The sequence below is a fragment of the Amycolatopsis nivea genome (assembly GCF_004522235.1).
In the GTDB taxonomy this organism is placed as follows: Bacteria; Actinomycetota; Actinomycetes; order Mycobacteriales; family Pseudonocardiaceae; genus Amycolatopsis; species Amycolatopsis nivea.
The window spans coordinates 335,688-391,036 of the sequence record NZ_SDLT01000001.1 but is presented as its reverse complement, the minus strand read 5'-3'; the positions used below and the strand labels follow the sequence as shown (position 1 = coordinate 391,036).

At 70.3% G+C, this 55,349-nt stretch carries 56 protein-coding genes (2 of these 56 cut by a window edge); 36 read left to right on the top strand and 20 right to left on the bottom strand.

Annotated features, from left to right (window positions below):
• The 11 genes in view from EIZ44_RS01920 to EIZ44_RS01870 are tightly spaced (at most 25 nt apart) and all read left to right on the top strand, a layout consistent with a single transcriptional unit that may run on beyond the window.
• On the top strand, window positions 1-643 hold the 3' end of the coding sequence (locus tag EIZ44_RS01920; RefSeq protein WP_134727527.1) for a hydantoinase B/oxoprolinase family protein. The gene continues 1,133 nt to the left of window position 1, outside the view; the window shows 643 of its 1,776 coding nt (coding positions 1,134-1,776); the start codon falls outside the window, past its left edge; it ends in the stop codon at window positions 641-643.
• Window positions 643-2,781 carry a hydantoinase/oxoprolinase family protein gene (locus EIZ44_RS01915; RefSeq protein WP_134727526.1) on the top strand — a complete coding sequence of 713 codons (2,139 nt, stop codon included), beginning with the start codon at window positions 643-645 and terminating at the stop codon, window positions 2,779-2,781. The genes EIZ44_RS01920 and EIZ44_RS01915 overlap by 1 nt, the downstream gene beginning before the upstream one ends.
• Entirely contained in the window at window positions 2,778-3,566 is a 789-nt protein-coding gene (locus EIZ44_RS01910) for an SDR family oxidoreductase (protein WP_134727525.1), read from the top strand. Before EIZ44_RS01915 ends, EIZ44_RS01910 begins: the two co-directional genes overlap by 4 nt.
• A 22-nt stretch (window positions 3,567-3,588) precedes the next feature.
• The gene (locus EIZ44_RS01905; RefSeq protein ID WP_134727524.1) at window positions 3,589-5,076 is read left to right on the top strand and encodes a glutamine synthetase family protein; all 1,488 of its coding nucleotides are present in this window, start codon (window positions 3,589-3,591) and stop codon (window positions 5,074-5,076) included.
• Between the two features lie 25 nt (window positions 5,077-5,101).
• Window positions 5,102-6,598: a cytosine permease gene (locus tag EIZ44_RS01900; protein WP_134727523.1), complete on the top strand. Its 1,497-nt coding sequence runs from the start codon at window positions 5,102-5,104 to the stop codon at window positions 6,596-6,598.
• Window positions 6,595-8,151 (top strand): flavin-containing monooxygenase, encoded by a 1,557-nt coding sequence (locus EIZ44_RS01895; protein ID WP_134727522.1) that lies wholly within the window; start codon window positions 6,595-6,597, stop codon window positions 8,149-8,151. The genes EIZ44_RS01900 and EIZ44_RS01895 overlap by 4 nt, the downstream gene beginning before the upstream one ends.
• A complete protein-coding gene (locus tag EIZ44_RS01890) occupies window positions 8,148-9,467 on the top strand; it encodes an aromatic ring-hydroxylating oxygenase subunit alpha (protein WP_134727521.1) in 1,320 nt (439 codons plus the stop codon). The genes EIZ44_RS01895 and EIZ44_RS01890 overlap by 4 nt, the downstream gene beginning before the upstream one ends.
• Entirely contained in the window at window positions 9,464-10,063 is a 600-nt protein-coding gene (locus EIZ44_RS01885; protein ID WP_107050838.1) for an aromatic-ring-hydroxylating dioxygenase subunit beta, read from the top strand. Before EIZ44_RS01890 ends, EIZ44_RS01885 begins: the two co-directional genes overlap by 4 nt.
• A complete protein-coding gene (locus EIZ44_RS01880; protein WP_051728488.1) occupies window positions 10,064-10,336 on the top strand; it encodes a hypothetical protein in 273 nt (90 codons plus the stop codon).
• Between the two features lie 20 nt (window positions 10,337-10,356).
• Complete coding sequence (locus tag EIZ44_RS01875) at window positions 10,357-10,677, top strand: 2Fe-2S iron-sulfur cluster-binding protein (RefSeq protein WP_037805825.1); 321 nt, start codon at window positions 10,357-10,359, stop codon at window positions 10,675-10,677.
• A complete protein-coding gene (locus EIZ44_RS01870) occupies window positions 10,674-11,882 on the top strand; it encodes an NAD(P)/FAD-dependent oxidoreductase (RefSeq protein WP_134727520.1) in 1,209 nt (402 codons plus the stop codon). Before EIZ44_RS01875 ends, EIZ44_RS01870 begins: the two co-directional genes overlap by 4 nt.
• A gap of 171 nt (window positions 11,883-12,053) precedes the next feature.
• Here the strand turns inward: EIZ44_RS01870 and EIZ44_RS01865 are convergent, their stop codons facing one another.
• The 7 genes from EIZ44_RS01865 to EIZ44_RS01835 all read right to left on the bottom strand — a co-directional run bounded on the left by EIZ44_RS01865 (window position 12,054) and on the right by EIZ44_RS01835 (window position 17,902).
• Window positions 12,054-12,392, bottom strand: coding sequence for a P-II family nitrogen regulator (locus EIZ44_RS01865; RefSeq protein WP_037805822.1), 339 nt, complete (start codon window positions 12,390-12,392; stop codon window positions 12,054-12,056).
• Window positions 12,389-13,699: an ammonium transporter gene (locus EIZ44_RS01860; protein ID WP_134661567.1), complete on the bottom strand. Its 1,311-nt coding sequence runs from the start codon at window positions 13,697-13,699 to the stop codon at window positions 12,389-12,391. Before EIZ44_RS01860 ends, EIZ44_RS01865 begins: the two co-directional genes overlap by 4 nt.
• Before the next feature lie 216 nt (window positions 13,700-13,915).
• Window positions 13,916-14,719 carry an alpha/beta fold hydrolase gene (locus EIZ44_RS01855; protein WP_134727519.1) on the bottom strand — a complete coding sequence of 268 codons (804 nt, stop codon included), beginning with the start codon at window positions 14,717-14,719 and terminating at the stop codon, window positions 13,916-13,918.
• Window positions 14,716-15,987 (bottom strand): LLM class flavin-dependent oxidoreductase, encoded by a 1,272-nt coding sequence (locus EIZ44_RS01850; RefSeq protein WP_134727518.1) that lies wholly within the window; start codon window positions 15,985-15,987, stop codon window positions 14,716-14,718. Before EIZ44_RS01850 ends, EIZ44_RS01855 begins: the two co-directional genes overlap by 4 nt.
• A gap of 24 nt (window positions 15,988-16,011) precedes the next feature.
• Complete coding sequence (locus tag EIZ44_RS01845) at window positions 16,012-16,617, bottom strand: flavin reductase family protein (protein ID WP_205669766.1); 606 nt, start codon at window positions 16,615-16,617, stop codon at window positions 16,012-16,014.
• A 13-nt stretch (window positions 16,618-16,630) separates the two neighbouring features.
• Window positions 16,631-17,545, bottom strand: coding sequence for a catechol 2,3-dioxygenase (locus EIZ44_RS01840; RefSeq protein WP_134661570.1), 915 nt, complete (start codon window positions 17,543-17,545; stop codon window positions 16,631-16,633).
• Between the two features lie 15 nt (window positions 17,546-17,560).
• Window positions 17,561-17,902 (bottom strand): 2Fe-2S iron-sulfur cluster-binding protein, encoded by a 342-nt coding sequence (locus EIZ44_RS01835; protein ID WP_134661571.1) that lies wholly within the window; start codon window positions 17,900-17,902, stop codon window positions 17,561-17,563.
• 213 nt (window positions 17,903-18,115) lie between these two features.
• Here EIZ44_RS01835 and EIZ44_RS01830 point away from each other — a divergent pair, with 213 nt between their 5' ends.
• The 5 genes from EIZ44_RS01830 to EIZ44_RS01810 are packed head-to-tail and all read left to right on the top strand — an operon-like array spanning window position 18,116 to window position 22,247.
• A complete protein-coding gene (locus EIZ44_RS01830; protein ID WP_134727517.1) occupies window positions 18,116-18,946 on the top strand; it encodes an alpha/beta fold hydrolase in 831 nt (276 codons plus the stop codon).
• Between the two features lie 50 nt (window positions 18,947-18,996).
• Entirely contained in the window at window positions 18,997-19,992 is a 996-nt protein-coding gene (locus tag EIZ44_RS01825; protein WP_134727516.1) for an AraC family transcriptional regulator, read from the top strand.
• Between the two features lie 59 nt (window positions 19,993-20,051).
• Window positions 20,052-21,233 carry an FAD-binding oxidoreductase gene (locus EIZ44_RS01820; RefSeq protein ID WP_240691198.1) on the top strand — a complete coding sequence of 394 codons (1,182 nt, stop codon included), beginning with the start codon at window positions 20,052-20,054 and terminating at the stop codon, window positions 21,231-21,233.
• Window positions 21,234-21,252: 19 nt separating this feature from the next.
• Window positions 21,253-21,855, top strand: a complete 603-nt coding sequence (locus tag EIZ44_RS01815) for a dihydrofolate reductase family protein (RefSeq protein WP_134727515.1) — start codon at window positions 21,253-21,255, stop codon at window positions 21,853-21,855.
• 11 nt (window positions 21,856-21,866) lie between these two features.
• Complete coding sequence (locus EIZ44_RS01810; RefSeq protein ID WP_037805805.1) at window positions 21,867-22,247, top strand: PPOX class F420-dependent oxidoreductase; 381 nt, start codon at window positions 21,867-21,869, stop codon at window positions 22,245-22,247.
• Here the strand turns inward: EIZ44_RS01810 and EIZ44_RS01805 are convergent, their stop codons facing one another.
• The gene (locus EIZ44_RS01805; protein ID WP_134727514.1) at window positions 22,248-23,060 is read right to left on the bottom strand and encodes an SDR family NAD(P)-dependent oxidoreductase; all 813 of its coding nucleotides are present in this window, start codon (window positions 23,058-23,060) and stop codon (window positions 22,248-22,250) included. It lies immediately after the preceding gene.
• A 90-nt stretch (window positions 23,061-23,150) separates the two neighbouring features.
• On the opposite strand from EIZ44_RS01805, the gene EIZ44_RS01800 reads away from it, so the two are divergent.
• The gene (locus tag EIZ44_RS01800) at window positions 23,151-23,711 is read left to right on the top strand and encodes a TetR/AcrR family transcriptional regulator (protein WP_134727513.1); all 561 of its coding nucleotides are present in this window, start codon (window positions 23,151-23,153) and stop codon (window positions 23,709-23,711) included.
• On the opposite strand, the gene EIZ44_RS01795 is transcribed toward EIZ44_RS01800, so the two are convergent.
• Window positions 23,712-24,635 carry a LysR family transcriptional regulator gene (locus EIZ44_RS01795; protein ID WP_134727512.1) on the bottom strand — a complete coding sequence of 308 codons (924 nt, stop codon included), beginning with the start codon at window positions 24,633-24,635 and terminating at the stop codon, window positions 23,712-23,714.
• 83 nt (window positions 24,636-24,718) lie between these two features.
• On the opposite strand from EIZ44_RS01795, the gene EIZ44_RS01790 reads away from it, so the two are divergent.
• From EIZ44_RS01790 to EIZ44_RS01765, 6 genes are all read left to right on the top strand, one after another.
• Window positions 24,719-25,426 carry a succinate dehydrogenase cytochrome b subunit gene (locus EIZ44_RS01790; protein ID WP_107050837.1) on the top strand — a complete coding sequence of 236 codons (708 nt, stop codon included), beginning with the start codon at window positions 24,719-24,721 and terminating at the stop codon, window positions 25,424-25,426.
• 1 nt (window position 25,427) lies between these two features.
• Window positions 25,428-27,356 (top strand): fumarate reductase/succinate dehydrogenase flavoprotein subunit, encoded by a 1,929-nt coding sequence (locus EIZ44_RS01785; protein WP_134727511.1) that lies wholly within the window; start codon window positions 25,428-25,430, stop codon window positions 27,354-27,356.
• Window positions 27,353-28,096, top strand: a complete 744-nt coding sequence (locus EIZ44_RS01780) for a succinate dehydrogenase/fumarate reductase iron-sulfur subunit (protein WP_037805796.1) — start codon at window positions 27,353-27,355, stop codon at window positions 28,094-28,096. Before EIZ44_RS01785 ends, EIZ44_RS01780 begins: the two co-directional genes overlap by 4 nt.
• Before the next feature lie 114 nt (window positions 28,097-28,210).
• Window positions 28,211-28,342 carry a hypothetical protein gene (locus tag EIZ44_RS01775; RefSeq protein ID WP_439098577.1) on the top strand — a complete coding sequence of 44 codons (132 nt, stop codon included), beginning with the start codon at window positions 28,211-28,213 and terminating at the stop codon, window positions 28,340-28,342.
• A gap of 114 nt (window positions 28,343-28,456) precedes the next feature.
• Window positions 28,457-28,588: a hypothetical protein gene (locus tag EIZ44_RS01770; RefSeq protein ID WP_439098577.1), complete on the top strand. Its 132-nt coding sequence runs from the start codon at window positions 28,457-28,459 to the stop codon at window positions 28,586-28,588.
• A 114-nt stretch (window positions 28,589-28,702) separates the two neighbouring features.
• Entirely contained in the window at window positions 28,703-28,834 is a 132-nt protein-coding gene (locus EIZ44_RS01765; RefSeq protein ID WP_439098577.1) for a hypothetical protein, read from the top strand.
• 312 nt (window positions 28,835-29,146) lie between these two features.
• On the opposite strand, the gene EIZ44_RS01755 is transcribed toward EIZ44_RS01765, so the two are convergent.
• Window positions 29,147-30,016, bottom strand: a complete 870-nt coding sequence (locus EIZ44_RS01755) for a DUF2382 domain-containing protein (RefSeq protein WP_037805795.1) — start codon at window positions 30,014-30,016, stop codon at window positions 29,147-29,149.
• A gap of 462 nt (window positions 30,017-30,478) precedes the next feature.
• Here EIZ44_RS01755 and erm point away from each other — a divergent pair, with 462 nt between their 5' ends.
• A complete protein-coding gene (gene erm, locus EIZ44_RS01750; protein WP_205673010.1) occupies window positions 30,479-31,240 on the top strand; it encodes a 23S ribosomal RNA methyltransferase Erm in 762 nt (253 codons plus the stop codon).
• A gap of 214 nt (window positions 31,241-31,454) precedes the next feature.
• Window positions 31,455-32,915 (top strand): aldehyde dehydrogenase family protein, encoded by a 1,461-nt coding sequence (locus tag EIZ44_RS01745; protein ID WP_134727509.1) that lies wholly within the window; start codon window positions 31,455-31,457, stop codon window positions 32,913-32,915.
• Here the strand turns inward: EIZ44_RS01745 and EIZ44_RS01740 are convergent.
• Window positions 32,906-33,514: a TetR/AcrR family transcriptional regulator gene (locus EIZ44_RS01740; RefSeq protein ID WP_037805792.1), complete on the bottom strand. Its 609-nt coding sequence runs from the start codon at window positions 33,512-33,514 to the stop codon at window positions 32,906-32,908. The genes EIZ44_RS01745 and EIZ44_RS01740 overlap by 10 nt on opposite strands.
• Before the next feature lie 99 nt (window positions 33,515-33,613).
• Here EIZ44_RS01740 and EIZ44_RS01735 point away from each other — a divergent pair, with 99 nt between their 5' ends.
• A complete protein-coding gene (locus tag EIZ44_RS01735; RefSeq protein WP_439098576.1) occupies window positions 33,614-35,548 on the top strand; it encodes a primary-amine oxidase in 1,935 nt (644 codons plus the stop codon).
• Between the two features lie 14 nt (window positions 35,549-35,562).
• Complete coding sequence (locus tag EIZ44_RS01730; RefSeq protein ID WP_134661587.1) at window positions 35,563-36,474, top strand: LysR substrate-binding domain-containing protein; 912 nt, start codon at window positions 35,563-35,565, stop codon at window positions 36,472-36,474.
• A 13-nt stretch (window positions 36,475-36,487) separates the two neighbouring features.
• Here the strand turns inward: EIZ44_RS01730 and EIZ44_RS01725 are convergent, their stop codons facing one another.
• On the bottom strand, window positions 36,488-37,081 hold the full coding sequence (locus tag EIZ44_RS01725; protein ID WP_134727506.1) for a TetR/AcrR family transcriptional regulator: 594 nt from the start codon (window positions 37,079-37,081) through the stop codon (window positions 36,488-36,490).
• A 65-nt stretch (window positions 37,082-37,146) separates the two neighbouring features.
• Here EIZ44_RS01725 and EIZ44_RS01720 point away from each other — a divergent pair, with 65 nt between their 5' ends.
• A complete protein-coding gene (locus EIZ44_RS01720; RefSeq protein ID WP_134727505.1) occupies window positions 37,147-38,085 on the top strand; it encodes a beta-ketoacyl-ACP synthase III in 939 nt (312 codons plus the stop codon).
• A gap of 60 nt (window positions 38,086-38,145) precedes the next feature.
• On the opposite strand, the gene EIZ44_RS01715 is transcribed toward EIZ44_RS01720, so the two are convergent.
• Complete coding sequence (locus tag EIZ44_RS01715) at window positions 38,146-39,426, bottom strand: flavin-containing monooxygenase (RefSeq protein ID WP_134727504.1); 1,281 nt, start codon at window positions 39,424-39,426, stop codon at window positions 38,146-38,148.
• A gap of 226 nt (window positions 39,427-39,652) precedes the next feature.
• On the opposite strand from EIZ44_RS01715, the gene EIZ44_RS01710 reads away from it, so the two are divergent.
• The 6 genes from EIZ44_RS01710 to EIZ44_RS01685 all read left to right on the top strand — a co-directional run bounded on the left by EIZ44_RS01710 (window position 39,653) and on the right by EIZ44_RS01685 (window position 46,310).
• Window positions 39,653-40,075, top strand: a complete 423-nt coding sequence (locus tag EIZ44_RS01710; RefSeq protein ID WP_037805786.1) for a RidA family protein — start codon at window positions 39,653-39,655, stop codon at window positions 40,073-40,075.
• Window positions 40,072-40,749, top strand: a complete 678-nt coding sequence (locus tag EIZ44_RS01705; RefSeq protein ID WP_037805785.1) for a DUF1028 domain-containing protein — start codon at window positions 40,072-40,074, stop codon at window positions 40,747-40,749. The genes EIZ44_RS01710 and EIZ44_RS01705 overlap by 4 nt, the downstream gene beginning before the upstream one ends.
• Window positions 40,749-41,873: a M20 family metallopeptidase gene (locus EIZ44_RS01700; RefSeq protein ID WP_037805784.1), complete on the top strand. Its 1,125-nt coding sequence runs from the start codon at window positions 40,749-40,751 to the stop codon at window positions 41,871-41,873. The genes EIZ44_RS01705 and EIZ44_RS01700 overlap by 1 nt, the downstream gene beginning before the upstream one ends.
• A gap of 25 nt (window positions 41,874-41,898) precedes the next feature.
• Window positions 41,899-43,305 (top strand): aspartate ammonia-lyase, encoded by a 1,407-nt coding sequence (locus EIZ44_RS01695; protein ID WP_134727503.1) that lies wholly within the window; start codon window positions 41,899-41,901, stop codon window positions 43,303-43,305.
• 154 nt (window positions 43,306-43,459) lie between these two features.
• Window positions 43,460-44,803, top strand: a complete 1,344-nt coding sequence (locus tag EIZ44_RS01690) for an MFS transporter (RefSeq protein WP_037805780.1) — start codon at window positions 43,460-43,462, stop codon at window positions 44,801-44,803.
• A 31-nt stretch (window positions 44,804-44,834) separates the two neighbouring features.
• Entirely contained in the window at window positions 44,835-46,310 is a 1,476-nt protein-coding gene (locus tag EIZ44_RS01685; RefSeq protein ID WP_134727502.1) for an APC family permease, read from the top strand.
• Window positions 46,311-46,313: 3 nt separating this feature from the next.
• Here the strand turns inward: EIZ44_RS01685 and EIZ44_RS01680 are convergent, their stop codons facing one another.
• Both EIZ44_RS01680 and EIZ44_RS01675 read right to left on the bottom strand, forming a co-directional pair.
• Complete coding sequence (locus tag EIZ44_RS01680; RefSeq protein ID WP_043834396.1) at window positions 46,314-47,168, bottom strand: SAM-dependent methyltransferase; 855 nt, start codon at window positions 47,166-47,168, stop codon at window positions 46,314-46,316.
• Window positions 47,169-47,223: 55 nt separating this feature from the next.
• The gene (locus EIZ44_RS01675; protein WP_205673009.1) at window positions 47,224-47,889 is read right to left on the bottom strand and encodes a hypothetical protein; all 666 of its coding nucleotides are present in this window, start codon (window positions 47,887-47,889) and stop codon (window positions 47,224-47,226) included.
• Window positions 47,890-48,032: 143 nt separating this feature from the next.
• On the opposite strand from EIZ44_RS01675, the gene pip reads away from it, so the two are divergent.
• Entirely contained in the window at window positions 48,033-48,977 is a 945-nt protein-coding gene (gene pip / locus EIZ44_RS01670) for a prolyl aminopeptidase (protein ID WP_134727500.1), read from the top strand.
• A gap of 195 nt (window positions 48,978-49,172) precedes the next feature.
• Here the strand turns inward: pip and EIZ44_RS01660 are convergent, their stop codons facing one another.
• From EIZ44_RS01660 to EIZ44_RS01640, 5 genes are read right to left on the bottom strand one after another with little or no spacing between them, the layout of a single operon-like run.
• Entirely contained in the window at window positions 49,173-49,691 is a 519-nt protein-coding gene (locus EIZ44_RS01660; RefSeq protein ID WP_134727499.1) for a dihydrofolate reductase family protein, read from the bottom strand.
• 53 nt (window positions 49,692-49,744) lie between these two features.
• Window positions 49,745-51,361 (bottom strand): dipeptide ABC transporter ATP-binding protein, encoded by a 1,617-nt coding sequence (locus EIZ44_RS01655; RefSeq protein ID WP_134727498.1) that lies wholly within the window; start codon window positions 51,359-51,361, stop codon window positions 49,745-49,747.
• Between the two features lie 4 nt (window positions 51,362-51,365).
• The gene (locus EIZ44_RS01650; protein WP_134727497.1) at window positions 51,366-53,054 is read right to left on the bottom strand and encodes an ABC transporter substrate-binding protein; all 1,689 of its coding nucleotides are present in this window, start codon (window positions 53,052-53,054) and stop codon (window positions 51,366-51,368) included.
• A 19-nt stretch (window positions 53,055-53,073) separates the two neighbouring features.
• Window positions 53,074-54,075 (bottom strand): ABC transporter permease, encoded by a 1,002-nt coding sequence (locus EIZ44_RS01645; protein ID WP_238605930.1) that lies wholly within the window; start codon window positions 54,073-54,075, stop codon window positions 53,074-53,076.
• The gene (locus EIZ44_RS01640; RefSeq protein ID WP_037805769.1) at window positions 54,072-55,013 is read right to left on the bottom strand and encodes an ABC transporter permease; all 942 of its coding nucleotides are present in this window, start codon (window positions 55,011-55,013) and stop codon (window positions 54,072-54,074) included. Before EIZ44_RS01640 ends, EIZ44_RS01645 begins: the two co-directional genes overlap by 4 nt.
• Window positions 55,014-55,315: 302 nt before the next feature.
• Here EIZ44_RS01640 and EIZ44_RS01635 point away from each other — a divergent pair, with 302 nt between their 5' ends.
• Window positions 55,316-55,349: the start of a S1 family peptidase gene (locus EIZ44_RS01635; protein ID WP_240691197.1), read on the top strand. The gene runs 629 nt beyond the window's last position; only the first 34 of its 663 coding nucleotides appear in the window; its start codon is at window positions 55,316-55,318; its stop codon lies off the right edge, out of view.

Genomic DNA, 55,349 nt, shown 5'->3' with positions numbered 1-55,349 from the left:
CCCGCGCAGCGGCGGCCCGTTCGTGACGCTGACGGTGTTCCAGCGCAGCGGACCGGGCGCGATGCGCGGAGCCGACGGCTGGGACGCGTTCGGCTTCACCGGCACCGCGGGCCAGATGCGCGCGCCCGACCCGGAGATGTTCGAACTCACGTCGCCGCATTTCCTGGAATACCACGAGTATCTGCCGGATTCGGCGGGCGCGGGCGAATGGCGCGGCGGCCTCGGCACCCGCTCGGCTTGGCGATGCTACGGCGAAACCGAGGTCGGGGTCACGATCGGCGACGACGTCGAATGCGAGGGGGCCGAAGCCGCGCCGGGCCTGTTCGGCGGGCATCCGGCCGGGCGCAACCGGATCGTCGTGGAGTTCCCGGACGGGACCACGCATCTATGGGGCTCCAAGGAAATGGTCGCGCTGCCCGCGGGATCGGTCGTGCGCTCGGAGAGCGGCGGCGGGGCGGGATACGGCGATCCGCGGCGGCGCCCGGCGGAGACCGTCTGCCGCGAGGTGCGCGACGGCTTGCTGAGCGCGGAACGGGCGCGGGACGACTACGGCGTCGTCCTGGCCGGCGGACCGGACGGCGGCTGGGCCGTCGACGAGGCGGCCACGGCCGCCCTGCGGAACTCGAACGGAAGGACTCACTGATGAGCGCGGCACGAAGCGGCGAGCTGCGGATCGGGATCGACGTCGGCGGCACCTTCACCGACTTCCTCGTGGTCCACCCGGACGGCAGCCATCTCGCCCACAAGACGAGTTCCGTCCCGTCCGATCCCTCGCGGGCGGTCGTGCAGGGGCTGCGGGAGATCGCGGACCTGCGCGGGCAGTCCGTCGAGGAACTGCTCGGCAGCGTCGGCACCATCGTCCACGGCACGACCGTGACCACCAACGCGCTGCTGACCCGGCGCGGCGCCGCCACCGGATTGCTGACCACCGAAGGATTCCGCGACGTGCTGCCGATGCGCGACGGCACCCGAGAGGAGGCGTACAACAACCGGCTCGAAGCTCCGGTGCCGCTCGTCCCGCGCCACCTCCGGCTTCCCGTGCCCGGCCGGCTCGACCACACGGGCGCCGAGGTGACCGGACTCGATCCGGAAGCCGTGCGGCGCGCGGCGAAGACGTTCCGGGACGCGGGCGTCGAAGCGGTCGCGGTGAGCTTCCTGCACTCGCACGCGAGCCCGGAGCACGAGGACGCCGCCGCCGAGATCCTGGCCGAGGAACTGCCCGGGATCTACGTGACCCGGTCGAGCGCGCTGCTGGCCCAGGTCCGCTACTACGACCGGACCTCGACGGCGGTGCTGAACTCCTACGCGGGCCCGATCATCAGCCGCTATCTCGCCGGGCTGACCGAAACGCTGGAGGAAGCCGGGTTCGGCGGCCTGCTCCTGCTGATGCAGTCCAACGGCGGCGTCGCCACCCCCGCCGAACTCGCCCGCCGCGCCGCGCTGTCCCTGCTGTCCGGGCCCGCCTCCGGCCCGACCGCCGGGCTGTTCGAGGTCGCCCCGCACGGCTGGGACCGCTGCCTGACCGTCGACATGGGCGGCACCAGTTTCGACGCCGCCGTGGTCAACGACGGCCGCCCGCTGGTGATGACCGACGGCACGATCGACCGCTGGCGGATCGCACTCCCGATGGTCGACATCCACACCATCGGCGCGGGCGGCGGCAGCATCGCGCGGGTCGACGACGGCGGGATGCTGCGGGTCGGGCCGGAAAGCGCCGGAGCCGTCCCCGGGCCCGCCTGCTACGGCCGGGGCGGCACCCGCGCGACCGTCACCGACGCCGACGTCGCGCTCGGCTACATCGACCCGAGTTCGTTCATGGCGGGCGGGATCCCTCTCGACGCGGCGGCGTCCCGGGCCGCGCTGGAACGGGACGTCGCCAAGCCGCTGGGCCTCGACGTCATCTCGGCCGCGGCCGGCGTCTACGACCTGGTGAACGTGACCATGGCGGCCGGGGTCCAGGCGATCACGGTGCGGCGGGGGCTCGACCCGCGCGACTTCCCGATCGTGGTCGCCGGGGGCGCGGGCCCGGTCCACGCCGCGGCGATCGCGTCGGAACTGGAGATCCCGGTCCTCGTGACGCCGCGGCAGTCCTCCATTTTCTGCGCGGCCGGGATGCTCGCCTGCGATTTCAAGCACGACTACGTGCGCAGCATTTCCGGTTCGCTGGCCGAGTTCAGCCTGGACCGGCTGCGCGAGATCTGGGCTTCGATGGCCGCCGAGGGGCGCGAAACCCTTCGCGGGGAAGGAATTCCCGAAAGCGCTGTCACCTTCGAGCCGTCGCTGGACATGCGGTACGCGGGTCAGTGGTTCGAGATCAACGTGCCGGTCGGCATCGACGGCATGGATGCGCCCGACCGAACGAAGCTGGCCGAGCTTTTCCACGCCCAGCACGACATTCTGTTCGGCTACCGGGCCGAGGACGAGCCGGTCGAGGTGCTCAACGTCCGGTTGACCGCGATCGGCGCGACGCCTCGTCCGCCGCTGGATCTCGGCGCGCTCGACGCGGATCTGACCGAGGACCCGCAGATCGGCGAGCGGGAGATCTGGTCGCCGGCACGGCGCGCGATGGTGCCCGCCCGGATCATGGACGGCCACCGGATGGCGCCGGGTGCGCGGCTGTCCGGACCGGCCGTGGTCGAACTAGGCACCACTTCCCTGGTGGTGCTGGACGAATACGACCTCGTGGTCGACCCGCGCGGTTCGTTCGTGCTGTATCTCCGCGAACGCGCGCACGAGCTGGCCGACCGGCTGTCCCTCGCCGAAGACCTGGTGCTGCGATGACCGGCTTCGAGGGAACGACCGCTGTCGTCACCGGCGGGGCGACGCTCATCGGCGCGGCGATCGTCCGCGCGTTCGCCGACGCGGGCGCACAGGTCGTGGTGCTCGACATCGATGAACCCGGCGGAACCGCGCTGGCCGGCGAACTGGGCGAAGCCGTCACGTTCCACCACGTCGACATCACCGACGACGCCGCGCTCGGCCGCGTCCGCGACGCGCTCGCGGCCGGTCCGGGCAAGGTCGACGCGCTGGTCAACCTCGCTTGTTCCTATGTGGACGACGGCAGCCAGTCCACCCGGGCGGACTGGCGACAGAGCCTCGACGTGAACGTCATCGGCACCGCTTTGGTCACCACCACGCTGCTGCCATTGCTCACCGCCTCGGACCGGCCCGCGGTCGTCAACTTCACCTCGATCTCCGGCCGCGTCGCCCAGGCCGGGCGCTGGCTCTACCCGGCGGGCAAGGCCGCGGTCGCGCAGCTGACCCGGTCGATGGCGCTCGACCTGGCCGCCGACAGCATCCGCGTCAACTCCGTCTGCCCTGGCTGGACCTGGTCCGCGGTGATGGACCGGTTGTCCGGCGGAGACCGGGAGAAGACCGACCGGGTCGCCGCTCCCCTGCATCCGCTCGGGCGCACCGGCGACCCGGCCGAGATCGCCGCCGCCGTGCTCTTCCTCTGCTCCCCCGCGGCCTCGTTCGTCACCGGCGCCGACCTCGCGGTGGACGGCGGCTATTCGGCGATCGGGCCCGAACGCGGCGAAATCCTCATCCCCCAGCTGGCCGAGTGACCGGCCGACAAGGAGAAACCCAGTGAGCACTTTCGTGGACCGCCACGGCCTGCACAGCCCGGAGCAGCGCGCCGCCGCGGAGAAGAACCTCGCCGAGATCGAGGCCGCCGGGGTCGAAATGGTCCGCCTCGTGTGGCCGGACCAGCACGGCCTCCCGCGCGGCAAGTCCGTGACCGTCAAGGCGTACGCGGCGGCGCTGCGCGACGGCATGGAGATCACCATGGCGCCGTTCTTCTTCGACACCGCCAACGCCATCGTGTTCAACCCGTTCAGCCCCGGCGGCGGTTTCGGCATCCCGGAACTCTCCGGCAGCCCGAACGTGACCATGGTGCCGGACCCGGAGACGTTCGCCGTCTTGCCGCACGTGCCGGAGACCGCGTGGGTCGTGTGCGATCTGTACCTGCGCGACGGGTCGCCGTTCCCCTTCGCTCCGCGCGCGATTCTCCGGCGGCAGCTGGAAAAACTGACCGAAGCCGGGTTCTCGCTGGTCGCCGGGATCGAACTCGAGTGGTACCTCACCCGCGTGCTCGACCCGATGCTCGAAACCGGCTCGCTCGGCGCGCCCGGGCTGCCCGGTGACCCGCCCAAGGTCGCGCCCGTCGCCCGCGGCTACAACTACCTGCTCGACGGGCACCTGGACGAGATCGACGACGTACTCCGGCCTATCCGCAAAGCAGTCTCCGCGCTGGGCTTGCCGTTGCGCTCGATCGACGACGAGTGGGCACCCAGCCAGGTCGAGACGACCTTCGACGTCCAGCAGGGCCTGGCGGTCGCCGATTCGGTGCTGTTGTTCCGCAGTGTCGTCAAGCAGGTCGCGCGCCGCCATGGCCACCACGCGACGTTCATGTGCACCCCGGCGATCCCCGGTTTCTACGCCAGCGGCTGGCATCTGCACACCTCGCTGGTCGACGCGGTGAGCGGAGTCAACGCGATGGTGCCCGGCACCGAAGCGGAGGCGCTGTCCGAGACCGGGACGCACTACGTCGGCGGCACGCTCGCCCACGCCGCCGCGGCGTCGGTCTTCACCACCCCGTCGATCAACGGCTACCGGCGACGCCGCCCGCATTCCCTCGCGCCCGACCGCTGCACCTGGGGGCTCGACAACCGCGCCGCGATGATGCGCGTCATCGGCGGGCACGGAGACCCGGCGACGCACGTCGAGAACCGGGTCGGCGAGCCGTCCGCGAATCCGTACCTGTATCTCGCCGCGCAAACCGCTTCCGGGCTCGACGGCATCCTCGGCAAACGCAGCCCCGGCGCGCTGTCCGACGACCCCTACGCCTCGGACGCGCCGCAGCTGCCGACGAGCCTGCGGGCGGCGCTGGACGAACTGGACGCGAGCGAGTTCTTCCGCGCGGAGTTCGGCGACAGCTTCGTCGACTACCTCGTGCGCATGAAGCGCAGCGAGGTCGAGCGGTACGAGGCGCACGTCAACGAGCAGCCCGACCCGGCCGCGTACGCCGCCGAGGTCACCGAATGGGAGCACCGCGAGTACTTCGAACTCTTCTGACCCGCCATCGTTTGGAGCGTCGCCAATGTCTGTCGACACACCCGATTCGTCGCCAAGAACTCCCGTCCCCGCCGCCGCGCCGCCGAAGACCGGCCTCGGCGCCGTGATCGAGGACTACGCGCTGGAACGCGTGCCCGAATCCGCCCGCCGCGGCGGCTGGGGCCTGCTGTGGAACACCGCCGGGGCCGGGTCGACCCTCGTCGTGCTGTCGGTCGGCGCGGCCGTGACCCTGATCGCCGGGGTCGGCTGGGGCCTCGCCGTCGGAGCCGCCACCGCCCTGTTCGGCGGCGGGCTCGGCTGGGCGGTCGGCCACGTCAGCCGCGTGCAAGGGACCTCCAGCACGCTGACCGCCCGGTATTACGGGCTCGGTTCGCGCGGTTCGGTGCTCGCCTCGCTGATCTTCGCGGTCATGATCGTGAGCTTCCTGGCCCTGGAGAACGCGATGCTGTACAACGGCACGCTGTTCCTCTTCGGCTGGGCGCCGAGCCTCGGCCACGCGGTGCTGATCCTCGGCGTCCTCACCGTGCTGTGGCTCGTGCTGCCGACGTTCGGGATTTCCCTGGTACAGCGGACTTCCGGGCTCCTCACCGCTGTTTCGGCCGTGTTGTTCGTGGTCGTCGCGGGCATCGCGGTGTCCTCGTCGGGACGCTCCGTCGGCGCCGTCCTCGGCTCCGGTCCCGGGGTGCCGGGATTCGCCGGGCAGGCCGACCGCGTGCAGGCGGCGCTGGCGTTGCTGGCCGGGATCGCGGGTGCGCTCGCGCTGCTGGGCGCCGATTTCGCCCGGTACGCCCGCACCAGCAAGGACGTCGGCGTGATGGCCGTCGGCGGTTCGGTCGTGGTGAACCTCCTGGTGCCGATCGTCGGCACGCTGATCGTGCAGGCGGGCAGCGTGGTGGTCGGGATCCGGCTGAACAGCGATCCGGCCCTCGCCGCGACACAGCCCGGCGGGTCGGCCGAGGAGAAGGTCGCGGGCATGGTCTCGGCCAATCCCGGTGCGTTCTTCGTCGTGCTCGCCGGGGCGGTCGGCTTCGCGCTGGTCTATGCGGCGCAAGCGAAAGCGCAGGTCGTCAACGCGTATTCGGCGAGCCTGTCGCTGACGAATCTCGTCGACGGGCTGACCGGGCGCAGCCCCGGGCGGCTGGTCATGCTGGTGGTCGCGAACGCCGCCGCGCTCGCGATGATCGCGGGCGGGATCCTGAACGTGCTCGCGTCCTGGCTGGACGCCCTCGGCATCCTGACCACCTCGCTGTGCACGCTGATGATCGTCGACTACTTCGTCGTCCGGCGCCGCCGTCCGGCCCGCCCCGGCGCGGTCGAGCGGGTCAACTGGGCGGGCGTGCTCAGTCTTCTGGCCGCCTCCACGCTGGCGGAAACGCTCGTGCTGAGCGGGGTCACGAGACTCGGCTTCCTCGTCGCCATCGCCACGACCGCCGTCCTCTACCCCGCGCTGCGGCTGACCGTCCTGCCGCCGGGTCGCTGGACCCGTCTCGACGGCCCCCGACCAGAAAAGGTGACCCCATGACCAGGCCGTACCGGATCGGCATCATCGGCGCGGGCTTCGCCGGGCTCAGCTCCGCCAAGGTGCTGCGCGAGTTCGGCTTCGACGTGACCGTCTTCGACAGCAGCCCGGACGTCGGCGGCGTGTGGAGCCGCACCCGCCGCTACCCCGGTCTCACCACCCAGAACGGCAAGGACAGCTACGCGCTCTCGGATTTCCCGATGCCGCGCGACTACCCGGAATGGCCGACCGGCGAGCAGGTGCAGCAGTACCTGGAGTCCTATGTGGAGGAACGCGACCTGAAACCGCTGCTGCGGCTCAGCACCCGGGTCACGCGCGCCGAACTCGACGAATCCGTTCCACAGTGGACGCTCCGGCTGAAGGACATCGCCTCCGGCAAGGACCTGCCGCCCTGCACGGTCGACCACCTGGTGGTCGCCAACGGCATCTTCAGCACCCCGTTCGTGCCGGACTACGCCGGCGCGGAACAGTTCACCGCGGCCGGCGGGCGGATCTGCAGCGTCTCCGACGTCGCCGACCTCGACCAGGTCGCCGGGAAACACGCGCTCGTTGTCGGGTACGGGAAATCTGCCTGCGACGCGGCGGCAGTGTTCAGCGGCGTCGCGGCGTCCACCTCGGTCGTCGCGCGGGAACTGCTGTGGAAGATCCCACGCAAGCTCGGCGGGGTCGTCAACTACAAGTACCTGCTGCTGACCCGGCTCGGCGAAGGGCTGTTCCGCTACCTGCGTCCGCGCGGGTTCGAGCGGTTCCTTCACGGACCAGGCCGACCGCTACGCAACGCGATGCTGGCGAGCGTGCAGGCGCTCATCACCCGCCAGCTCCGGCTGCGCGAAACCGGGCTGGTCCCCGAGGGCCCGCTCGAACGGATCGCGCGCAGCACGGTCAGCCTCGCGACGGAATCGTTCTACGAGTCGGTGGCCGACGGCCGGATCGCCGTGCACCGCGACCGCACGATCCAGCGCCTGGCGGTCCGGAGTGGACAGACTGTCGCGGAGCTGTCGGACGGGACGATCCTGCCCGCGGACGTCGTGGTCTGCGGCACCGGCTGGCGGCAGTCGCTCCCGTTCCTGGACGACGAACTGCAGCGCCGGATCACCGACGAGGCGGGCAACTTCGCGCTGTACCGGCAGGTGCTGCCGCACGACGTGCCCGCGCTGACGTTCTGCGGCTACAACTCGTCGTTCTTCAGCCCGCTCAGCGCGGAGATCGCCGCCTGGTGGATCGCCGCGCACCTCACCGGAAATCTCGACCTGCCGCCGGTCGAGGAACGCCGGGCGCAGGTAGCCGAACGGCTCGCCTGGATGGAGCGGCGGACCGAAGGCAGGCACGCGCGCGGGACCAACATCGTTCCGTTCTCCGTGCACAACATCGACGAGTTGCTCAGCGACATCGGGATCGGCGTCAGCCGCAGGGAGCGGTTCGCCGAATGGCTCCGGCCGCTCAACCCGTCCGCATACGCCCGGGTGGGCGCCCGTTTGCTCGCCCGGCACCGCGCGTCGGGCCCCACCGTGTCCCAGGGTGCCGCGCACCCCCGAACGCAGAAGGTCGACGGATGACTCTCCAGCAAGAACCAGCCCTGGCCCCGGAATCGGCGGCGACGCGCTTCGGCCCGCTCGTCCGGCCCGACCGGGTCCACCGCACGCTCTACACCGATCCCGCCGTCTTCGCCGAGGAGATGACCAAGGTCTTCGGCGGCCGCTCGTGGGTGTATCTCGCGCACGAATCCCAGCTGCCCGAACCGCATTCGTTCCTGTCGGTCCGGATGGGACTCCGCCCGGTCCTGGTCACCCGCGACCGCGCGGGGAAACTGCACGCGGTCTTCAACCGGTGCAGCCACCGCGCGGCGACGATCTGCCGCGAGGAACAGGGCGTCGCCAAGAGCTTCCAATGTCCTTACCACGGCTGGACTTTCCGCAACACCGGCGAGCTCGTGGGCACGCCGTGGCCGCAGGGGTACGGACCAGGGTTCGACAAAACCGAGTTCGGGCTGCACGTCGTGCCGCGGGTGGAGTCGTACCGCGGCTTCGTGTTCGGCACGCTCAACGAAGCCGCTCCCCCGGTCGCCGATTGGCTGGGACCGGCGACGACGTGGCTCGACTACTGGATCGACCGCTCGCCGGGCGAGGTGCTCGTCCGGGCCGCCGCCCACCGGATGGGCTACCGGGGCAACTGGAAACTCGCCTACGACAACGCGGGCGACGGCTACCATCCCGCGTTCTCCCACCGGTCGCTGCTCGAAATGGCGTCCCGGCTCGGCGAAAGCAAGGACATGGCCTACTTCGGCCGCACCCCGGACGACGGGCCGATGCGCACGCACATGCTGGGCAACGGCCACAGCGTCATCGACCAGCGACCCAACTACGACGGCCCGGGCAGCTTCTGGGCCAACCAGCGGCCCCAGCCCGGCCGCGAGGCGTTCGAGGAACGGGTCCGCGCCGAGCACGGGGCCGACGCGGACCGGCTGCTCGACCTGTGCGTCGGCTCGCAGATCAACCTGAGCATCTTCCCCAACCTGCTCGTCATCGGCAATCAGATCCAGGTCGTCGAACCGCTGGCCGTCGACCACACGCAGCTGACCTGGCACGCCACCGCGGTGTCCGGCGTGCCGCCCGTCGTGAACACGATGCGGATGCGCACCCAGGAGGACTTCCCGGCCTTCGGCGAGCCCGACGACCAGGCGAACTTCGAGGAGGTCCAGCGCGGCCTCGCCGCCGCGGAGGCGGAGTGGGTGCTGATGAACCGCGGGTTCGGCGTCGACGGCTGGCAGGAGGTCGGCCCGGACGGCGTCGTGACCAGCACCGCGACCGACGAACTGCACATGCGCAGCTACTACCCGGCCTGGCTCGCGCTGATGGAGGAGGAAACCCGATGATGCGCCCGATCCCCGCCGAGTACGCGGACACCTCGGCCTGGTCGTACCACGTGGACGACCAGTTCTACACGGACCTGGCCCGCGATTCGGCCGCACTGCGCGAGGACTGGCCGACCGCCGGCGCCGCGGAACTGGCCGAAGCGCAGTCGTTCCTCGCCGCCGAAGCCCGGCTGCTGGACGAAGGCCGGTTCAACGAATGGCTCGACCTGTTCACCGACGACTGTCTTTACTGGGTCCCGGTCACCCCCGGTGCGGGCGACCCGCTCGCCGAGGTGTCGCACGCCTTCGACGACCGCAGGCGGCTGACCGACCGCGTCTACTGGCTGCGCACCGGCCTCGCGTTCAGCCAGATCCCCGCCTCGCGCACCCGCCGCCTGACCACGAACGTCGAGACCACCACCGATCCCGGCTCCGGCGTCCGGATGATCCGCTCGAACTTCGCCGTGCACGAGTTCCGCGCCGGGATCGCGAAAATCCACGCGGGCTGGTACGGACACGTCCTTGAGCCCGGCGAGTCCGGCTGGCGGATCCGGCTCAAGCAGGTCAACCTGCTCGATTCCGAGCAGCTGCACGAGAATCTGACGCTGGTGTTCTGAATGGACACCCGAGGAGAAACCGCGCTGCGCCACGAGAACGAGCTGCTGCGACTGCGCGTCGCCCGGCTGGAACGCGAACTGGCGGCCGCGGCCGGGGTAGTCCGGGAGGTCAAGGACCTGGCTTTCTGGGATTTCAGCCCGTACCGGGTCAGTCCCGATGCCTCGTGGCTTGCCGTGGACCGCGGCGGCGCCGAAACACTGCTGGCCGCGCTCGCGCGGGTCGACCACTGGCACCCGTGGTCGACCCGGCTCGAACCCCGCCCCCGACCCTGACTTTTCTTTCAGGAGCACCGATGCCCAAGATCGTGTTCACCCGCCCGGACGGCACCGCCCAGACCGTCGACGCCCGCCCGGGGGCGTCGGTGATGGAAACCGGGATCAAGCACGGCGTGCCGGGAATCGTCGCCGAATGCGGCGGCGCGCTGTCCTGCGCGACCTGCCACGTCTACGTCGGCGAGGAGCACCTGCCGCTCGTCGGGGCGGCGGCGGGCTTCGAGGACGAGATGCTCGACGACGCCGCGAGCGAACGGCGGCCCACCAGCAGGCTTTCCTGCCAGATCGCGATGTGCGACGAGCTCGACGGGCTCGCCGTCACCGTCGCCCCGGTCCAATGAGCGCCGGGGTGCTGGTCGCCGGAGCCGGCGAAGCGGGCGTCCGGCTCGCCGCCGCGCTGCGGGAAAACGGCTACGCCGAGCCGATTCTGCTCGTCGGGGAGGAAGCGCATCCGCCGTACCAACGGCCGCCGCTGTCGAAGGCGTTCCTCTCCGGAACCGCCGGGGACGACGCGCTCGCGCTGCGTTCGCCCGAGTTCTATCAGGAGCAGGACATCACCGTCCGGACCGGTGTGCGGGTCGAGGACGCGGTTCTCGACGCGGACGGCCGAGGCACCGCCTCGCTGTCCGATGGGACGACCGTCGCGTTCGACCGGCTCGCTCTGGCGACCGGGGCGCGGGCGCGCACGCTGCCGTTTTCCGGCGGCAACGTGCACGTCCTGCGCAGCCGCGACGACGCGGTCCGGCTTCGGCTCTCGCTGGAGCATGCCAAGCGGGTCGTCTTGATCGGCGCGGGTTTCATCGGGCTCGAAATCGCCGCCGTGGCCCGGAAACGCGGCATCGAGGTCGTCGTCCTCGAACAACAGCCGCGACTGCTGAGCCGGGTCGCCGCCGAACCGCTGTCGGAGTTTCTGCTGGCCGCGCACCGCGGCTGGGGCGCCGAGTTCGTCCTCGGCTCCGGAGTGGCCGCGGTCGAACCGGACGGCGTGCGATTGGCGGACGGGGATTTCGTCGCCGCCGACACGATCATCGCCGGGGTCGGCGCGGTGCCGGAAATCGGCCTGGCCCAACGCCTCGGTCTCGCCTGCGACCGCGGGGTGCTCGTCGATGCCTTCTGCCGCACCAGCAACCCCGCCGTGGTGGCGCTCGGCGACTGCGCGGCCCAGCCCCACCCGCACCGGCCGGGCGCGTCGCTCGGGCTGGAATCGGTGCAGAACGCGGGCGACCAGGCCCGGGCCGCCGCCGCGACCCTCACCGGCAGGCCCGCACCGCCGCGAGCGGTCCCGTGGTTCTGGTCCGATCAGGGCGACCTGAAGATCCAGATCGCCGGGGTTTCCGACGGACACGACCGGTACGTGGTGCGAGGCGGCGACGGCGGACTGACCGTCCTGTACTACCGCGCCGGGTCGCTCATCGCGGCCGACGCGGTCAACCGGCCGGGCGACTTCATGGCGGTGAAACGCGCGCTGGCCGCCGGGAAGACGATCGCGTCGGAGAACGCGGACGACCTGGCCCGGCCGTTGAAAACCCTGGTGACGGAGGCCTAGAGCGCGTCACGGCCACGCTCCCCGGTGCGGACGCGCACAACCGTCTCCACCGGGGTCCCCGACGAACACGACCGGTACGCCGTGCGAGGCGGCGGACTGACCGTCCTGTACTACCGCGCCGGAGAATGCCGCAAACCCGGCCCAGTCGCTGAAAACCCTCGTGACGGAGGCCTAGAGCGCGTCGCGGCCACGCTCCCCGGTGCGGACGCGCACGACCGTCTCCACCGGGGTCACCCAGATCTTGCCGTCGCCGATCTTGCCGGTGTGCGCGGTGTCCAGCACGGTCCGCAGCGCGGCGTCGACCTGGTCGTCGTCGAGCAGGATCTCCAGCCGGTACTTGGTGATGAAGTCGACCTCGTACTCCGCGCCGCGGTAGATCTCGGTGTGGCCCTTCTGCCTGCCGTAGCCGCGGACCTCGCTCACCGTCATCCCGGCGATGCCCAGCTCCTGCAGGGCGATCCGGACGTCGTCCAGCACGAACGGCTTGACCACGGCGGTCAGCAGCTTCATCGGGTCTCCTCGCGCGCGGGCCGGTGCGATCCCGGTCCGCCGGCGAGCGCGCTGCCCCGGCGTCCGGACTGGACTGCCAGCTCGTACGCCCCTTCGGCGTGCTCGGCCTCGTCGACGCCGTCGATCTCGGCTTCGCGGTCGATCCGGAATCCCATGAACTTGTGCATGACCCAGCCGAGCAGCAGGGTCACCGCCAGCGAATACCCTAGTACCGCCAGAGTTCCGACCGCTTGGCGCCACAGCTGGTCGAGGCCGCCGCCGTAGAACAGGCCGTTCACGCCGCCGGGAGCCACCCCTGCGGTTGCGAAGAGACCGATCAGCAGTGTCCCGGCGAAGCCGCCGAGCCCGTGCACCGCGACCACGTCCAGGGAGTCGTCGAAGCCGAACTTGTACTTGAGGCTCACCGCGAACGAGCACACGACCCCGGCCACGATCCCGATCGCGGCCGCGCCGAGCGGTTCGACGTAAGCACAGCCGGGCGTGATCCCGACCAGCCCGGCCACCGCGCCGGACGCGGCGCCGAGGGTCGTCGGCTTCCCGTCGCGGAACTGCTCGACCAGCAGCCAGCCCAGCACTGCGGCCGCCCCCGCGACGGTCGTGTTCAGGAACGACGTCGCCGCCGAGCCCTTCGCGACCAGCGCGGACCCGGCGTTGAACCCGAACCAGCCGAACCACAGCAACCCGGCCCCGAACATCACGAACGGGAGGTTGTGCGGCCGGACGGCCTGCTTCGGCCAGCCGTGCCGCCTGCCGAGCACGAGCGCCAGCGCCAGCGCGGCCGCACCGGAGTTCACCTCGACCACTGTGCCGCCCGCGAAGTCCAGCACGTGCAGCTTGGCCGCGATCCAGCCGTCGGGAGCGAAAACCCAGTGCGCCACCGGGATGTACACAAGGGTGGTCCAGACGACGGAAAACACCGTCCACGTCCAGAACCGGGCCCGCTCGGCGATCGCGCCGGCCAGCAGCGCGACCGTGATGACCGCGAACATCATCTGGAACGCCACGAACGCGTACAGCGGCACCTGGTTCCCGGCGGGCCCGACGGTCTGCTCGGCGAGCCCGTGCAGCCCGGCCAGCCGCAGAGTGCCGAGCAGCCCGCCGAACCAATCGGGTCCGAACGCGAGCGAATACCCGTAGAACACCCAGATCAGGCCGACGGTGGCGAGACAGACGAACGTCATCGCCATCACGTTCAGCACGCTCCGGGCGCGCACCATCCCGCCGTAGAACAACGCGAGGCCGGGCGTCATCAGCATCACCAGTGCCGCACTGCCCAGCAACCACGCCGTGCTTCCGGTATCGACCACGCCTCAGACACTCCTCGTCTCATCGCCCGGCCGCTGGAAGTTAACCGGGCGGTGTTACCGGAATGTTTCCGTCGTGCTTCCGCTAACGACCCGCGGTCCGGCGAATCGGGCGTATCGGAGCGAAAGGACGGCGAGGAGACGGAATTAGTGCGCATTGCGGGATAAAACGGATCCGGGATGGTGCCGGCTCGGAGGCCCGCACCACCCCGTGGCCGATCAGCGCAGGAATCCGTCCACCAAGGCGAAGGTCGCGTCCGTGGCTTCGACCTGCGGAATGTGTCCCGCGCCGGGGACGATCGCGACCTTGCTGCCGGTGATCCGGGCGGCGAACTCGTCGGCGTAGGCGGCCGGGATCAGCTTGTCCTGCTCGCCCCAGACGATCTGGGTCGGCGCGCTGATCCGGTGCAGGCGGCGTTCGAGGCCTTTGTCCGGGATCGGCCAGACGAACTTGCCGGTGCAGCCCAGCGCCCACACCAGGCCCGCGCCCGCCGCGATCGCTTCCTCGGGGTCCTCGGGCGGGGTCAGCATCGCCTTCGCCGCGTCGCCTTCGGGGTCGGCGAACAGCAGCTCCGGCAGCGCGGCGGGCGGGGCGGCGATCCAGTTCGCGACCGGATGCTCGTCGCGCCAGAGGCCGATCGGGTCGAGCAGGACCAGTTTCGCGAACCGGTCGGGGTAGGCGGCGGCCAGTTCCGCCGCGAGCATCCCGCCGAAGGACTGTCCCATGAGGACTGGCGTGCCGATTTCCAGTTTCCGGATCGCCTCCTCGTACATGAGCACGAGCTGCCACAGATCGTCGACCTTGTGGACGGCGTAGGGATCGGCGGGCGAGGTGCCGGGGAATTCGGGGGCGTAGACGGTGAAGTCCTGGGCGAGGCGCTCCAGGAACGGATCCCACGCGAGCCCGGCGGCCGGGTGCAGGTAGACCAGGCCGGGGCCCTGGCCCGTTACCTTGACCCGGAGCTGGATCTCGCCGCCCCAGACGTCGACGGTCTTTTCGGTGAGGTCGAGGGTGCTGGTCATGCGAGGGCTCCTGTCAAGCGGGCGGAATCGGCCAGCGGCGTGCCGCCGAGTCGTTCGGGCCACCAGTGGTGCCGGTAGCCCTCTTCGGTCCACAGCTCCTGCAACCGCGGCATGACCGCGCTGGCGAACAGGTCGATGTTGTCCTTCGCCAGTTCGTGCGGCATGGAGCCGAACTGCAGCATCGCGTGCAGGTTGCCGATGCGGTATTCCCGCGCGTAGGCGAGCAGCTGTTCGGCGACGGTGTCCGGCGAACCGCAGATCACCGAGCCCGCGTCGACCAGTTCGGCGAAGGTGGCGGTGCGCATCTTGCTGTAGATGCCGAAGTCGCCGGGGTCGCGCATGATCGCTTCGACGCCGCGGATGTCGATGCCGCCGGGCAGCGCGAGCCGCTCCATCGGGATCGAGCCGATGCCTTTGCGGAAGAAGTACTCCGCGTGCTTGGCATACAGCGCTTCGGCCTTCGCGTCGGTGTCGGCGACGCACACGGTCTGCATGAAGCCGAGGCGGTACGGGTTGGCGTCCTTGCCGAGCCGGTCGGCGATTTCCCAGAACCGGTCGAAGATCCGGCGGCCGGTGACTTTCAGGCCGAACCAGCCGAAGTAGTTGAACCCGAATTCCCGTTCGAGCGTCATCTGCATGGTGCGCGGGTTGCCGATGCCGGTGATCCACACCGGCGGGTGCGGGGCCTGCTGCAGCGGCCGCGGCCAGAGGTTGACGCCGGGGTACTGCCCGAACCTGCCGTTCCACGGGAAGGCGCCGCCCTGGTGCGTCCACGCCTTCAGCACCAGTTCGAGGTTTTCGTCGAACCGCTGCCGGGTCTGCGCGGGCGGCACGCCGTTGTTGAGGTTGGCGTCATAGGCGAGGCCGACCGGGAACCCGGTGACCAGGCGGCCGTTCGACATGCAGTCGAGCATCGCCAGCTCCTCGGCCGCCCGCAGCGGTTCCCGGCTCTTGCCCAGCGACCGGCCGACCGGGTAGATCGCCGTCTCGATGTTCTCGGCCTCGGTGGCGTAGGCGAGGGCGGCCTCGATGATGTCGGGGTTCGGCGCCATGTCGTAGGAACTTTGGCCGTGCTCGGTGACGGCGAGACCGTCGAATCCCGCGCGGGCGGCGTGCATCAGCTCGTCCATCGCTTCGCGGAACGCGGCGGCGACGTGCTGCGGTTCGGTGACTTCGTGGTACGGCGTCGTGATGACGGATTCGAACCGCTGCTCGAAGTCCTCGGCCAGGTGCCGGTACGGAACCTGTTGGAAGTACGTGACTTTCACGGTGTTCTCCAGTTCGTTCGAAGGTCAGATGTCGAGCGGTTCGCCGCTGTTCCCCGCGTCGGACAGGGCATGCAGTTCGTGCACGCGGCCGACCCACGCGCAGGCGGGCCGCCCGGCGAAGGCCGCCGTGCGCGGCAGCTGCGGCAGTTTCAGGCCGGATCGGCGGAATTCGCCGCGGTGGAACGTCAACGGTTCGAGCCGGCGGGCGTCGTGGCAGGCGACCTCGCCGAGCACCAGCACGTGGTCGCCGCCGTCGTAGGTGCGCCACGGCCGGCATTGCAGCCACGCCGCCGCACCGGTCAGCCGCGGCGGGCCGGTTTCCGGTTCGTGCCAGGAAACCGCGCCGTTCCGCGGTTTTCCCGCGAAGTGCAGGGCGACGTCGAGCTGGTTGGCGGCGAGGATGTTGACCGTGAACTCGTTGCCGGTCAAGCCTTCGCACGCCCGCGCCTGCCGTGCCACGGACACGAGGACCAGCGGCGGATCCATCGACACCGACGTGAACGAGTTCATCGTCGCGCCGCGCGGTTGCCCGTCGGCGTCGCGATAGGTGACGACGGTGACGCCGGTCGAGAACTCGCCCAGAACCGTGCGGAGCCGTTTCGCGTTGCCCGGTGCGTGCATAGTGGTCATGTCGTTTCTCCGGTCAGGTCACGACGTTGAGGAAGTCGGGGTCGAGTTCGCGGTGGGTGTAGTTGATGCCCTGCGCGGCCTTGTCCATCGTCCAGGTGATCGTGCGGAAATCCGGGCCGGTGCGGTAGCCGCCCGCGAAGACCTCGTTGCGGTTGCCCGCCGGGTCGAAGAAATAGATCGTCTCGCCGCGGGTGATGCCGTGCCGCGCCGGGCCGAAGTCGATGGGCACGTCGTGCATCGAGAAGAGGTCGCCCGCGCGCAGCAGGGTGTTCCAGTCGTCGACGTGGTAGGCGAAGTGGTGGAGTTTTCCCTGCTCCCCCTTCACGAACGCGATGTCGTGCGGCTGTTCGCCGCAGAACATCCACGAGCCGACCAGCTCGTCGTTGCCCGCGCCGCCGACCAGCCGTTCCGCCGCCCGGAAGCCGAGCACCTCGGAGAAGAACCGTTCCAGCAGCGCCGGGTCCTCGGTGGTGATCAGCGTGTGGTCCAGACGCGGCACGCCGATGCCGCGCAGTCCCGAACGCGGCCAGGGATCGGGATTCCAGTTCCCGGTCGCGTTGCCGAGATATTCGACGTCGCTGTACAGCTCGAGGGTGTGTTCCGATGGCAGCGTCAGCCGCAGGCCGTCGCCGACGCCTTCGTTGTCGCCCTTGCTCATCCGCTCGACCCGCACGCCGAAGGACGCCGCGCGGCGCTCGAATTCGTCGAGGTCGCCGGACTTCTCGACCTTGTAGCCCAGTTTGACCAGGCCGACGCCGCCCTCCTCGAGAACGACCGAATGGTGGTCGTGCTCGTCCCAGGACTTGAGGTAGAGCCGCCCGTCCTGCTCGGCGACCTGGTCCATGCCGAGCGTCTCGCGGTAGTGCTCGGCCGAGCCCGGCAAATCGGTGACTCGCACGTGGACGTACCCGAGTCTGATCACACCCATGTTCGCTCCCGGTTTTCAGCTGGCGGGCCGGAAAGCTCCGAAGACCCGCGTCAAAGCGTCCTTTTCGGACAGCCGGACGACGACCTCGCCCTCGGGCCGTGCCCGGCAGGGAAGGCATTTGCCCGCGGCGCGCTCCTCCGCGCTGAGCGCGGATTCGGCGACCGGGACGGGATAGCGGACCTGGCCCTCGACCAGATCGGCCTTGCAGGCGCGGCATCCGCCCCGGCGGCAGCAATAGCGCGTCCGGTAGCCGTGCCTGCGGACCGCGTCCACGATCGACTCTCCGTTGTGGACAGTCAGCCGCACGTCGGCGGGGAGGATCCGCACCGCGCCGGAGACTTCCGGTTGATCGCTCATCGCACACCCCGCCTCGTCGTCGAGTCGATTCGTTCGCGCTGTCCGAGGGACTGTAGGCGGGCTCCCGGGCCCATTTCGATCCGTTGCGCGCGAGGCTCATCCAGTTCGCGCAAGCATTTGTGCACTACCGCACGCAAGCCGTTGCCCAGCAGTTCTCGCGCGTGTCAGATTCGCAACAGCCAGCCACTGACGTAATGGAAAAAGGAGTTCGCGATGACCGAAGAATCACCCGAGATCGGACTGCGGGTCGACGTGCACGGCGTCGCCACGAACTATCACGACCAAGGCTCCGGCGATCCGGTGCTGCTGATCCACGGCTCTGGCCCCGGCGTGTCCGCGTGGGCGAATTGGCGGCTCGTCCTGCCCGAACTCGCGAAGCGGCACCGGGTCGTCGCTCCGGACATCCTCGGCTTCGGCTACACCGAACGGCCCGAGGACGCCGTCTACGACGCCGAAAGCTGGCTGGAGCACCTCGTCGGCTTCCTCGACGCGCTCGGCCTCGACCGGGTGTCCGTGGTCGGCAACAGCTTCGGCGGCTCGCTGGCGCTGCGGCTGGCCACCCGGCATCCGGACCGGGTCGACCGGCTCGTGCTGATGGGCAGCGTCGGCGTGCACTTCCCGATCACCCCGGGGCTGGAGGCGGTCTGGGGCTTCGAACCGTCGGTGGAGAACATGCGCCGCCTGCTCGACGTGTTCGCCCACGACCCCCGGTTCGCCACCGACGAACTCGCCGAACTCCGCTACCGCGCCGCGACCCGGCCGGGCGTGCACGAGGCGTACGCGGCCATGTTCCCGGCCCCGCGCCAGGACAAGGTCGCGGCCATGGCTGTCCCGGAAGACGCCATCGCCGTCCTCCCGCACGAGACGCTCCTCGTGCACGGCCGCGACGACCAGGTCATCCCGCCCTCGACCAGCTATCGGCTGCTCGATCTGATCCCGAACAGCCAGCTGCACGTGTTCGCCCGCTGCGGGCACTGGGTCCAGATCGAACACGCCGCCGCCTTCGCCGCGCTTGCGGACGCCTTCCTCTCCGGGGCACTCTGAACCACGCCCCGTCACCACGTGGACAACGACGACTGCGCCAGGTGATCACCATGACCGCGACACCGAACCGGCCGCTCCCCCGGACTTCGCCGAGGTGGGCCACCGACGTCGTGCGCACCGCCGACCGGGACGAGGCCCAGCGGGAGATCTCCGAGGTGTTCAGCACGCACACCCTCGAGGTGGCCGGCCCCGGGGCGGACCTCGACGTCGCGCTCCGGGCCCGGCGCACCGAAGACCTCACCATCGCCGACATCCGGCACGGCACCGAGGTCGTGGTCCGCCCCGGCCGGCTGCACTCCTACTACGAGATCAACGTTCCGCTCCGCGGCCACACGCTGTCGCAATGCGGACCCGACGAGATCGAGTCCGGTCCGGGGCGGGCGGCTGTGCTCACCCCGACCGAGGAATCGAGCATGCGCTGGAGCGCCGACTGCGCCCAGCTCGCGGTCAAAGTGAGCAGGCAGGTGGTCGAGCGGACCGTCGAGGGCGTGCTCGGCTGCCCGCCCGACGAGGCCGTGCACTTCTCGATCGGGTTCGACCTCGCCGACGGACCCGGCCGCAACTGGCTCCGCGCCGTCATGCTGCTGCGCGACGCCGTCGACTCCGACGCCCCCGACCTGGTCCTGCGCCCGCTCGAAGAACTCGTCGTCGGGCAGCTCCTCGCCGCCCAGCCCAACAATTTCTCCGACCGCCTCCTCCGCGGCGCCGCCCGCCCGGCCCGGCCCCGCCTGCTGTCGCGGGTTGTCGACGTGATCGACGCCGACCCCGCCGCCGCGCACACGGTCTCCGACCTCGCTCGGGTCGCCGGGACCAGCGTCCGGTCCCTGCAAGCCGCTTTCGCCGAGCACCTCGGGCTCACGCCGATGGAGTACCTGCGCCGCGTGCGGCTTTCCCGAGCGCACGAAGACCTGCAGAACGCCGAGCCGGGCGACGGGCTGTCGGTCGCCGATATCGCGTTCCGCTGGGGATTCGGGCACGTGCCCCGCTTCGCGGCGGCCTACCGGGAGCGGTACGGGCAGTTGCCATCTCAGACCCTCCGCGACTGAGCCGCGCGTGCGCGTTTTGTTCAAGAACCGCACTCCCTCCGGCCCGTAGCGTCGGCTTCGTGATCGACCAGACCTCGCGAGACGTCCTCCGGTGCCATTCGGTCGCCGACGTCGTCCAAGCCTTGGATTACGCGGCTGCCACCGGGCGGCGCGTGGTGCCGCGCGGTGGCGGGCATTGCTTCGTTGACCGGTGCCCGGCCGACGGGATCGTGGCGGATCTGTCCGGAATGGACCGGATCATGGTCGACGAGAGTGGCATCGCGACGATCGGGGCGGGCGCTCGGCTCGGCCCGGTGTACGCGGCACTGCATGAGCGCGGCCGGACGATTCCCGCCGGGTGCGGCGACACCGTCGGCATCGCTGGGCTGACGCTCGGCGGCGGCATCGGGCTGCTCGGCCGCCAGTACGGGCTGACCTGCGACCGGCTCGTCGGCGCGCAGGTGGTGCTCGCCGACCGGAGCGTCGTGGAGTGCTCCGAGCACCGGGAAACCGACCTGTTTTGGGCGTTGCGCGGCGCGGGCGGCGGGCAGTTCGGGATCGTCACGGAGTTGCGGTTCGCGACGGTGCCGGAGCCGTCGGTCTGCCGGATCGAAGGGAACTGGACGGACGGAAACGTCGTCCAGGCCTGGCAGGACTGGGCACCTGACGCCCCGGACGGGCTGACCGTGAACCTCGCCGTCCAAGCGGGACGCGTGACGCTCTTCGGCATCTCCACCTTGCCGCCCGCGGAGACGGAGGGGCTGCTCCGGGAGTTCACCGCGCGGGCCGGTGTTCTGTATGCAATAGACATCCGACTGGATGTTCCCTACAGCATGGTGAAGCCGACATTCAGCGTGGTGGATCCCGCCCCGGAAACCCGCCGCTTCCGGTCGGAGTTCTTCGCGCGCACGCTGTCCGAGCGGACCGCGGGCGAGCTTCTCCGGGGTCTCGGCGGGAACCGGCGGCTGGCGTTCACCGCGATGGGCGGGGCGTACAACCGGGTCGCGGAGGAGGACACCGCGTTCGCCCACCGGGGTGAGCGGTACTTGCTGGAGCAGGCCGGCGACCCGGGCGATCCGTGGGTGGACGAGGCGTGGACCGTCGCGCACGCGGAGGCGTCCGGCCGGGTTTATCCGAACTTTCCCGATCTCGCGCTGGATGATCCGAGCCGCGCGTATCACGCGGGCAACCGCGCCAGGCTCGCCGCGGTCAAGAAAAGCGTCGACCCGCAGCGCCTTTTCGACTTTCCCCAGGCTCTCTGAGCGACTACTAAGGAGCGTCATGAACAAAGTGTTCAGTGCCCTGTCCGTTTCGGTGGACGGGTACATCAGCGGCCGCCGCGAGAAAGGGGCGGACGAGGTCGGGAGCGGGCTCGGCGACGCCGGGGCGCTGTTCGACTGGTACTTCACCGGCGACACGCCCAGCAAGGTCTTCGACGGGTTCAAGCTTTCCGAGCCCAGCGCCCAGGTTTTCGACTCGCTCGCAGCGCGCGTCGGGGCGACCGTCGTCGGGCACGCGACGTACGACCACTCAAGCCACTTCGGCGGTAGTGGTCCGCATCCGACCGCTCCCCTGTTCGTGGTCAGCCACCAGCCGGTGCCGGAACTGAGCGAGGCGCAGACCCAGGCGACCAGCATCGAAGAGGCCGTCAAAGGCGCGCGGGCGGCGGCCGGCGACAAGGACGTCGCGCTCATGGGCGGCGTTCTGGTCACCGAGGCGATCAAGGCCGGACTGGTCGACGAAGTCGTGCTCCACCAGGTGCCGATCCTGCTGGGCGGCGGGCGGAGCTTCTTCGGCGAACTGCCCGAACACGTGCGGCTGCGGCTGGTCGAGGCCGTCCCGGCACCCGGCGTCACCCACCTTCACTACGAAATCCTCCGCTGAAAGGAATCCCCATGCTGAACCCCGAAGTCCGCCGCGTCCTCGACGGCACCCCGATCGCCCACCTCGCGACCGTGCTCCCGGACGGGTCGCCGCACGTCGTCCCGGTGTGGATCGGCACGCGCGGCGACCGGATCGTCTTCCTCACCGGCCCGGACAGCCGCAAGGCCCGCAACCTCCGCCGCGACCCCCGGGTGGCGATTTCCCTTACCCCGCCGGACAATCCGTTCGAGCCGATCATCATCCGCGGCCGGGTGGCCGAATGGATCGAGGGCGATCCGGCGTGGGAGATCGTCGACGAGGTCGCGAAGAAGTACATCGGACAGCCCTACACGCGCGAGCAGGTGCGCGTCGTCGGCCTGATCGAGCCGGAGACGCAGTCGGTGGGGATGTAGTCAGAAGGCGACCGACGCGGCCAGTTCCCGTTGCGACTCAAGGACGTTCAGCCGTTCGGTCAGTGCATTGTGGACGGCTTCGTAGGTGTCCGAGCCAAGAGAGAGGCGCAACGGCGGGTCCGGCCGGAGGGTGGTCTCGTAGAGCAGCGCGGCGATCTTGGCCGGGTCGCCGGGGAGGTCGTTGTCGTCGAGGGATTCGAGGTAGCGGCGGGTCCGGCCGACCGCGCTGTCGCGATAGGGAGCCGTTTCGGCGGTGTACCGCAGCGCGGATGCGAAGCCGGTCCGGGTCCCGCCGAGCTGTGCCAGCGTCAGGTGGACGCCGAACTCGGCGACCTCCCGGCCGACGCTCTCGGTGTACCCCTCCAGACCCCACTTCCCCGCGTGGTACGCGCTGTGCGTCGGCGAGCCGATCTGCCCGCCCATGCTGGAGATCTGGAGGATCCGGCCGCCGCCCCGCTCGCGCATCGGGCCGAGGAACGCGCGGGTGATCAGGATCGGGGCGAGCAGCAGCACCTCGATCTGGTCCCGGATCTGCTCGGGCGTCATCTCCTCGGCCGCGCCGACGACGGCGTAGCCCGCGTTGTTCACGACCACGTCCACCGGCCGCCGCCGCAACGTCCGCTCGACCACGGCGGCGACGTCGGCCGGACGGGTCAGGTCGAGCTGCTCCACGGTGAGCCGCGGCGACTCCGGCAACGCGTCCGGCCGCCGGACCGTCGCGGTGACGTGCTCGCCGCGGCGGAGCGCCTCCTCGACCAGGTGACGGCCCAGACCGCCGGAAGCGCCGGTGACGAACCAATGCCGTGCGGGCATGACGGGATCCTCCAGGGGTAAGGTCAAGCGGAATGCGTTCCGGTTCACGCTATCCGGAATGCATTCCGGATAGCAACCCCGGAGGAACCGATGCCCGACGCCCCGCGCCGCCCCCGCCGAGACGCGCTCGAGAACCGCGCCCGGCTCTTGGAAGTCGCCGCGAAGGCCTTCGCCGCGGAAGGCCTCGACGCGGCGCCGGCAGCGATCGCCAAACAGGCCGGGGTCGGCGTCGGCACGCTCTACCGGCACTTCCCGACCCGCGAAGCCCTGATCGACGCCGCCTACCGGCATCAGCTCGCGGTGGTCTGCGAACAGGCATCGACGCTCCTCGCGCAGCACCCGGCCGCGGAAGCGCTGCGGGAGTGGCTGACGCATTTCCTCGCCTACGTCAGCGCGAAGCACGGGATGTCCGAGGCGCTCAACGCGGTGATCGCGTCCGGCGTCGATCCTTACTCGGACAGCCGGAAGCTGCTCGTCGACGCTGTCAGCGAGCTCCTGTCCGCAGGCGCGGCGGACGGCACGCTCCGGGACGACGTGCGCGCCGACGACGTGCTGGTGCTGATCGGCGGGATCGCGTATTCCGCGCAGCACTGCGAAAAACCGCAAGCGCAGCGGTTGATCGGCCTGGTGCTGGACTCGCTCACCCGCTGATCAACGACCCACCAGCGGACGCGTGCCGGGCGGCAACTGCGCCACCCCGCCGCCCAGGTACTGCACCACCGCCTCCTGCAGCGCCCGCACCGCGCGCGGCTGTTCGACATCCCGCCGATACGCCAGCCGCACCACCCGGCTGAGCCCGGGCGAGGTGAATTGCGTGCGGCGGAACCGGTCTCCGACCACGGTGCTCGGCACGACCGCCAGCCCCAGTCCGGCCTGGACCAGCTCCAGCACCGCGTCCATCTCGCCGCCTTCGATGGCGAACAGCGGGTCGAAACCCTCCGCGCGGCAGGCGGCCACGGTCGCTTCACGCAGGTCGTAGCCTTGCCGGAACATCACCAGCGGCCGGTCCCGCAGCGCCGTGATCGGCATCCGGCCGCGCACCGGTGCGGGCGCGTCCTTCGGCGAGATCACCACCAGGTCCTCGACGAACAGCGCGCGGCTCTCCAGCCGGGGATCGTCGTGGACGCGGCTGTCCACGATCATCGCCAGGTCCAGGCCGCCTTCCGACAGCGCGGTCTGCAGGTCCCGCGAGCCGCTTTCGTGCAGCACCAGCTCGATCCCGGGATAGTCCCGGCGGAACGCGGCGAGCATCGCGGGCAGCAGGCCGGTGCACAGGCTCGGCGTCGCGCCCAGCCGCACCCGGCCGCGGCCCAGTTCGTCCAGTTCCCGGATCGCCCGGTACGCCGTCTCGGTCTCGGCGAGGATCCGGCGCGCGATCGGCAGCAGCGTCTCCCCCGCCTCGGTGAGCGTGACGTTCCCGCGGATCCGGTGGAACAGCCCCGCGCCGACATCCCGTTCCAGCGCGCGAATCTGCTGCGACAGTGAGGGCTGCGCCACACGCATCTGTTCCGCGGCGCGCGTGAAATGCCGCGTCTCGGCCACTGCCAGGAAATACGCCAGCTGCTGGAACTGCATGACCGCCATCATAGGCGCTGCCTATCCTGTCGAGAGAAATCATGTGTTTGCCCTCTCGTCAGCGCCGACTTACCGTCGGTTCCGTGGCACTCGCACCCGCTCCGCCCCGCCGTCGCCCGGCGCTCGTGACGTTCTGGCGTTCGACGATCGGCAAGAAAGTCGTCATGGCCGTCACCGGCCTGATCTTCGTCGCGTTCCTGTTCGTGCACATGGCCGGGAACCTCAAGGTTTTCCTGGGGCCGCAGCATTTCGACGACTACGCCGCCTGGCTGCGCACCATCGGCGAACCGGTGCTGCAGAACGCCTGGTATCTCTCGATCCAGCGGGTCGTGCTGCTGATCGCGTTGGTGCTGCACGTGGTCGCGGCGGTGCAACTGTCCAAACGGGACCGGCAAGCGCGTCCGGTCAAGTACGCGCACGGACAGCGGCGCAAGGCCAGTTTCGCGACGCACACCATGCGCTGGGGCGGCGCGACGCTCGCGCTCTACATCGTGTGGCACATCCTGGACCTCACCGTCGGCGTGGCCAACCAGGACTTCCGCGACGGCCAGCCGTACCACAACATCGTCGCGGACTTCCAGGTCTGGTGGGTCAACCTGATCTACATCGTCGCGCTGCTGATGCTCGGCCTGCACATCAACCACGGCTTCTGGAGCGCGGCACAGACGCTGGGCATCACCAGCAAAACCCGCGACCGGGCGCTCAAAACCGTCGGGTCCGTCCTCGCCGTCGTGATCACCGGCGGCTTCCTGATCGTGCCGATCGCCGTGATGGCGGGATGGGTGGCCTGACATGAGCGACTACACGCTCGGCGAGCCGATCGCCGACACGCAAGCGCCGGACGGCCCGATCGAGGGCCGCTGGGACAGCCGCCGCTTCGGCGCGAAGCTGGTCAACCCGGCCAACCGGCGGCGGCACCGGGTGATCGTGGTGGGCACCGGTCTCGCCGGGGCGTCCGCCGGAGCGACGCTCGCCGAACAGGGCTACCACGTGGTCCAGTTCTGCTTCCAGGACTCGCCGCGGCGCGCGCACTCGGTGGCCGCGCAGGGCGGGATCAACGCGGCGAAAAACTACCGCAACGACGGCGATTCGGTCTACCGGCTCTTCTACGACACGGTGAAGGGCGGCGACTTCCGGTCCCGGGAGTCCAATGTGTACCGGCTGGCGCAGGTGTCCACGCAGATCATCGACCAGGCGGTGGCCCAGGGCGTGCCGTTCGCCCGGGAGTACGGCGGGCTGCTCGACACCCGCTCGTTCGGCGGCGTCCAGGTGCAGCGCACGTTCTACGCCCGCGGCCAGACCGGGCAGCAGCTGCTGCTCGGCGCGTACCAGGCGCTGGCGCGGCAGATCGACGCCGGCGGCGTGGAGATGCACCCGCGGACGGAGATGCTGGACCTCGTCGTGTCCGAGGGGAAGGCACGCGGGATCGTCGCGCGCGACCTGGTCACCGGTGAGGTGACCACGCATCTCGCGGACGCCGTCGTGCTCGCGACCGGCGGCTACGGCAACGTCTTCTACCTGTCCACCAACGCGAAAGGCTCCAACGCCACCGCGATCTGGCGGGCGCACAAGCGCGGCGCGTACTTCGCGAACCCGTGCTTCACGCAGATTCACCCGACCTGCATCCCGCGTTCGGGCGAACATCAGTCGAAGCTGACGCTGATGAGCGAGTCGCTGCGCAACGACGGCCGGATCTGGGTGCCGAAGCAGCCGCAGGACCCGCGTCCGCCGCAGGAGATCCCGGAGTCCGAACGGGACTACTACCTGGAGCGGATGTACCCGAGCTTCGGCAACCTGGTGCCGCGCGACATCGCGTCGCGGGCCGCGAAGAACGTCTGCGACGCCGGGTTCGGCGTCGGTCCCGGCGGGCTCGGCGTGTACCTGGACTTCGCGGACGCGATCGAGCGGATGGGCCGCCCGGCGGTGGAAGCCAAGTACGGCAACCTGTTCGACATGTACGAGCGGATCACCGCGGAGAACCCGTACGAGGTCCCGATGCGGATCTACCCGGCGATCCACTACACGATGGGCGGGCTGTGGGTCGACTACGACCTGCAGAGCACGGTGCCCGGCCTGTTCGTGATCGGCGAGGCCAACTTCTCCGACCACGGCGCGAACCGGCTCGGCGCGTCCGCGCTGATGCAGGGCCTCGCCGACGGCTACTTCGTGCTCCCGGCCACGCTCAACGACTACATCGCCCGCGGCAGCTTCCCCGCGCTCGACCCGGCGGATCCCGCGGTCGCGCAAGCGGAAACCGCGGTGCGCGACCGGCTGGAACGGCTGCTGTCGGTGCGCGGCACCCGGAGCGTCGACTCCTTCCACCGCGAGCTGGGCCACCTGATGTGGGACCACTGCGGGATGTCCCGGTCCGCCGAAGGCCTGCGGAAAGCGCTCGACCGCATTCCGGAGCTGCGCGCCGAATTCTGGCGGGACGTCCGCGTCCCGGGCGCCGGAGCGGAACTGAACCAGGAACTCGAGAAGGCCGGCCGCGTCGCCGATTTCCTCGAACTCGCCGAATTGCTGCTGCTCGACGCACTGGTGCGCGAGGAATCGTGCGGCGGCCATTTCCGCGAGGAACACCAGACCGAAGACGGCGAGGCGCAGCGCGACGACGAGCGGTTCTCGTACGTCTCGGCCTGGGAGTACGGCGAGAAGCCGGTGCTGCACCAGGAAATCCTGAACTTCGAGCACGTCCACCCCACCCAGCGGAGCTACACGTGAAACTCACCCTGCGGGTCTGGCGCCAGTCCGGCCCGGACGACGACGGCAGGCTGGTCGACTACCCGGTCGACGACGCCAGCCCGGACATGTCGTTCCTGGAACTTCTCGACGTCCTCAACCAGCACCTCATCGAGGACGGCGCCGAGCCGATCGCGTTCGACCACGACTGCCGCGAGGGCATCTGCGGTTCGTGCGGCGTGGTGATCAACGGCCGGGCGCACGGCCCGGAACGCACCACGACCTGCCAGCTGCACCTGCGCTCGTTCCGCGACGGCGATGTGCTGGACGTGGAACCGTGGCGCGCCAAGGGTTTCCCGGTGATCAAGGACCTGGTGGTCGACCGATCGGCGTTCGACCGGATCATCGAGGCGGGCGGCTACGTCACCGCCCCGACCGGCAGCGCACCGGAAGCGCACGCGACGCCGGTGCCGAAGCCGGACGCGGACCTCGCCTTCGACAACGCCACCTGCATCGGCTGCGGCGCGTGCGTCGCGGCCTGCCCGAACGGGTCGGCGATGCTGTTCACCTCGGCGAAGGTGGCGCACCTGAACTCGCTGCCGCAGGGCCAGCCGGAACGCGCCCAACGCGTGCTCGACATGGTCGAAACCATGGACGCAGCCGACTTCGGCGGCTGCACCAACACCGGCGAATGCGTCGCGTCGTGTCCCAAAGGGATTCCGCTGACGAGCATCGCGAACCTCAACCGCGAATTCCTCAAAGCCAGCCGCTCACGACGATAACCAGACGCGCGCGGCCATCTCCCGTCCGGAACAGCTCCGGCGGGAGACCGCCGCCGCGCATGCGCGCGCGGCCTGCCCGAACGCGCCCAACGCGTGCTCGACATGGTCGAAACCATGGACGCAGCCGACTTCGGCGGCTGCACCAACACCGGCGAATGCGTCGCGTCGTGTCCCAAAGGGATTCCGCTGACGAGCATCGCGAACCTCAACCGCGAATTCCTCAAAGCCAGCCGCTCACGACGATAACCAGACGCGCGCGGCCATCTCCCGTCCGGAACAGCTCCGGCGGGAGACCGCCGCCGCGCATGCGCGCGCGGCCTGCCCGAACGCGCCCAACGCGTGCTCGACATGATCGAAACCATGGACGCAGCCGACTTCGGCGGCTGCACCAACACCGGCGAATGCGTCGCCTCCTGCCCCAAAGGCATCCCGCTGACGAGCATCGCGAACCTCAACCGCGAATTCCTCAAAGCCAGCCGCTCACGACGATAACCAGACGCGCGCGGCCATCTCCCGTCCGGAACAGCTCCGGCGGGAGACCGCCGCCGCGCATGCGCGCGCGGCCTGCCCGAACGCGCCCAACGCGTGCTCGACATGATCGAAACCATGGACGCAGCCGACTTCGGCGGCTGCACCAACACCGGCGAATGCGTCGCCTCCTGCCCCAAAGGCATCCCGCTGACGAGCATCGCGAACCTCAACCGCGAATTCCTCAAAGCCAGCCGCTCACGACGATAACCAGACGCGCGCGGCCATCTCCCGTCCGGAACAGCTCCGGCGGGAGACCGCCGCCGCGCATGCGCGCGCGGCCTGCCCGAACGCGCCCAACGCGTGCTCGACATGATCGAAACCATGGACGCAGCCGACTTCGGCGGCTGCACCAACACCGGCGAATGCGTCGCCTCCTGCCCCAAAGGCATCCCGCTGACCAGCATCGCGAACCTCAACCGCGAATTCCTGAAAGCCAGCCGCTCACGACGGTACCCGGACGCGCGCGGCTGTCTCCCGTCCGGAACGGCTCCGGCGGGAGACAGCCGCCGCGCGGGCAGGTCAGGACTTCCTGCCCCGCTTGGTGTCGTCGTCGATGTCGATCCGCTCCTTGCGGACCTTGCCCTGGACGGTCTGCTCCTCGGTGACCTGCTCGGTGCCTAGGCGCACCCGCTCCACCGGCACGGTTTCCTTCTGCACCACCGGTTTCTCGGCGTGCAGCACGACGTCCTGCTCCGCCTCGCCGATCTCGGTCCGGCCCGCCGCCTTGGCGTCGGTGATCGGCTCGCGCTCGACGCGGACCTCCTCGTGCGTGACCGGCACGGTCACCTGCTCGTCCTCGGTCACCACATACTTGCGCAGCCGGACGTGGCCGGTTTCGACCTGTTCGGTGCCGACCCGCAGGTGTTCCTCGGACCGCACCACGTCGCCGGCGCCGGACGCGTCGTGCCGTCCGCCCTTGGCTGCGTGCTCAGCGGTCGGGCGTCCCTTGGCCTGGGCGGTGTCCCGACCGGTCGGCCGCGTCGTGCCCGCGACACCGCCTGCCGCACCGCCAGCCGCGCCACCGGCTGCCGCGTCGCGGCCGCGGTCACGCATGTTCTCGCCGTTCCCGGCGCGCGGAGCGGGCAGGCCGTAGTACTTGTACAGCTCGACGCTTTCCTTTTCGGAGAGATGGCCCTCGGCGTCGATGCGCGGCGCGTCGGACACCTGGTCCTTCGCGACCTGGACGTGCAGGCCGTCGCTCTCCATGTCCGCGCCCGAGAGCGGCACGAAGCTCTCCTTCTGGCCGAACAGCCCGGTTTTCACCGTCACCCACTCCGGCCGCCTGGTGTCGTCGGCGAGATAAACCGTGCCCACCTTGCCGATCTTGCTGCCGGAATTGTCCATCACGGTGCTGTCGACGAGGTCCTGCGGCTGCATTGCGCGTACCATGGATCCACTCCATTTCCCGAATCGGAATTTCTCCTCCGCGTCCCACTCTCCGGCTGGTCACAGCCCCGCGCAAGCGTCATACCCCTCAGCCGAGCGACCCCGTTTCGTGTCAGTTTGCGGACCGGAATCAGCGGGTACTTCCGTCGTAAGAGGACCGTTCTCACGGGCGCTGCGGAATGGGCGCGAATTGTTCGCCCACCAGGGAAAGAATAGCCGCCAGCGAATTCCGGAAGCGGCACGCGGCCCGCGGGGATCCGCCTGCGCGAAAACCGGATGCGACCCGCCGGACCGGTCGGCTAGGCTTCCGGCCCATGGGTGCCTTTTTCTCCGCCTGCGCGTTGACTCGCCTGCGCAACGCCTGAGCGCCGGACGCACACCGCTCCGTCGCGCTCTCCCGTTGTCCGTCCGGGCTGCCTGTCTTGGCGCCCGGGTCGCTTCCTCATGCGCGGAGTACGCACCCCGATGTCTGCCCGACCCTTCGGCGGACGGCACGAGCTCGGCCAGAACTTCCTGGCCGACCCCGCCGTCATTGCCGCTGTCTGCACTGCCGCCGCCCGCACCACCGGCCCCCTCGTGGAACTCGCCGCGGGCGACGGCGCGCTGACCGTCCCGCTCAGCCGCACCGGCCGCCCGCTGACCGCGGTCGAACTCGACCCTCGCAGTGCCCGCCGCCTCGCCCGGCGCACCGGCGACCACGTCGAGGTCGTCCACGGCGACCTGCTCCGGCACCGGCTGCCCGACGTTCCGCACACCGTCGTCGGCAACCTTCCCTTCCACCTCACCACCGCGGCCCTGCGCCGGTTGTTCCGGCAGCCGCACTGGGAACTCGCGGTGCTGCTGGTGCAATGGGAAGTCGCCCGCCGCCGCGCCGGGATCGGCGGCGCCTCCCAGATGACCGCCGCCTGGTGGCCGTGGTTCGAGTTCGCCGTCCCCGCCCGGGTCCCGGCGCACGCCTTCCGTCCTCGCCCGGCCGTGGACGGCGGGATCCTCGTGATCACCCGCCGCCCGGAACCGCTCGTCACCGGCCAGGCGGAGTACCAGGAGTTCGTCCGCGAAGTCTTCACCGGACGCGGCCGCGGGCTCGGCGGGATCCTGCCCCGCACCGGCCGCCTCAGCGTCCGCGCGACGCGGACTTGGCTTGCCCGGCAACGGCTGTCGCCGCAAGCACTCCCCCGCAACCTGACAGCCGGGCAATGGGCGTCGCTGTGGGAGCTGGCTCGGTGACACGGGCGCCGTGGCTTCGCTCTCGTTGGAGGTGCGTGAGGGCCACCCTGAGGGAATCTGGTTCCCTCAGGGTGGCCCTCACGTACCTCGGCGTTGCGCGCCGGGCTCGTCGGCCTGCATCGATTGACCCGATGCAGGGCAGCGAAAAGCTCTGCTTTCCCGCACCCCGTGAGCTGGCGATAGTGAACGGAAGCGACGAAAGGCGGTTCCGGGAATGAACCACGGCGACTGGGTGCACGAGGCCGCGCGACTGCGGCCCCGCACAGCGGCCTTTGTGGACGGTGACTGGCTCGAAGCCAAGTCCGGCAAGACTTTCGCCGACGTCAACCCCGCCACCGGGCACCCAGTCGCGCACGTGGCCGAATGCGGCCGGAACGAGATCGACGCCGCGGTCGCCGCCGCGCGACGCGCGTTCGAGGACGGCCGCTGGTCCCGGCTCGCGGCGGCCGAGCGCAAGAAACGGCTGCTGAGGCTGGCCGAGCTGATCACGGTGCACGGACCGGAACTGGCGCTCTGCGACGCCCTGGACGTCGGCCGTCCGATTTCGGACACGTTCGGCCAGGACGTGCCCGCGACCGCCGAATGCTTCGCCTGGTACGCCGAAGCACTCGACAAGCGCTACGACGAGGTCGCGCCCACCCCTCCGGGCAATTTCGCGGCGATCCGGCGGGTGCCGCTCGGAGTGGTGGGCGCGGTCGTGCCGTGGAACTTCCCGCTCGACATCGCCGGGTGGAAACTCGCCCCTGCGCTGGCCGCGGGCAACAGCGTCGTCCTCAAACCCGCAGAACAGTCGCCGCTGTCCGCGCTGCGGCTGGGAGAATTGGCCGCGGAGGCGGGAATTCCGGACGGGGTGCTCAACGTCGTGCCCGGCTTCGGCGAGACCGCGGGGCAGGCGTTGGGACGGCATCCGGACGTCGACGTCCTCGCCTTCACCGGATCGACGCCGGTCGGCGGGCTGTTCCTGCGCTACGCCGGGGAGTCGAACCTCAAACAGGTCTGGCTCGAATGCGGCGGCAAGAGCCCGGTCGTGGTGTTCGCCGACGCCGACCTCGACGCCGCGGCGGACCTGGTCGCGTTCGGGTTCTGCGCGAACTCCGGCCAGGTCTGTTCGGCCACGACCCGCCTGCTCGTCGAGGCATCGGCGGCGGACGAATTCCTCGCCCGGCTGCGAGAGAAGGTCGGCGAGTGGGTGCCCGGCGATCCGCTGGACCCGGCCACGACACTGGGTCCAATGATCGACGAGAACGCCGCAGCACGGGTGCTCGCTGCCGTCGAGGCCAGCAGCGGAACCGTCCTCGCCGGCGGCTCGCGTCGCGGTGCGTTCCTCGATCCGACCATCGTGACCGGTCTGGCCGCCGACGATCCGCTGGTCACCGACGAGTTGTTCGGGCCGGTGCTCGCCACCCTCCCGTTCGAGACCGAAGCCGAAGCGATCCGGCTCGCCAACGACACCCCGTACGGCCTCGCCGCGTCCGTCTGGACCCGCGACCTCGCCCGCGCGCACCGCGTCTCCGACGGAATCCACGCGGGAACCATCTCGGTGAACACAGTGGACGCACTCAGCACCGCGACCCCGTTCGGCGGCTTCAAGCAGTCCGGCTTCGGCCGCGACCTTTCCCTGCACTCGTTCGACAAGTACACCGGCCTCAAGACGGTCTGGACGGCCTACGCCTGACCGAGGTCGCGTCCGGTTTCCGCAGCCAGGTAGCCGAGCAGCAGCTCGCGTGTCCTGGCTGCGGACAGGCTGGTGTTGCGCCCGGCGAGATGCAGGCCGTAAGCGTCTTCCAGTGCCACCGCGTTCGCCGCGATGTCCGCCGCGGGCGACCGCAGCTGGAACGCCCCGGTGTCCTGACCGTGGGCGAGCGCGGCCGAGTACAGCGACACCTCGCGGTCCCACAAGGCCGTCATCAACACCGCGTGCGCCGGGTTGCGCGCCGCGTGGACGTGCATTTCGTACAGCACCCGGCTCAGCGGATCGCCCTCCCCCGCCGGGAGCCCCGCGTCGACCAGCCGCACCAGCCGCCGGACCGGATCGTCCTCGGCTTCCGCGGCGCGCGCTCGCGCCCAGTAGAACCGGTCGACCGCGTCGCGGTGCAGTTCGAACAGCAGGTCGTCGAGGTCCGGGTAGTAGTAGCTGACCGAGCCTGCCGACAGCCCGGCCTCCTCGGCGACGTCGCGCACGCGGAGCCCGGCCAGCCCCCGCGTCCGGATCGCGCGGGCGGCCGCCGCCACCAGCTCGTCGCGCCGCTTCGCCTGGTCCTTGGGTCGTGCCACGTCCAGGATTATTGATGACGTGCATCGAAAAACCCAGTACCGCTTCCGGAGAACCCGCCCCGTAAGGGCCTTGCCTCCCGGACCGGCAGCGCGCATTCTTTGCGACAGACCGCAAAGAATGAGGAGACGCGCATGGCCCACCCCCTCTCGCGCCTGACCGAAGACGAGGTCGCCCGCAACCGCGCGCTGCTGGCCGGAGCAGGGATCGCGACCGAGAGCACCCGGTTCGCGCTCGTCTCGCTGCTCGAACCGGCGAAAGCGGCCGTGCTGGCCTGGCAGCCGGGCGACCCGGTCGACCGCCGCATCCGTTCGCTGCTGCTCGACCGGCGGACCGGCGCGGTGCGCGAAACGGTCGTGTCGCTGACCAGCGGCGAGGTCGTGGCCGACCGGGCGGTGGACGTGGTCGCCGAGGGGCAGCCGCCGATCCTGCACGAGGAGTTCGACCTGGTCGAGGAGATCCTCTGGCAGGACGAGGCGTGGAATGCGGCGATGCGCCGCCGCGGCATCGACGAGCCCCGTTCGGTCCGGATCTCCGCCCTGAGCGCCGGATGCTTCGACATTCCCGGAGAGACCGGGCTGCGGCTCGTGCGCTGCCTGGCGTTCCTGCAGCTCAACAAGGACGACAACCTCTGGGCGCACCCGATCGACGGCGTCGTCGCCTACGTCGACCTGATCGCCGGCCGCGTGCACGACCTCATCGACGACGGCCCGGCCGACATCCCGCGCACCGCCTACGACTACCACCTCGACGGGCCCGTCCGCGACACGCAGAAACCCATCGTGATCACCCAGCCCGAGGGGCCGAGCTTCACGGTCGACGGCGACGTCGTCACGTGGGAGAAGTGGCAGTTCCGAATCGGCTTCAACGCGGTCGAAGGCCTTACCCTGCACCAAATGGGCTTCCAGGACGGCGACCGGCTGCGTCCGGTCGTCTACCGCGCTTCGGTCGCCGAGATGGTCGTGCCGTACGGGGATCCGAGCCCGGTCCGGTTCTGGCAGAACTACTTCGACGCCGGCGAGTATTCGCTGGGCAAGGAGGCCAACTCGCTGACGCTGGGCTGCGACTGTCTCGGCGAGATCCGCTACTTCGACGCCGTCCTGCACGACGACGACGGCCATCCGCACACCATCGCGAACGCGATCTGCATGCACGAGGAAGACGCGGGCGTGCTGTGGAAGCACACTGACCACTACAACGGCAGTGTTTCCACCCGCCGGCAGCGTCGGCTCGTCATCTCGTTCTTCGTGACGGTCGGCAATTACGACTACGGCTTCTACTGGTACCTCTACCTCGACGGCACGATCGAACTCGAGTGCAAGGCCACCGGGATCGTCTTCACCTCAGCCTTCCCCGCCGACGACGACTACCCGTGGGCCTCCGAAATCGCCCCCGGCATCGGCGCGCCGTTCCACCAGCACCTGTTCTCCGCGCGGCTGGACATGATGGTCGACGGCCTCACGAACGCTGTCGACGAAATCGACGTGCAACGCGTCCCGATCGGCCCGGGCAATCCGCACGGCAACGCTTTCACCCGGAAGATCACCAGGCTGGCCAAGGAATCCGAGGCCGCCCGGCTCGCCGACGGCAACCTCGGCCGCACCTGGCGGATCAGCAATCCCGAGTCTCGCAACACCCTCGGCAAGCCCGTCGGGTACACGCTGCATCCCGAAGGCCTGCCGCCGTTGCTGGCGGACGACGCGTCCTCGATCGCCCGCCGCGCCGCCTTCACCCGCAAGCACCTCTGGGTCACCGCGTATGCCGAGGACGAACGCTTCCCGGCAGGCGAGTACGTCAACCAGAACGACGGCAACACCGGCATCGACACCTGGATCCAGGCCGACCGCGACCTCGACGGCGCGGACCTCGTCGTGTGGCACACCTTCGGGCTCACCCATTACCCGCGCACCGAGGACTGGCCGATCATGCCCGTCGACCACACCGGGTTCACGCTCAAGCCCAGCGGATTCTTCGACGTCAACCCCGCGCTGGACACGCCCGCGCCGAAACCGCAGCATCCCGGCTGCTGCCACTGAGGCAGGATGTCGGCATGAGCGAGCCTTCCTTCACCCTCGTGCAGCTGCGCTATTTCGAGGCGGCGGCGCGGCACCTGAGCATGACTGCCGCGTCGAAGGAGCTGATGGTTTCGCAGTCGGCCGTTTCGACGGCGATCGCGCAGCTGGAGAAGGAAATGGGCGTGCAGTTCCTGCTGCGCCACCACGCCCGCGGGCTCAGCCTGACCACCGCCGGCGAGGAGTTCTACAAGCGGGTGCTGGATTTCCTGGCGCACGGCGCCGAACTGGTCGAAACCGCGCGGCAGTCCGGCACGGACCTGGTCGGCACGCTCACCGTCGGCTGCTTCACTACGCTCGCGCCGTTCCGCCTGCCGAGCCTGCTGGCCGAGTTCGAGACCCGGCATCCGCGTGTGCACGTGTCCCTGCGCGAGGGCGAGCACAAGGCGCTCAAGGCCGCGTTGCGAGCGGGCGAGACCGAGCTGGCGATGCTGTACGGCTACGACCTCGACGACGACATCGACCGCGAGGTGGTCGGCACCGCCGCGCCGTACGCGCTCGTCTCCGAGGACCACCGGCTCGCCCGGCGGAAGAACCGCAAGGTGTCGCTGCACGAGCTGGCGGAGGAGCCGATGGTGCTGCTCGACCTGCCGCACAGCCGGGAGTACCTGCAGTCGATCCTGAGCGACGCCGGGGTGGCGCCGCGGGTTCGGCACCGGACGAGCGGATACGAAACGGTGCGGGCGCTGGTGGCTTCCGGGCACGGGTTCGCGTTGCTCAACCAGCGTCCGCCTGCTGACACGACCTACGCGGGGGCGAGCGTGGTGCCGCTGGCGCTGACCGACGATGTTCCGTCGCTGGAGATCGTGCTCGCGACGATGCGCGGGGTTCGGCTGACCCGGCGGGCGCAGGAATTCCGGGAGCTGTGCCGCGCGCAGTACTCCTCCTGAGCGAAGAGCCGCGTCAGAGCAGCCGTTCCAGCGCCCGGCGCGCGCGAGCCGGAGCCTGCACATCGCCGTGCAACTGCCGGAAATGGTTCAGCGCCAGCATGATCGCGACGATCTCGTAGAGCAGCTGGTCGATGTCCGTGTCCGGCGGCAATTCCCCGAGGCTCACCGCGCGCCAGATGTTGACCCGCAGCTCCCGCTGCCAGAACGCGCTCATCCGGACGACGGCGTCGCGCACCGGTCCTTCGCGGCCGTCGAATTCGGCCGCCGCGGCGGTGAAGAAGCAGCCGCCGGGCAGCAGGTCGCGTTCCAGGTAGGAGATCCAGGCATCCCCCGCCGCCCGGAGGTAGGGCAGGCCGCGCGGGACGCCGCGGGCGCGTTCGGGCACCTCGCGGACGAACAGCTCGGCGGCGGCGTCGATCACGGCCAGCTGCAGGCTCTCTTTGGTGCCGAAATGCCCGATCACGCCCGCCTTGCTCATGCCCAGCTCGGCGGCGAGCCGCCCGATCGTCAGCCCCTCCAGGCCTTCGGCGGAGGCGAGCACCAGGCCGAGGTCGAGGATGCGCTGCCGGGTATGGCGGGTCTCGGCGGCGGTCTTCCGGGGACTCATGAAACCACTATAGATTACGAACGATCGGTCGCTATATTGAGCCGGACCCCCGTGAGGAGACCCAGATGCCCGCTTCCCGCATCACCGCGCTCGGCCACCACCAGCCCGCCCGCGTGCTGACCAACGCCGACCTCGAAGACATGGTCGACACGACCGACGAATGGATCCGCCGCCGCACCGGCATCGCCACCCGGCACATCGCGGACGGCTCGGTCGCCGACCTGGCCGCCGAAGCCGCTGCGAAGGCACTCGCCGGGGCCGGGCTCGAACCCGCCGAGATCGGCCTGGTCGTGGTCGCCACCTGCAGCGCGATCGATCGCTGCCCGTCGATCGCCGCCCAGGTCGCGGGCCGTCTTGGCATCCCGGCTGCGGTCTGTTTCGACCTCAACAACGGCTGCGCCGGCTTCTGCACCGCGCTCGCCACCGCGGACCACGCCGTCCAAGCCGGTGCGGCCCGGCACGCGCTGGTCATCGGCGCGGAGAAGATGTCGGACATCACCGACTGGACCGACCGCAGCACCTGCGTCCTCCTCGGTGACGGAGCGGGTGCCGCAATCCTCAGCACGGCCGACGCTCCGGCGGTCGGCCCGGTCGTCTGGGGCTCCGACCCGACGCGCCGGCAACTGGTCCGGCTCGTGGACGAATGGCAGCCCGCGTTCGCCCAGGACGGCCAGTCGGTGTTTCGCTGGGCGACCCAGGAACTGCCCGCCGTCGCGGCGGAAGCCTGCGCTCGCGCGGGCATCGCCACCACCGACCTCGCCGGGGTCGTCACCCATCAGGCGAATCTGCGGATCATCGAGGCGCTGACCGCCCGGCTCGAACTGCGCGAGGACGTGGTGATCGGCCGTGACGTGGTGGATTCCGGCAACACGTCGGCGGCGTCCGTCCCGCTCGCACTGTCCAAAATGGTCTCGCGCGGCGAGCTGCCGGCCGGAGGACCGGTGCTGCTGTTCGCGTTCGGCGGCGGGCTCTCCTGGGCCGGACAGGTCGTGACGTGTCCGTGAAGGACCTGGGATCCGCTCGTTCCCGGCGAAAACGGTCCAGGTCAGCGTCCGGCACCGCATTCATTCCCGGGCGCCGGACCGCTGGCTCGCCGCCGTCGAGGGCTGGCTCTGGTACCCGCGCTGAATCGCCACGTGATCGGCCACGAACTTCGCGTCGTGCCAGACGCCCCAGATGAAACTCGACCCGCGCCGCGCCAGCCACGGCAAGCCGATGAAGTACACGCCCGGCTCCACCGACACTCCGCGACGGTGCTTCGGCCGTCCGTTTTCGTCGAAGGCGTCCACCTGCAGCCAGCTGTAGTCAACGGCGAACCCCGTGGCCCAGACGATCGAGGTCACCCCGGCCGCGACCAGATCCAGTTCCAGCACCGGATCGGTGACGCACGCCGGGTCCGGGCCCAGGTCGCGGGCGGACGGTTCCTCGGGCAGGTCGAGGCCGTTGCGGGCCACGTAGGCGTCGGCTTCGTCAAGCAGGGCAAGGTAATTCTCGTCGCCCGCCGCGATGTTCTTCGCTAGGTCGGTCGCGAAGCTGAGCTTGCCTTCGGCGTACGCGCCGGTCATGCCGACGAGCGTGATGCCGAGCCCGGCCAGCGCGCGGAAGTCCACGGTGTGCCCGCCGCGCGCGCCGCTCACCGCGATGGTGACGTGTTCCGCTCCGGCGGGCGGCGTCTCGGCGTCCCACTTGCCCAGAACGCCCAGCCACCAGCAGAAGTCGCGGTCGCGGTAGCTGCGCGGCGGCCGGTCGTGCGGGCCGACCGACAGGTAGACCTCGCGTCCGGACCGACGAAGTTCTTCGGCGATCTGCACGCCTGACGAACCCGCGCCGACCACCAAGACCGCGCCTTCGGGAAGCTGCCCGGGGTTCCGGTAACCGCTGGAGTGCAACTGCACCGGACCGGCATCGGCGGGCACGATCGGCGGGATCACCGGACGCTGGAACGGGCCCGTCGCGGCGATGACGTACCGGGCGTCGAGGGCGCCGTCCGAGGTTTCGACGCGGAATCCGGGCCTGCCCTTGTGCCGCCGCACGGACGTCACCTCCACCCCGGTGCGCACCGGCGCGGCGATTTTTTCCGCGTACGCCTCGAAATAGTTCGCGACCTGCTCCTTCGACGCGAACTCACCAGGGGCCACGTCGGGAAATTCCAGGCCGGGAAACCGGTCGTGCCACGCCGGGCCGTTCGCGACGAGCGAGTCCCACCGTTCCGAGCGCCAGCGTTCGGCGATCCGGTTCCGTTCCAGGATGACGTGCGGCACGCCGCACTCGCTCAGGTGCTCGCTCATCGCCAGGCCGGCCTGTCCCCCGCCCACGACGAGGGCCTCCACCTGTTCGCTCGACATCCCAGACCTCCGCTCCGGCTCCGGCGCGGTTCAGCGCCGTCTCCCCGGATCCTCACGGCCCGCCCTGCCCGTGTCCAACAGATGTTTCCGGCACTCAAGATCTGTTTTCCCGATGCAGAGTGCATCGCTTCAACCGATGCATTGGTCCGGAAACATCTACTGGACAGAACCTCGGCGGCGCGGTCAGGCTGAGGCGTCCGACGACCGCCGCACGGAAGGCCCCGCAGTGACTGTCCACCGTCGCATCCGCCCGTTCAACACGCGGGACACCTACCCGGAGCAGAACCTCGACAACGACCTGTGCCAGGCCGTCGTCGCCAACGGCACGGTCTACGTGCGCGGCCAGATCGGGCAGGACCTCGACACGAGCGAATCGGTCGGGATCGGCGACGTCGCCGCGCAGGCCGAGCAGGCGATGGCGAACATCAAGATGCTGCTCGAAGAAGCGGGCAGCCGGATGGAACACCTGGTCAAGCTCACCATCTACCTCGTCGACCCGCGCTACCGCGAGGCGGTCTACCGCACCGTCGGGCGCTGGACCAAGGGCGTGCACCCGATCTCGACCGGCGTGGTCGTGTCCGCGCTCGCCCGGCCGGAGTGGCTGTGCGAGATCGACGCCATCGCGGTGATCCCGGAGGAGGAGAAGTGACCTTTTCGATCGTCGCCCGCGACACGTCCGGCGGCACCGTCCGATTCGGCATCGCGGCCAGCTCGTCCAGTCCGGCGGTCGTCGCCCGGGTCGCGCACCTGCGCCCGGGCCTCGGCGCGGCCGCCTCGCAGAACATCACCGACCCGCGGCTCGGCGGACGCCTGCTGGACCGGCTCGCCGAGCACGGCGACCCGGAAAAGGCGCTCGCCGAGGTCACGTCGGCGGCGGAGCACATCGAGTACCGGCAGCTGACCGTGCTCGGCCAGACCGGGCCCGGTTTCGCTTACAGCGGCTCGAAAACCCTCGGCACGCACGCGTCGGCGACAGCGGACGGCGTAGTGGTGGCGGGCAACATGCTGGCGGGTAACCACATCCCACAGTCCATGGTGGACGCTTTCACCGACGCCACCGGCGAGCTGGAACAACGCCTCGTCGCGGCGATGCGGGCCGGGCTCGCGGCGGGCGGCGAGGAAGGCCCGGTGCGGTCAGCCGGGCTGGTCGTCGTGTCCGGGGCGGACTGGCCGGTCACCGATCTGCGCGTGGACTGGGCGGACGAGCCGATCGAGCAGCTCGCCGAACTCCTCGACGTCTGGCTCCCCCAGCGCGACGACTACGTCACCCGCGGCCTGAACCCCGCCGCCGCGCCGTCCTACGGCGTGCCGGGAGACGAGTGATGGCCACCCCCAAAGCGGCCGCCCGCGCCGCGGTCGAGCGGCACGCCGACGAGCTGATCCAGCTGTCCGAGCGCCTGCACGCGGACCCGGAAACCGCGTGGGAAGAGCATCGCGCGGCCGCCGCGGTGCCGGAACTGCTCGACCGGGCCGGGTTCGCGGTCACGGCGAAGTACCTCGGTCTGGACACCGCGTTCCACGCCAGCTTCGGCTCCGGGCCCCGGCGGATCGCGCTGTGCGCCGAGTACGACGCGCTGCCTGGCCTGGGCCACGCGTGCGGGCACAACCTCATCGCGGCCAGCTCAATCGGGGCCGCGCTGGGGCTCGCCCAAGTCGCCGACGACCTCGGGATCACCGTCGAGGTCTACGGAACCCCGGCTGAGGAGGGCGGTGGCGGGAAGATCGAACTGCTGGAGCGCGGCGCTTTCACGGGGGTCGACCTCGCGATGATGGTGCACCCGGCACCGGTCGACGTCGCCGAAGCGCGGCCGTTCGCCGTCAGCCACTCGAAGATTTCCTACACCGGCAAGTCCGCGCACGCGGCCGCGTATCCCGAAGCCGGGGTCAACGCCGCCGACGCGTTCACTGTCGCCCAGGTCGCGATCGGGCTTCTGCGGCAACAACTTCCCGCCTCGGCACGCGTGCACGGGATCGTGACGCACGCCGGGGACGCCCCCAACGCGATCCCCGAGCACGCGTCCGGCCGGTGGTACGTGCGAGCCGAGACGCTGGCGGAACTGTCCGAATTGGAGCCACGTGTCATGCGGGCTTTCGAAGCCGGAGCACTGGCCACCGGCTGTGAACTGAGCGTCGAGCCGGAAAGCAAGCCGTACGCCGAATTCCACGCCGATGAACGGGCTTTGGCCGCCTATCGCGCCAACGCCCTCGAACTCGGCCGCGAGTTCGCGCCGGACGGCACGGCGTCGCGGATGAACCGCGCGTCCACCGACATGGGCAACGTCTCGCAGGTCGTGCCCGCGATTCATCCCTACATCGGCATCGGGTCGCTGCCCGCGATCAACCACCAGCGCGAATTCGCCGCGCACTGCGTCGGCGGCACCGCCGAGCGCGCCCTGCTCGACGGCGCCATCGCGCTGGCGTGGACCGGCGTCGACCGCACCCTCTGAACCTCCTGCACCGGGAAGGACACCGATGTCCAGCACCCGCTCCGAGCACGACATGCTCGGCGAAATCAGCGTGCCCGGCGACGTCTACTACGGCGCGCACACCGCCCGTGCGCTGGTCAACTTCCCCATCACCGGCGAAACCCTCGCCGACCGGCCGCATCTCGTCGCCGCGCTCGCCACCGTCAAGGAGGCCGCCGCGCGGGCCAACGCGGAAGTCGGTGCCCTCCCGCCGGACCGAGCCGCGGCGATCGGGCAGGCGTGCGCGGAAATCCGGAGCGGTCGGCTGCACGACCAGTTCGTCGTCGACCTCATCCAGGGCGGTGCCGGGACGTCGACGAACATGAACGCCAACGAGGTCATCGCCAACCGCGCCCTGGAACTGCTCGGCCACGCGCGCGGCGAGTACACCGAGCTGCATCCGCTCGACCACGTCAACCTCGGCCAGAGCACCAACGACGTCTACCCCACCGCGGTCAAACTCGCCCTCGACCGGCATCTCGCCGAACTGCTCGCCGCGCTCGCCGGGCTGCGGGAAGCGTTCGCGGACAAGGCGATCGAGTTCGCCGACGTCCTCAAGATGGGCCGCACCCAGCTGCAGGACGCCGTCCCGATGACGCTCGGCCAGGAGTTCGGCGCGTTCGCCGCCACGCTCGGCGAGGACGAACAGCGGCTCGCCGAAGCCCGGTTGCTGCTGCACGAGCTGAACCTCGGCGGCACCGCGATCGGCACCGGCCTCAACGCGCGTCCCGGGTACCGCGAGCGGGCTGTCGCGCATCTGCGCGAGCTGACCGGCATCGCGACGCTCGTCTCCGCGCCCGACCTGATCGAGGCGACCCAGGACGTCGGCGTGTTCGTGCAGCTGTCCGGCGTGCTGAAACGCGTGGCGGTCAAAATGTCCAAGATCTGCAACGATCTCCGGTTGCTCTCGTCCGGGCCGCAGGCCGGGTTCGGCGAGATCGCACTGCCCGCCCGGCAGGCCGGGTCCTCGATCATGCCGGGCAAGGTCAACCCCGTCGTCCCGGAGACGGTCAACCAGATCGCCTTCGAAATCATCGGCCACGACGTGACGATCACGCTCGCTGCCGAAGGCGGGCAGCTCCAGCTCAACGCCTTCGAACCGGTCATCGCGCGAGCGCTGACCGCCGGGCTCGACCACCTCACTGCCGGTGCCCGGGTGCTCGCCGAACACTGCGTACGCGGCATCACCGCGCGCCGAGAGCACCTCGCCGACCTCGTCGCCACCTCGACCGGATTGGTTACCGCGCTGAGCCCGGCGCTCGGCTACGAAACCGCGTGCGGGCTCGCCCTGGAAGCGCACCAAACCGGGCGTCCGGCTTTGGAACTGGTGCGGGAACGGCGGTTGCTGACCGACGACCAGGTGGGCGCGCTGATCACCCCGCAGGCGCTCACCGGCGGGCCGTCCCGCACGTGAACACGGTGTTTCGCCGCCGTCAGACCCTCGTATCGGCACAGCTCAGCGCTTCTGCATAACTCGAACCGATGCATTGCTTTGCTTATTACTTCTTGTTAGATGCCGTGGGCCGCTCTTAGCGTCCTCCCGGAGAACCGGTCCAAGGAGGCCATTCATGACCGCATCCGACGCCTCTCCGGCGCCCGACCTCGCCGAACAGAGCGCCGATCCCGCGACGCTGCGCCGCAGTGTCGCCGCCGGTGCCGTCGGCGTCTTCGTGCACTGGTTCGACTGGGCCGCCTACGCCTACCTCGCCGGCACCATCGCCTCGGTGTTCTTCCCGGCGGGCAACTCGACCGCGGGCCTGCTCGCGGTGTTCGGCGTCTTCGCGGTGTCGTTCGGCATCCGGCCGGTCGGCGCGCTGATCTTCGGGCCGCTGGGCGACAAGATCGGCCGCAAGCGCACGCTGTCGGTGGTCATCTTCGTGATGTCCGGGGCCACGCTCGTGATCGGCCTGCTGCCGGGCTACTCGACGATCGGCATCGCGGCCCCGATCCTGCTGGTGCTGCTGCGCCTGTTGCAGGGCCTCGCGGCGGGCGGCGAATTCGGCAGCGCGGCGAGCTTCCTCGCCGAGTACGCGCCGCGGCGGCGTCGCGGGTTCGGCGTCAGCTGGCTCGAAGTCGGTTCGCTGCTGGGCTTCCTCGCCGGTTCGTTCGTGTTCCTGCTGCTGTCGATCGGCCTGACGAACGCACAGCTGGCGTCGTGGGGCTGGCGCGTCCCGTTCCTGATCGCCGCGCCGCTGGGCATCATCGGGTTCGTCATCCGCAGCAAGATCGAGGACACGCCCGAGTACCGCGCCCTCGAAGCGACCGACAACGTGCCCCGCAGCCCGGTCCGGGAACTGTTCCGCCACAACAAGAAGCAGCTATTCCAGGCGGCCGGGCTGATGACGATGATGCACGTGCCGTTCTACGCCGTGCTCACCTACCTGGTCACCTACGAGACCGACTACCTCGGCCACTCGTCCGGCAGCGCGGCGGCACTGTCCACGGTGATCTCGCTCGTCGGGCTGGTCCTCGTGCCGTTCTTCGGCCGCCTTTCCGACCGGGTCGGGCGAAAGCCGGTCCTGATCGGCGCGGGCGCGGCGCTGTTCGTCTTCGCCGTCCCCGCGTACCTGCTGATGCGCACCGGCCTCGTCGGCACCTGGATCGGCGGGCTCGCCCTCGGCGCGATCCTGGCGGCGATCCTCGGCACCTACGCGGTGTGGTCGGCGGAGATCTTCCCGACCCGCACCCGGCAAAGCGGACTGTCCATCGCGTACAACATCACCGCGGCGCTGTTCGCCGGCACCGTGCCGTACCTGATGACCGTCCTGATTTCCGCGACCGGCAGCACGCTCGTGCCCGGCCCGTACCTGATGGCCGCCGCGGCGGTCGGTCTCGTCGCCGCGTTCTCGATGCGCGAGACCGCCGGAACCCCGTTGCTGCACAAGGAAGACCTGGAGAACACCGAAGCCTGACTCACCCTCGATTCACCAAAGGCGGTGAAGCGTGTCCGAACCCACCTTCGTCAACAGCGAATCCGGAAACCTGCGCCGGAATCTGCGCCGGATCGACTCGATCTTCCTCGCGATCGCGGCCATCATCTCGGTGGACACCATCGGCCAGATCGCGACCTCCGGGGCGGAGGCGGTCACCTGGACCGCCGTGCTCCTCGTGCTGTTCCTGTTCCCGTACGGCCTGGTCATGGCCGAACTCGGGAGCGCGTTCCCGGCGGAGGGCGGGCCGTTCGTCTGGCTGCGCCTCGCGTTCGGGAAGCTGCCCGCCGCGCTCGGCACGCTGCTGTACTGGATCACCAACCCGGTGTGGCTCGGCGGATCGATCACCTTCCTCGCGGCGGCGACCTGGCAGCAGTACCTCGTGCCGGCCTCGCCGGGCGGGTTCGCGGATTACACGTTCAAGCTGGTGTTCATCTGGCTGGCCATCCTCGGCGCGGTGGTGAGCCTGCGGTACGGCAAGTGGTTCATCGCCGCCGGGGCCTTGCTGAAGGTCGGGCTCGTGGTGCTTTTCGCCGTCACCGCGGCGATCTACGCGGCGCGCAACGGCGTCCACGGCTCACTGGCCTTCTCCCCCACCATCGGCGGATTCCTCGCCGTGGTCCCGGTTCTGATGTTCGCCCTCGTCGGCTTCGAAGCGCCCAACGGCGCCGCGGAGGAGATGCACAACCCGCGGCGCGATGTCCCGATCACCGTCGGCGTTTCCGGTCTCGTGTCGGCGTTGTGCTACCTGGTGCCGGTTTTCGGCATCGTGCTGGTGATGCCGCCGGACAAGATCAACGGGCTCGGCGGGTTCCTCGACGCGGTGCGCCAGGTGTTCTCCGTCTACGGCGGCGCCGCGGACGGGATGCTGACGCTCGCCGCCGTCGTGTTCATTTTCGTCCTGCTGAACCAGGGCTGCTCGTGGATGATCGCCTCGGACCGCATCCAGGCGATGGCCGCGGTCGACGGCGCGTTCCCGCGATGGTTCGGGGCGTTCCATCCGAAGCTCAACACGCCGTTGCGGGTCAACCTGCTCTCCGGCGTGGTCGCGACCGCGTTCACGGTGGTGGCGACGATCGTGCAGAGCAGTTCGGCCTCGGCGGTGTTCGCGGTGGTGCTCAACATCGCGGTGAGCACCCTGCTGCTGTCGTACCTGCTGATCTTCCCGACAATCCTGGTGCTGCGGCGGAAATACCCCGCGGCGGACCGCCCGTTCCGGGTTCCCGGCGGACGGATCGGACTGTGGGTCAGCTCGGTGCTGATCTACGCGTGGATCCTGCTGGGCGCGTGGCAGACGGTGGTGCCCGGGGTGCTGGACCGCGCGCTCGGGGTGCCCTACGACTTCGAGGGCACCTGGGGCGTGTCGCGGCTGACCTTCGAATTGTTCACCGCCGGAACGCTGGCCGTGCTGATCGGGTTCGGGTTCGTCGGCTACCTCATCGCCCGCAGGCAACCCGCGCCGGTCGCGGAAGTCCCGCAACCGGCGTAGGAATCAGACCTTCCGGCCCACCACACCCGCCACGCACCGGGCGGCGTCGCTCAGCGGCTTCAGCCTCGGACCGTCCTGCCACCACTCGTCCGCGACCGACAAGCCGGGCCCGTCCGTGCGGCTCGGCGGGAGCAGTTCGAGACCGGGCAGCATCGCCTCGATCTCGGCGCGGGTCCGGAACCGCCCAGCGCCCAGCGGTCCGGACACGAGGATCTCCTCGATCCGCTTCGCGACCGCGGTCAGCTCCGGCACCTCGGGGTCGTAGAAGTGCGCCATGGCGACGTACGAACCGGGCGCGAGGGCGTCGATGTACTCGCGCATCACCTCGACCGCGCCGTCGCCCTCGTAGTGGTGCATGGTGCCGATGTGCAGGAGCGCGACCGGCTCCGAGAAGTCGATGTACTCGCGCACGGTTTCGTGCTGCAGCACGGCCCGCGGCTCGAAGATGTCGGCCTCGACCATGTGCGTGAAGTCGTTGTCCTCCAGCAGCGCGCGGCCGTGCGCGAGCACCACCGGGTCGTTGTCGACGTACACCACGTGCGCGTCGCGGTGGTAGCGCTGCACGATCTGGTGGGTGTTCTCGGCGGTCGGCAGGCCGGAACCGCAGTCGAGGAACTGGCGGATGTCGGTCTGGCTCGCCAGCATGCGCAGCACGCGGTTGTGGAAACCGCGGTTGCCGCGGGCGATGTGCACCGCCTCCGGGACGGCCGTGCTGATCTTCTCCATCACCGCGCGGTCCACCTCGTAGTGGTGGCTCCCGCCGAGGAACCCGTCGTAGATCCGCGCGATGCTCGGGCGGTTCGGGTCCACCCCCACCGGCACCTGGCTGGGCGACAACGGGGACGACGAGCCGGTCATGGACACCTCGCGGAGCGGTCGGTCGGCAGTGACCTACTCAGAGTAGTACTGCCGCTCAGCCGTGCCAGCGGCGCGGCCCGTCGCCGTTGCCCCATTGCTCCATGTACGAGCTGACCGCCGAGCGGAACGCGTCCTCCATCGAGTCGTGGGACTGGTCCCGGCTGTCCTGCTGCGGGTTCTGCGTCGGCTGGACGCGCGGCGGCGGCGCGGTCGTCGCGGGACGGCTGCTGGCCCGGATCACCGTGTCGCGCACCTGGTCGCTCGCCGGGGCCGGGGACGCGCTGAGCGTGCTCACCGCGGGCGGCGCGGACGACGTGGTGCGGACCGGAGCGGGCGGCGGCTGCACCGGCTGCGAGTCCGTCCCGCCGGACGCCGACGGCCACAACGCCCACGAGCCCAGCCCCGCGCACACCACCACCGCAGCGCCGGCGAAGAGGCCGTAGCGCGGCTTTCGCTGGGCGGGCGGCGCGGTCTCGGCGGCCGGCGCGGGCGGGTCGGCGACGGGCGCCGGGCCGCGTTTGGCGAGCTGTTCGGCCGGGGAGCCGGTCGAAACGTCGAGGACCCCGCCGAACGCCGAGGTCGGTTCGTCGGCGCTGTCCGCCCGGCGGCGCACCAGCGGCGGAGGTTCGCTGCCGTCGATCCGGGGCATCGGCGCCGTCTCGGACAGCCGCACGAGATTCGCGACCGACTCGAGGTCGCTGCCGGACTCCGGGTTCCCCATCCAGACCTCCACCCCTCCGGGGCCGCGCGTCCGCGGCGCTTCCGGCGCGCCAGATCCTAGGGACCCCCGGTCCGCGCTGTAAACCCGGCTCGGGCGTGATCCAGTACGCTCGACGGGTTTCCGGCCCGGGGAGGAGGCCCGCGATGCGGCCGTTTTCGGTCGAACCCGACGCGACCGGCATGCTCGACGCCGGCGACGGACAGCAGATCTACTGGGACGCCAGCGGCTCCGGCAAGCCGGTGCTGTGCGTGCACGGCGGCCCCGGCGGAGGCGGCGGCAGCTTCGGCCGCAGCGGCTTCGACCCGGAGAAGTTCCGCGTCGTGGTGTTCGACCAGCGCGGCTGCGGACGGAGCACGCCGAGCGTCGCGGACCCGGCGGTGAGCCTGGAGCACCAGACCCTCGACCGCCTGATCGCCGACATGGAGCGGCTGCGCGTCCACCTCGGCTTCGAGAACTGGCTGCTCTACGCCGGTTCCTGGGGCGCGACGCTCGCGCTGGCCTACGCGCAGCGGCATCCGGAACGGGTCAGCGGCATCGTGCTGGTCGCCGCGTTCACCTCGTCGCCGGACGAGATCGACTGGCTCTACCGCGGCGTCCGGCGGCTGCTGCCCGCGCAATGGGAAACGTTCCGGGCAGGCGCGCCCGACCCGGACGGAGACCTCCTCGCCGGGTACGCGCAGCTCCTCGCCAGCCCGGACCGCGCTGTGCAGCTCCGCGCCGCCCGCGATTGGTGCGCCTGGGAAGACGCGGTGATCTCGCACGAATGGGTCGGCGGACGAACCGGCCAGTTCAGCGCGGGCCCGGACGACGAACTGATCACGCTCGCCCGCCTCTGCGCGCACTACTACCGCCACCACGCCTGGCTCGAGGACGATCAGCTGCTGCGCGACATCCACCTGCTCCACGGCATTCCGGCGGTGCTGATCCACGGACGCGCCGACCTGAGCGCACCGCTGCGGAAAGCGTGGCAGCTCGCCCAGGCATGGCCGGACGCCGAACTCGTCGTCATCGACGACGCCGGACACACCGGGAGCCCCTCGATGGGGACGGCGGTGCTGGAGGCGATCGCCCGGTTCGAGGACCGCTAAGCCAGCACGCGATACCGCAGCCTCGTCCCCTGCTGCGGCGAACCCGGCCGACCTGAGGGCCCCGCTGCGGAAGGCGTGGCAACTCGCCCAGGCCTGGCCGGACGCCGAACTCGTCGTCATCGACGACGCGGGGCACACTGGCAGCCCGTCGATGGGAACGGCAGTACTGGAAGCGATCACCCGCTTCGAGGACCGCTAAGCCAGCACGCGATACCGCAGCCTCGTCCCCCGCTGCGCCAGCAACTCCAACCGCACCGGCGGGCCCGGCCGCTCGAACAGCCGCACCCCGCCGCCGAGCAGTACTGGCATCACCACCACCACGACCTCGTCCAGCAGGCCAGCCTCCAGGCAAGCCCGCCCGACCGAAGCGCCCAGCACGTTCACCGTCTTCTCCCCCGCCGCCGCCCGCGCCGTCGCGACGCCTTCCTCCAGCGAGGAGCAGAACGTCACCCCGGGCGCCACAGGCGCGTCACCCCGGGTCAAGACCACCTGCGGCCCCTCCCAGCCGCCGCCGAAAGCCTTGCCTTCGCCCTCGGTGCCGCGATACGGGTCGTCGCCGGAGAAAGTCCGGCGGCCGACCAGCAGCGCGCCGACCTCCGCGGCCAAGTCGTCGGCGGCCTCCCCGGTGTACGGCGAGAGCCATCCCATGTCCCCGCCGGGCCCGGCGATGAACCCGTCCAGCGACATCGCGGCGGAGTACAGCAGCTTTCCCATCTCAGCCCCTTCCGTTTTCCGTACCGACTCCCGGAAGGGCCGAAACTCATCGGTCAGCCGGACAGTGCGCGCCAAGCCTCCCGGCGTTCCCGCTGCCGTTCCGGATCCGCCACCGGGGCCGCGGCGACCAGGCGGCGCGTGTAGTCTTCCTGCGGCGAGCCCAGCACCGACGCGACCGGGCCCTCCTCGACCACCTTGCCGTGGTGCAGCACGACGACCCGGTCCGCGACCCGCTCCACCACCGCCAGGTCGTGGCTGATGAACAGGCACGCGAAGGCCAGTTCCCGCTGCAAGTCCGCCAGCAGGTCCAGCACCGAAGCCTGCACCGAGACGTCCAGCGCGCTCGTCGGCTCGTCCGCGATCAGCAGCCGCGGCCGCAGCGCCAGCGCCCGCGCGATCCCGACCCGCTGCCGCTGGCCGCCGGACAGTTCGTGCGGGTACCGGTTGCTCCAGCCCGGGTCCAGGCGCACGGCGGCGAGCAGTTCCGCGACCCGCTCCCGGTGCTCGCCGCGTTCGCCGTGCACCACCAGGGGTTCGGCGATGCTCGCGCCGATCGTCGCGCGCGGGTTGAGCGCGGAGGCCGGGTTCTGGAACACGATCCCGATCTGCCGCCGGATCTCCCGCCGCTGCCGGGCCGACGCGCGCGCGACGTCCACGCCGTCGATCCGCACGGAGCCCGCCGAGGGAGCGACCAAGCCGGTCAGCACGGACGAGATCGTGCTCTTGCCGGAACCGGATTCACCGACGAGACCGAGCACCTCGTCGGTCCCGATGGTCAGCGACACGCCGTCGACCGCGCGCACCGGCGGGGCGCCGCCGCCGACCCGGTAGGTCACCGCGAGATCCTCCACCGACACCAGCGGAGCCGACGCCGGCCGCACCGCACCGCCGGGCGCGGAACCCAGCGACAGCACCGAATCCAGCAGTTCCCGCGTGTAGTCGGCTTGCGGCGACGCGAACAGCCCGGCCGCGGTGTTCTGCTCGACGACCCGGCCCTCGCGCAGCACCACGACCCGGTCCGCGACGTCCGCGACCACGCCCATGTCGTGCGTCACCAGCAGGATCGCCGTGCCGAGCCGGTCCCGCAGCGACCGCAGCAGCTGCAGGATCCCGGCTTGCACGGTGACGTCCAGCGCGGTCGTCGGCTCGTCCGCGACCAGCAGTTTCGGGTCGTGGATCAGCGCGATCGCGATGACCACCCGCTGCAGCTGCCCGCCGGACAGCTCGTGCGGGTACGCCCGCAGCACGCGCCGCGCGTCCAGTTCCACGAGCTCCAGCAGTTCCCGGGCCCGTTCCCGCGCGGCGGCCCGCGACACCTTCCGGTGCGCCCGGACCGCGTCCACGAGCTGCGTGCCGATCCGGAACACCGGGTTCAGCGCGCTCATCGGCTCCTGGAACACCATGCCGATCTCGCCGCCGCGCACCGCGCGCAGCGCCGGACCGTCCACTGTGTACAGATCGCGGCCGTCGAGCACCGCGGAGCCGGTCACCGTCGCGGTGTCCGGCAGCAGGCCGAGCAGCGACAGCGCGGTGACCGACTTGCCGGAACCGGATTCCCCGACGAGGGCGACGACCTCGCCGGGGTGCACGTCGAATGTCACCTCCCGCACCGCCTCGGCGGAACCGAACCGGACGGAGACGTCGCACAGGGAAAGCAGCTGCTCGGACACGGGATTACTTCGCCAGGCCCATCTGGAGGTAGTTCGGGTACGCGGGGAACGCGCCGATCGCGAAATTGCCGACCTTCGCGCCGTGCAGGAACGAGTTGCGCGTGTAGATCAGCGGGACCACCGGCGAGTCCTGCATGATCCGCTTGTCCGCCTTCGCCCAGAGCTTCCCGGCCGCCGCAGGGTCGACCGTGCCCTGCGCCTGCGTGATCAGCGCGTCCACCTCGGGCACCGAATAGCGCGACTCGTTGTACCCGCCGTTGCCGATCTCCGACGTGCCGAACAGCGGCTCGATGTTCGCGTTGGCGCTCGGGAAGTCCGGCTGCCACGAGCCCAGCGTCAGGTCGTAGTTGCCGTCGTTGCCGGTGACCAGCGTGGTCCACGCCTCGTCGTCGAGCGGGCGCAGCTTGGCGCGGATGCCCGCCCGTTGCAGCGCGGCCTGGATCGCCTGCGCCTTGTCCGCCTCGTTGTTGGCCGTCGACACCGGGAAGTCCAGGTTGTCGATGCCGTTCGGGAAACCGGCTTCGGCGAGCAGCTGCTTCGCCTTCGCCACGTCACCGTTCGGCGGGGCCGGGTAGAGGTCGTACACCTCGCGCCCCGCGATGCCCTCGGTGATCAGCGTCGTCGCGATCGGACCGGCCAGGTCCGCGCTGCCCGCCGCGGCGACCTGGTAGGCGGTCTTGTCCACGGCGTACTGGAACGCCTGGCGCACCTTGGGATTCGCCAGCGGACCGCGCTTGGTGTTCAGCGCGAGATAGGCCAGCGCGCCGGACTTCGACGTGACGAGCTGGTTCTTCGCCGCCGGGTTCGTGCGGATCTGCGCCAGCTGCGCCGGGTTCACGAACGACGAGCCGAACGCGAACGCGTCGTTGCCCTGGCTGGCCAGCAGCCGCTTCGCGACGACGCCGGTGTCCTGGCCCATCTGGATCACCACCGAGTCCGGCAGGCCGGTGCGCGCGAGGTCGGTCTTGGCGTCCCAGTTCGGGTTCCGGACGAACTTGACCTGCACGCCCTTCTGGTACGTCTCGACCTGGTACGGGCCGGACGCGACCGGCTTCGTGTCATAAGTCGCGTCGGTGCCCTTGCCCTTCGGCACCGGCGCGAACGCGGGCATGCTCGCGATCCACGGCCAGTCGCCGTACGGGCGGGCCAGGCGGAACACGATCGTCTTCGGGTCCGGCGTCTCGATCGACGCCAGTTCGCCGCCCTTGAACGGGCCCTTGTAGTCGGGGCCGCCGGCGAGAAGGTTCTTGTGGTAGCCCAGTCCGCCGGAGAACGCCGAGTCGAACGACCGCTCGATGCCGTACTTGATCTCGGCGCTGGTGATCGGCGTGCCGTCGGCCATCTTCAGGCCGTCCTTGAGCGTGTAGGTCCAGGTCTTGCCGTCCGCGCTCGCCCGGCCGGTGTCGGTGGCGAGGTCCGGGACCACGGTCGCCGGGCCGTCCCCGGCGGTCTTCCACGCGGTGAGCCTGCGGTGGACCAGGCTGATCGTGGTGATCGCCAGGTTCTGGCTCTTCGCCGGGTCGAGGTGCTGCGAGGTGGTGTCGCTGAGGATGTACAGCGTGCCGCCGGACGAAACCGCGACCGCTCCCCCTCCGCCGGACTGCTCGTTCGCGTTGCACGCGGCGAGGAACGCCCCTGCCCCGGTGACCGTGGCGGTGATGCCGAGCGCCTTCAGGAAGTCCCTGCGATCCATGGTTTTTCCGTTCCCTTTCTCACGAACCGAGCCGAGCGCGGGGGTCGAGGACCCCGTAGAGCACGTCCACCGCGAAGTTCGCGAGGACGACGAAGAAGGCGGCGAACAGGCTGACGCCCATCAGCACCGGCAGGTCCACCTGGTGCACGGCGTCGACGAGCAGCCCGCCGAGCCCGGGCAGCGCGAACACCCGCTCGGTGATCACCGCGCCGCCGAGCAGCGCGCCGAGGTCGACCGCGAACACCGTCACCACCGGCAGCAACACGTTGCGCAGCGCGTATTTCCCGACGACCGTCCGCTCCGGCAGGCCGACCGCCCGCGCGGTGCGGATGAAGTCCTCGCCCATGATTTCGAGCATCTGCCCGCGCGAGAGCCGGGCGTACACCGCGGCGTTGATGAACGCCAGCACCAGCCACGGCAGCACGAGGTGCCACGCCCAGTCGACCGGGCTCTGCGCGAACGTCACGTAGCCGCTCACCGGCACCACGTCGAGCGTGAAGCCGAACAGCAGGATTCCCAGCAGCCCCACCAGGTACGCGGGCGCGGACACCCCGGCGAGCGTCACCGTCATCGCGGCCCGGTCGGCGAACTTCCCGCGCCGCAGCGCGGAGAACACCCCGGTCGCGACCCCGGCGATCAGCCAGATCACCGACGCGCCGATGGCCAGCGAGACGGTGATCGGCAGCCGGTCGCCGATCAGCGTCAGCACCGGTTCGCTCTGCTGGAACGAGTAGCCGAAGCAGGGCGCGGAGCAGACGATCGCCGTCACGCCGGCGCCGAAGGTGCGGCCGGTGAAGATGCCGCCGAGGAAGTCGAAGTACTGCTGGATCCACGGCTTGTCGAAGCCCATGAACTCCCGCGCCAGCGCCAGGTTCTCGGGCGTGCACGGTTTGCCGCAGGACATGTACGCCGGGTCGGTGGGCAGCAGGTAGAACACCGCGAAGGTGCCGAAGCTGACCACGAGCAGCACGCCGAGCATGCCCAGCAGGCGGATGCCCACGAAACGCAGGGTGCGGTTCACCGGCGCACCGCCGTCTTCGGGTCGAGGGCGTCGCGCAGCCCGTCGCCGAGCATGTTGAACGCGAGCGTCGCGACGAACAGCGCGGCGCCGGGGAAAATGAGGAACATCGGATCGGTCTGCACCCAGTTGATCGCGTCGCTGATGGAACGGCCCCAGCTCGGCGTGGGCGGCGGGATGCCGACGCCGAGGAACGACAGCGCGGCTTCCAGCCCGATGTTGGCCGGGATGCTCACCGTCGCCAGCACGATGATCGGCGCCCACAGGTTCGGCAGCAGTTCGCGGCGGAAGACGTGCACGCCGCCCGCGCCGAGCGCCCGGGCCGCCTTGACGAAGTCGCGGTTGCGCAGGCTCAGCGTCTGCGCGCGGACCACCCGGGCCACCCGCGGCCAGCCGAACAGGCCGATCACCGCGATCAGCAGCAGCGGCCGCGGGATCGACTGCGGGGCGACCGCGCCGAGCGCGATCATGAAGATCAGCTGCGGGAACCCGAGCAGCACGTCGGTCACCCGGCTCACCGCGGTGTCCCACCAGCCGCCGAGGTATCCGGCGCTCGCCCCGAGCAGCACGCCCAGCAGCATCGACACCGCGGTCGCGGCGAGCCCGATCAGGAACGACGTGCGCGCGCCGTACGCGACGACCGCGAAGAGGTCCCGTCCGGTCAGCGGTTCGACGCCGAACCAGTGGCTGCCGCTGATGCCGCCGAGGAATCCCGCGCCGGTGCCGTCGGCCGGATTGAGCAGGTCGGTGTGGTACGTGTACGGATCCTGGCCCTCGATCAGGGCGAGCAGAGGAGCCGCGAGAGCGGTGACGATCACCAGCACGATGACGACCGCGCTGGCTTGCGCCCAGCGGTCGTGCCGCAACGCGCGCCACAGGTTCCGGGAGGCCGGAGCGGCCGCCGGGACCCCAGCGCCGCCCGGCGACAGGATGTCGGACAACGGTTCCCTATGCAGATCAGCGTTACTTGACGACGTGACAGTAAAGAACCCGAAGGAAATTCACCACGACGGCGGCGCCCTTCCCGGATCGTGAGACGCCGGCAAGATCGCACCTCCCCCGGGAATACGTGGTGTTCGCGCAGGTCACCGGCGGTCGCGCGGCCCGGGCCAGTGTGCCGTGCGGACACCTGTCCGGCCAGCCTTGTTGTCACCCGTTCGGACGCAGTCTCGGGACGGTCGGCTGACTCCGTTTGTGCCGCCGCCCGCCCGGCACTGGACTGGGCGCACGTAGCCAGTCTCCTGTGGACGGAAGGACCCGCCGATGTCTCGCTGCTC

What these genes read in the sequence shown, in the direction of transcription:
- EIZ44_RS01915 (WP_134727526.1), top strand. Translation starts at nt 643, where the DNA reads ATGAGCGCGGCACGAAGCGGCGAGCTGCGGATCGGGATCGACGTCGGC.
- EIZ44_RS01910 (WP_134727525.1), top strand. Translation starts at nt 2,778, where the DNA reads ATGACCGGCTTCGAGGGAACGACCGCTGTCGTCACCGGCGGGGCGACG.
- EIZ44_RS01900 (WP_134727523.1), top strand. Translation starts at nt 5,102, where the DNA reads ATGTCTGTCGACACACCCGATTCGTCGCCAAGAACTCCCGTCCCCGCC.
- EIZ44_RS01895 (WP_134727522.1), top strand. Translation starts at nt 6,595, where the DNA reads ATGACCAGGCCGTACCGGATCGGCATCATCGGCGCGGGCTTCGCCGGG.
- EIZ44_RS01890 (WP_134727521.1), top strand. Translation starts at nt 8,148, where the DNA reads ATGACTCTCCAGCAAGAACCAGCCCTGGCCCCGGAATCGGCGGCGACG.
- EIZ44_RS01885 (WP_107050838.1), top strand. Translation starts at nt 9,464, where the DNA reads ATGATGCGCCCGATCCCCGCCGAGTACGCGGACACCTCGGCCTGGTCG.
- EIZ44_RS01880 (WP_051728488.1), top strand. Translation starts at nt 10,064, where the DNA reads ATGGACACCCGAGGAGAAACCGCGCTGCGCCACGAGAACGAGCTGCTG.
- EIZ44_RS01875 (WP_037805825.1), top strand. Translation starts at nt 10,357, where the DNA reads ATGCCCAAGATCGTGTTCACCCGCCCGGACGGCACCGCCCAGACCGTC.
- EIZ44_RS01870 (WP_134727520.1), top strand. Translation starts at nt 10,674, where the DNA reads ATGAGCGCCGGGGTGCTGGTCGCCGGAGCCGGCGAAGCGGGCGTCCGG.
- EIZ44_RS01865 (WP_037805822.1), bottom strand. Translation starts at nt 12,392, where the DNA reads ATGAAGCTGCTGACCGCCGTGGTCAAGCCGTTCGTGCTGGACGACGTC.
- EIZ44_RS01855 (WP_134727519.1), bottom strand. Translation starts at nt 14,719, where the DNA reads ATGACCAGCACCCTCGACCTCACCGAAAAGACCGTCGACGTCTGGGGC.
- EIZ44_RS01845 (WP_205669766.1), bottom strand. Translation starts at nt 16,617, where the DNA reads ATGACCACTATGCACGCACCGGGCAACGCGAAACGGCTCCGCACGGTT.
- EIZ44_RS01840 (WP_134661570.1), bottom strand. Translation starts at nt 17,545, where the DNA reads ATGGGTGTGATCAGACTCGGGTACGTCCACGTGCGAGTCACCGATTTG.
- EIZ44_RS01835 (WP_134661571.1), bottom strand. Translation starts at nt 17,902, where the DNA reads ATGAGCGATCAACCGGAAGTCTCCGGCGCGGTGCGGATCCTCCCCGCC.
- EIZ44_RS01830 (WP_134727517.1), top strand. Translation starts at nt 18,116, where the DNA reads ATGACCGAAGAATCACCCGAGATCGGACTGCGGGTCGACGTGCACGGC.
- EIZ44_RS01825 (WP_134727516.1), top strand. Translation starts at nt 18,997, where the DNA reads ATGACCGCGACACCGAACCGGCCGCTCCCCCGGACTTCGCCGAGGTGG.
- EIZ44_RS01815 (WP_134727515.1), top strand. Translation starts at nt 21,253, where the DNA reads ATGAACAAAGTGTTCAGTGCCCTGTCCGTTTCGGTGGACGGGTACATC.
- EIZ44_RS01810 (WP_037805805.1), top strand. Translation starts at nt 21,867, where the DNA reads ATGCTGAACCCCGAAGTCCGCCGCGTCCTCGACGGCACCCCGATCGCC.
- EIZ44_RS01805 (WP_134727514.1), bottom strand. Translation starts at nt 23,060, where the DNA reads ATGCCCGCACGGCATTGGTTCGTCACCGGCGCTTCCGGCGGTCTGGGC.
- EIZ44_RS01800 (WP_134727513.1), top strand. Translation starts at nt 23,151, where the DNA reads ATGCCCGACGCCCCGCGCCGCCCCCGCCGAGACGCGCTCGAGAACCGC.
- EIZ44_RS01795 (WP_134727512.1), bottom strand. Translation starts at nt 24,635, where the DNA reads ATGCAGTTCCAGCAGCTGGCGTATTTCCTGGCAGTGGCCGAGACGCGG.
- EIZ44_RS01785 (WP_134727511.1), top strand. Translation starts at nt 25,428, where the DNA reads ATGAGCGACTACACGCTCGGCGAGCCGATCGCCGACACGCAAGCGCCG.
- EIZ44_RS01775 (WP_439098577.1), top strand. Translation starts at nt 28,211, where the DNA reads ATGGACGCAGCCGACTTCGGCGGCTGCACCAACACCGGCGAATGCGTC.
- EIZ44_RS01770 (WP_439098577.1), top strand. Translation starts at nt 28,457, where the DNA reads ATGGACGCAGCCGACTTCGGCGGCTGCACCAACACCGGCGAATGCGTC.
- EIZ44_RS01765 (WP_439098577.1), top strand. Translation starts at nt 28,703, where the DNA reads ATGGACGCAGCCGACTTCGGCGGCTGCACCAACACCGGCGAATGCGTC.
- EIZ44_RS01755 (WP_037805795.1), bottom strand. Translation starts at nt 30,016, where the DNA reads ATGGTACGCGCAATGCAGCCGCAGGACCTCGTCGACAGCACCGTGATG.
- erm (WP_205673010.1), top strand. Translation starts at nt 30,479, where the DNA reads ATGTCTGCCCGACCCTTCGGCGGACGGCACGAGCTCGGCCAGAACTTC.
- EIZ44_RS01745 (WP_134727509.1), top strand. Translation starts at nt 31,455, where the DNA reads ATGAACCACGGCGACTGGGTGCACGAGGCCGCGCGACTGCGGCCCCGC.
- EIZ44_RS01730 (WP_134661587.1), top strand. Translation starts at nt 35,563, where the DNA reads ATGAGCGAGCCTTCCTTCACCCTCGTGCAGCTGCGCTATTTCGAGGCG.
- EIZ44_RS01725 (WP_134727506.1), bottom strand. Translation starts at nt 37,081, where the DNA reads ATGAGTCCCCGGAAGACCGCCGCCGAGACCCGCCATACCCGGCAGCGC.
- EIZ44_RS01720 (WP_134727505.1), top strand. Translation starts at nt 37,147, where the DNA reads ATGCCCGCTTCCCGCATCACCGCGCTCGGCCACCACCAGCCCGCCCGC.
- EIZ44_RS01715 (WP_134727504.1), bottom strand. Translation starts at nt 39,426, where the DNA reads ATGTCGAGCGAACAGGTGGAGGCCCTCGTCGTGGGCGGGGGACAGGCC.
- EIZ44_RS01700 (WP_037805784.1), top strand. Translation starts at nt 40,749, where the DNA reads ATGGCCACCCCCAAAGCGGCCGCCCGCGCCGCGGTCGAGCGGCACGCC.
- EIZ44_RS01695 (WP_134727503.1), top strand. Translation starts at nt 41,899, where the DNA reads ATGTCCAGCACCCGCTCCGAGCACGACATGCTCGGCGAAATCAGCGTG.
- EIZ44_RS01690 (WP_037805780.1), top strand. Translation starts at nt 43,460, where the DNA reads ATGACCGCATCCGACGCCTCTCCGGCGCCCGACCTCGCCGAACAGAGC.
- EIZ44_RS01680 (WP_043834396.1), bottom strand. Translation starts at nt 47,168, where the DNA reads ATGACCGGCTCGTCGTCCCCGTTGTCGCCCAGCCAGGTGCCGGTGGGG.
- EIZ44_RS01675 (WP_205673009.1), bottom strand. Translation starts at nt 47,889, where the DNA reads ATGGGGAACCCGGAGTCCGGCAGCGACCTCGAGTCGGTCGCGAATCTC.
- pip (WP_134727500.1), top strand. Translation starts at nt 48,033, where the DNA reads ATGCGGCCGTTTTCGGTCGAACCCGACGCGACCGGCATGCTCGACGCC.
- EIZ44_RS01660 (WP_134727499.1), bottom strand. Translation starts at nt 49,691, where the DNA reads ATGGGAAAGCTGCTGTACTCCGCCGCGATGTCGCTGGACGGGTTCATC.
- EIZ44_RS01650 (WP_134727497.1), bottom strand. Translation starts at nt 53,054, where the DNA reads ATGGATCGCAGGGACTTCCTGAAGGCGCTCGGCATCACCGCCACGGTC.